Annotated in this window: 50 protein-coding genes and 1 other annotated feature (2 of these 51 only partly in view); of the genes, 43 read left to right on the top strand and 7 right to left on the bottom strand. The window is 45.5% G+C overall.

Features of this window, described 5'->3' with window-relative positions; all coding sequences use genetic code 11:
* The 4 genes from MKY63_RS02340 to MKY63_RS02325 all read left to right on the top strand — a co-directional run.
* Nucleotides 1–231, top strand: the 3' end of a protein-coding gene (locus MKY63_RS02340) for a sugar-binding domain-containing protein (RefSeq protein ID WP_326047054.1). Its footprint begins 1,551 nt before the window's first position; the window shows 231 of its 1,782 coding nt (coding positions 1,552–1,782); the start codon falls outside the window, past its left edge; its stop codon occupies nucleotides 229–231.
* Between the two features lie 27 nt (nucleotides 232–258).
* The gene (locus MKY63_RS02335) at nucleotides 259–2,007 is read left to right on the top strand and encodes a sugar-binding domain-containing protein (RefSeq protein ID WP_339811401.1); all 1,749 of its coding nucleotides are present in this window, start codon (nucleotides 259–261) and stop codon (nucleotides 2,005–2,007) included.
* A 42-nt stretch (nucleotides 2,008–2,049) separates the two neighbouring features.
* Entirely contained in the window at nucleotides 2,050–3,444 is a 1,395-nt protein-coding gene (locus MKY63_RS02330; RefSeq protein WP_339811398.1) for a family 43 glycosylhydrolase, read from the top strand.
* Nucleotides 3,445–3,589: 145 nt separating this feature from the next.
* Nucleotides 3,590–4,537, top strand: a complete 948-nt coding sequence (locus MKY63_RS02325) for an ArsR family transcriptional regulator (RefSeq protein WP_036680981.1) — start codon at nucleotides 3,590–3,592, stop codon at nucleotides 4,535–4,537.
* Nucleotides 4,538–4,626: 89 nt separating this feature from the next.
* On the opposite strand, the gene MKY63_RS02320 is transcribed toward MKY63_RS02325, so the two are convergent.
* Complete coding sequence (locus MKY63_RS02320; protein WP_036680982.1) at nucleotides 4,627–5,667, bottom strand: fucose 4-O-acetylase; 1,041 nt, start codon at nucleotides 5,665–5,667, stop codon at nucleotides 4,627–4,629.
* Between the two features lie 193 nt (nucleotides 5,668–5,860).
* Here MKY63_RS02320 and MKY63_RS02315 point away from each other — a divergent pair, with 193 nt between their 5' ends.
* From MKY63_RS02315 to mgrA, 4 genes are all read left to right on the top strand, one after another.
* On the top strand, nucleotides 5,861–6,604 hold the full coding sequence (locus MKY63_RS02315; RefSeq protein ID WP_339811395.1) for an alpha/beta hydrolase: 744 nt from the start codon (nucleotides 5,861–5,863) through the stop codon (nucleotides 6,602–6,604).
* Nucleotides 6,605–6,638: 34 nt separating this feature from the next.
* Nucleotides 6,639–7,403 (top strand): HAD-IA family hydrolase, encoded by a 765-nt coding sequence (locus tag MKY63_RS02310; protein WP_076104931.1) that lies wholly within the window; start codon nucleotides 6,639–6,641, stop codon nucleotides 7,401–7,403.
* A 34-nt stretch (nucleotides 7,404–7,437) separates the two neighbouring features.
* Nucleotides 7,438–8,178 carry an NAD-dependent protein deacylase gene (locus MKY63_RS02305; RefSeq protein WP_076104932.1) on the top strand — a complete coding sequence of 247 codons (741 nt, stop codon included), beginning with the start codon at nucleotides 7,438–7,440 and terminating at the stop codon, nucleotides 8,176–8,178.
* Between the two features lie 107 nt (nucleotides 8,179–8,285).
* On the top strand, nucleotides 8,286–9,284 hold the full coding sequence (gene mgrA / locus MKY63_RS02300) for an L-glyceraldehyde 3-phosphate reductase (RefSeq protein ID WP_036680989.1): 999 nt from the start codon (nucleotides 8,286–8,288) through the stop codon (nucleotides 9,282–9,284).
* A gap of 86 nt (nucleotides 9,285–9,370) precedes the next feature.
* Here the strand turns inward: mgrA and MKY63_RS02295 are convergent, their stop codons facing one another.
* Nucleotides 9,371–10,237, bottom strand: a complete 867-nt coding sequence (locus tag MKY63_RS02295; protein ID WP_036680991.1) for an AraC family transcriptional regulator — start codon at nucleotides 10,235–10,237, stop codon at nucleotides 9,371–9,373.
* Nucleotides 10,238–10,455: 218 nt separating this feature from the next.
* Here MKY63_RS02295 and MKY63_RS02290 point away from each other — a divergent pair, with 218 nt between their 5' ends.
* From MKY63_RS02290 to MKY63_RS02275, 4 genes are all read left to right on the top strand, one after another.
* The gene (locus tag MKY63_RS02290; protein ID WP_339811390.1) at nucleotides 10,456–11,631 is read left to right on the top strand and encodes a galactokinase; all 1,176 of its coding nucleotides are present in this window, start codon (nucleotides 10,456–10,458) and stop codon (nucleotides 11,629–11,631) included.
* A 4-nt stretch (nucleotides 11,632–11,635) separates the two neighbouring features.
* Nucleotides 11,636–12,622 (top strand): UDP-glucose 4-epimerase GalE, encoded by a 987-nt coding sequence (gene galE / locus MKY63_RS02285; protein WP_036680993.1) that lies wholly within the window; start codon nucleotides 11,636–11,638, stop codon nucleotides 12,620–12,622.
* A 54-nt stretch (nucleotides 12,623–12,676) separates the two neighbouring features.
* Entirely contained in the window at nucleotides 12,677–14,257 is a 1,581-nt protein-coding gene (locus MKY63_RS02280) for a UDP-glucose--hexose-1-phosphate uridylyltransferase (RefSeq protein WP_076104935.1), read from the top strand.
* Between the two features lie 163 nt (nucleotides 14,258–14,420).
* On the top strand, nucleotides 14,421–15,584 hold the full coding sequence (locus tag MKY63_RS02275) for an iron-containing alcohol dehydrogenase (protein ID WP_076104936.1): 1,164 nt from the start codon (nucleotides 14,421–14,423) through the stop codon (nucleotides 15,582–15,584).
* A 139-nt stretch (nucleotides 15,585–15,723) separates the two neighbouring features.
* On the opposite strand, the gene MKY63_RS02270 is transcribed toward MKY63_RS02275, so the two are convergent.
* Nucleotides 15,724–15,933, bottom strand: coding sequence for a hypothetical protein (locus MKY63_RS02270; protein WP_339811384.1), 210 nt, complete (start codon nucleotides 15,931–15,933; stop codon nucleotides 15,724–15,726).
* 1,220 nt (nucleotides 15,934–17,153) lie between these two features.
* On the opposite strand from MKY63_RS02270, the gene MKY63_RS02265 reads away from it, so the two are divergent.
* From MKY63_RS02265 to pulA, 7 genes are all read left to right on the top strand, one after another.
* Nucleotides 17,154–17,690: a hypothetical protein gene (locus MKY63_RS02265; protein ID WP_036683577.1), complete on the top strand. Its 537-nt coding sequence runs from the start codon at nucleotides 17,154–17,156 to the stop codon at nucleotides 17,688–17,690.
* Nucleotides 17,690–19,282 carry a flotillin family protein gene (locus MKY63_RS02260; protein ID WP_076301366.1) on the top strand — a complete coding sequence of 531 codons (1,593 nt, stop codon included), beginning with the start codon at nucleotides 17,690–17,692 and terminating at the stop codon, nucleotides 19,280–19,282. Before MKY63_RS02265 ends, MKY63_RS02260 begins: the two co-directional genes overlap by 1 nt.
* Before the next feature lie 399 nt (nucleotides 19,283–19,681).
* Complete coding sequence (locus MKY63_RS02255) at nucleotides 19,682–20,560, top strand: PRD domain-containing protein (RefSeq protein WP_076126370.1); 879 nt, start codon at nucleotides 19,682–19,684, stop codon at nucleotides 20,558–20,560.
* A 265-nt stretch (nucleotides 20,561–20,825) separates the two neighbouring features.
* On the top strand, nucleotides 20,826–22,895 hold the full coding sequence (gene ptsG, locus MKY63_RS02250; RefSeq protein ID WP_339811381.1) for a glucose-specific PTS transporter subunit IIBC: 2,070 nt from the start codon (nucleotides 20,826–20,828) through the stop codon (nucleotides 22,893–22,895).
* Between the two features lie 98 nt (nucleotides 22,896–22,993).
* The gene (locus MKY63_RS02245; protein WP_076126374.1) at nucleotides 22,994–23,269 is read left to right on the top strand and encodes an HPr family phosphocarrier protein; all 276 of its coding nucleotides are present in this window, start codon (nucleotides 22,994–22,996) and stop codon (nucleotides 23,267–23,269) included.
* Nucleotides 23,262–24,974, top strand: coding sequence for a phosphoenolpyruvate--protein phosphotransferase (gene ptsP / locus MKY63_RS02240; RefSeq protein WP_076126376.1), 1,713 nt, complete (start codon nucleotides 23,262–23,264; stop codon nucleotides 24,972–24,974). The genes MKY63_RS02245 and ptsP overlap by 8 nt, the downstream gene beginning before the upstream one ends.
* Nucleotides 24,975–25,354: 380 nt before the next feature.
* Nucleotides 25,355–27,742, top strand: coding sequence for a type I pullulanase (gene pulA / locus MKY63_RS02235; RefSeq protein WP_339811378.1), 2,388 nt, complete (start codon nucleotides 25,355–25,357; stop codon nucleotides 27,740–27,742).
* A gap of 61 nt (nucleotides 27,743–27,803) precedes the next feature.
* On the opposite strand, the gene MKY63_RS02230 is transcribed toward pulA, so the two are convergent.
* Nucleotides 27,804–29,417 (bottom strand): sensor domain-containing diguanylate cyclase, encoded by a 1,614-nt coding sequence (locus MKY63_RS02230; RefSeq protein ID WP_339811377.1) that lies wholly within the window; start codon nucleotides 29,415–29,417, stop codon nucleotides 27,804–27,806.
* 588 nt (nucleotides 29,418–30,005) lie between these two features.
* Nucleotides 30,006–30,291 (top strand) — a binding site (T-box leader).
* A 60-nt stretch (nucleotides 30,292–30,351) separates the two neighbouring features.
* Here MKY63_RS02230 and pheS point away from each other — a divergent pair.
* From pheS to MKY63_RS02215, 3 genes are all read left to right on the top strand, one after another.
* Nucleotides 30,352–31,386, top strand: a complete 1,035-nt coding sequence (gene pheS, locus MKY63_RS02225) for a phenylalanine--tRNA ligase subunit alpha (protein ID WP_339811375.1) — start codon at nucleotides 30,352–30,354, stop codon at nucleotides 31,384–31,386.
* A 182-nt stretch (nucleotides 31,387–31,568) separates the two neighbouring features.
* Complete coding sequence (gene pheT / locus MKY63_RS02220; protein ID WP_339811372.1) at nucleotides 31,569–34,013, top strand: phenylalanine--tRNA ligase subunit beta; 2,445 nt, start codon at nucleotides 31,569–31,571, stop codon at nucleotides 34,011–34,013.
* A 199-nt stretch (nucleotides 34,014–34,212) separates the two neighbouring features.
* The gene (locus MKY63_RS02215) at nucleotides 34,213–36,303 is read left to right on the top strand and encodes a hypothetical protein (RefSeq protein ID WP_036683556.1); all 2,091 of its coding nucleotides are present in this window, start codon (nucleotides 34,213–34,215) and stop codon (nucleotides 36,301–36,303) included.
* Nucleotides 36,304–36,442: 139 nt separating this feature from the next.
* Here the strand turns inward: MKY63_RS02215 and MKY63_RS02210 are convergent, their stop codons facing one another.
* Nucleotides 36,443–36,796, bottom strand: a complete 354-nt coding sequence (locus MKY63_RS02210; protein ID WP_235219496.1) for a cupredoxin domain-containing protein — start codon at nucleotides 36,794–36,796, stop codon at nucleotides 36,443–36,445.
* A gap of 315 nt (nucleotides 36,797–37,111) precedes the next feature.
* Between MKY63_RS02210 and MKY63_RS02205 the strand changes: the two genes are divergently transcribed.
* A complete protein-coding gene (locus MKY63_RS02205; RefSeq protein ID WP_038569534.1) occupies nucleotides 37,112–38,179 on the top strand; it encodes a GGDEF domain-containing protein in 1,068 nt (355 codons plus the stop codon).
* 71 nt (nucleotides 38,180–38,250) lie between these two features.
* Here MKY63_RS02205 and MKY63_RS02200 read toward each other — a convergent pair whose 3' ends face one another.
* The gene (locus MKY63_RS02200) at nucleotides 38,251–38,598 is read right to left on the bottom strand and encodes a phage holin family protein (protein WP_036683548.1); all 348 of its coding nucleotides are present in this window, start codon (nucleotides 38,596–38,598) and stop codon (nucleotides 38,251–38,253) included.
* A gap of 152 nt (nucleotides 38,599–38,750) precedes the next feature.
* Here MKY63_RS02200 and MKY63_RS02195 point away from each other — a divergent pair, with 152 nt between their 5' ends.
* The 3 genes from MKY63_RS02195 to MKY63_RS02185 all read left to right on the top strand — a co-directional run bounded on the left by MKY63_RS02195 (nucleotide 38,751) and on the right by MKY63_RS02185 (nucleotide 42,326).
* Nucleotides 38,751–41,117, top strand: a complete 2,367-nt coding sequence (locus tag MKY63_RS02195) for an endonuclease MutS2 (RefSeq protein ID WP_339811368.1) — start codon at nucleotides 38,751–38,753, stop codon at nucleotides 41,115–41,117.
* A gap of 31 nt (nucleotides 41,118–41,148) precedes the next feature.
* Nucleotides 41,149–41,568 carry a DUF350 domain-containing protein gene (locus MKY63_RS02190; protein ID WP_036683543.1) on the top strand — a complete coding sequence of 140 codons (420 nt, stop codon included), beginning with the start codon at nucleotides 41,149–41,151 and terminating at the stop codon, nucleotides 41,566–41,568.
* Between the two features lie 212 nt (nucleotides 41,569–41,780).
* Nucleotides 41,781–42,326 carry a hypothetical protein gene (locus MKY63_RS02185; RefSeq protein WP_339811365.1) on the top strand — a complete coding sequence of 182 codons (546 nt, stop codon included), beginning with the start codon at nucleotides 41,781–41,783 and terminating at the stop codon, nucleotides 42,324–42,326.
* A 430-nt stretch (nucleotides 42,327–42,756) separates the two neighbouring features.
* Here MKY63_RS02185 and MKY63_RS02180 read toward each other — a convergent pair whose 3' ends face one another.
* Nucleotides 42,757–44,007, bottom strand: coding sequence for an FAD-dependent oxidoreductase (locus MKY63_RS02180; protein WP_076214060.1), 1,251 nt, complete (start codon nucleotides 44,005–44,007; stop codon nucleotides 42,757–42,759).
* 175 nt (nucleotides 44,008–44,182) lie between these two features.
* On the opposite strand from MKY63_RS02180, the gene MKY63_RS02175 reads away from it, so the two are divergent.
* The 17 genes from MKY63_RS02175 to MKY63_RS02095 form a co-directional block, all read left to right on the top strand.
* Nucleotides 44,183–44,416 (top strand): spore coat protein, encoded by a 234-nt coding sequence (locus tag MKY63_RS02175; RefSeq protein WP_036683535.1) that lies wholly within the window; start codon nucleotides 44,183–44,185, stop codon nucleotides 44,414–44,416.
* Nucleotides 44,417–44,446: 30 nt separating this feature from the next.
* On the top strand, nucleotides 44,447–44,830 hold the full coding sequence (locus MKY63_RS02170; RefSeq protein ID WP_076126401.1) for a spore coat protein: 384 nt from the start codon (nucleotides 44,447–44,449) through the stop codon (nucleotides 44,828–44,830).
* A 259-nt stretch (nucleotides 44,831–45,089) separates the two neighbouring features.
* Complete coding sequence (locus tag MKY63_RS02165) at nucleotides 45,090–45,590, top strand: Lrp/AsnC family transcriptional regulator (protein ID WP_036683529.1); 501 nt, start codon at nucleotides 45,090–45,092, stop codon at nucleotides 45,588–45,590.
* 13 nt (nucleotides 45,591–45,603) lie between these two features.
* Nucleotides 45,604–46,824: an aminotransferase class I/II-fold pyridoxal phosphate-dependent enzyme gene (locus MKY63_RS02160; protein ID WP_339811362.1), complete on the top strand. Its 1,221-nt coding sequence runs from the start codon at nucleotides 45,604–45,606 to the stop codon at nucleotides 46,822–46,824.
* A gap of 250 nt (nucleotides 46,825–47,074) precedes the next feature.
* Nucleotides 47,075–47,263, top strand: coding sequence for an aspartyl-phosphate phosphatase Spo0E family protein (locus tag MKY63_RS02155; protein WP_232061510.1), 189 nt, complete (start codon nucleotides 47,075–47,077; stop codon nucleotides 47,261–47,263).
* A gap of 170 nt (nucleotides 47,264–47,433) precedes the next feature.
* The gene (locus tag MKY63_RS02150) at nucleotides 47,434–48,000 is read left to right on the top strand and encodes a cob(I)yrinic acid a,c-diamide adenosyltransferase (RefSeq protein ID WP_036684514.1); all 567 of its coding nucleotides are present in this window, start codon (nucleotides 47,434–47,436) and stop codon (nucleotides 47,998–48,000) included.
* 1 nt (nucleotide 48,001) lies between these two features.
* Nucleotides 48,002–48,988, top strand: coding sequence for an RluA family pseudouridine synthase (locus MKY63_RS02145; protein WP_339811360.1), 987 nt, complete (start codon nucleotides 48,002–48,004; stop codon nucleotides 48,986–48,988).
* 193 nt (nucleotides 48,989–49,181) lie between these two features.
* A complete protein-coding gene (locus tag MKY63_RS02140; protein ID WP_038569540.1) occupies nucleotides 49,182–49,547 on the top strand; it encodes an arsenate reductase family protein in 366 nt (121 codons plus the stop codon).
* A gap of 48 nt (nucleotides 49,548–49,595) precedes the next feature.
* Nucleotides 49,596–50,507: a 5'-3' exonuclease H3TH domain-containing protein gene (locus MKY63_RS02135; RefSeq protein ID WP_076101643.1), complete on the top strand. Its 912-nt coding sequence runs from the start codon at nucleotides 49,596–49,598 to the stop codon at nucleotides 50,505–50,507.
* A gap of 223 nt (nucleotides 50,508–50,730) precedes the next feature.
* Nucleotides 50,731–52,095: an AAA family ATPase gene (locus tag MKY63_RS02130; RefSeq protein ID WP_036684506.1), complete on the top strand. Its 1,365-nt coding sequence runs from the start codon at nucleotides 50,731–50,733 to the stop codon at nucleotides 52,093–52,095.
* Complete coding sequence (locus MKY63_RS02125; protein WP_036684504.1) at nucleotides 52,095–52,976, top strand: hypothetical protein; 882 nt, start codon at nucleotides 52,095–52,097, stop codon at nucleotides 52,974–52,976. Before MKY63_RS02130 ends, MKY63_RS02125 begins: the two co-directional genes overlap by 1 nt.
* Nucleotides 52,955–53,782 (top strand): hypothetical protein, encoded by an 828-nt coding sequence (locus MKY63_RS02120; RefSeq protein ID WP_036684503.1) that lies wholly within the window; start codon nucleotides 52,955–52,957, stop codon nucleotides 53,780–53,782. The genes MKY63_RS02125 and MKY63_RS02120 overlap by 22 nt, the downstream gene beginning before the upstream one ends.
* A 13-nt stretch (nucleotides 53,783–53,795) precedes the next feature.
* Nucleotides 53,796–55,268: an ATPase, T2SS/T4P/T4SS family gene (locus MKY63_RS02115; RefSeq protein ID WP_036684499.1), complete on the top strand. Its 1,473-nt coding sequence runs from the start codon at nucleotides 53,796–53,798 to the stop codon at nucleotides 55,266–55,268.
* Nucleotides 55,246–56,229 (top strand): hypothetical protein, encoded by a 984-nt coding sequence (locus tag MKY63_RS02110; protein ID WP_036684498.1) that lies wholly within the window; start codon nucleotides 55,246–55,248, stop codon nucleotides 56,227–56,229. Before MKY63_RS02115 ends, MKY63_RS02110 begins: the two co-directional genes overlap by 23 nt.
* Nucleotides 56,226–57,107 (top strand): hypothetical protein, encoded by an 882-nt coding sequence (locus MKY63_RS02105; protein WP_036684496.1) that lies wholly within the window; start codon nucleotides 56,226–56,228, stop codon nucleotides 57,105–57,107. The genes MKY63_RS02110 and MKY63_RS02105 overlap by 4 nt, the downstream gene beginning before the upstream one ends.
* A gap of 29 nt (nucleotides 57,108–57,136) precedes the next feature.
* On the top strand, nucleotides 57,137–57,331 hold the full coding sequence (locus MKY63_RS02100; protein WP_036684494.1) for a hypothetical protein: 195 nt from the start codon (nucleotides 57,137–57,139) through the stop codon (nucleotides 57,329–57,331).
* Nucleotides 57,332–57,348: 17 nt separating this feature from the next.
* On the top strand, nucleotides 57,349–57,671 hold the 5' portion of the coding sequence (locus MKY63_RS02095) for a hypothetical protein (protein WP_036684493.1). 160 nt of this gene lie beyond the right edge of the window; only the first 323 of its 483 coding nucleotides appear in the window; it begins with the start codon at nucleotides 57,349–57,351; the stop codon falls past the right edge of the window.

Below are 57,671 nucleotides of genomic sequence, written 5' to 3'. Positions count from 1 at the left end.
AAGAAAAGTGAGTGGGAGGGCTGGGGTTATTCTGGGGCAGAGAACGAAGAGGATTTCCTGATGAAGCTCAAGGCTGTGGTTGACCCGATGTTCACTTCCCCGGTGATCCAAGGTTATTGCTATACCCAGCTGACGGATGTCGAGCAGGAAATCAACGGACTGCTCACCTATGATAGACAGCCCAAAGCTCCGCTTGAAGCGATCCGCAACATCATGATGCATATCAAATAAATAACATTTATTAAAAGGAGTTACACCATGACACAACAAGCAACGCTTCCGCGTCCTGAATATCCCCGCCCTGACTTTGTTCGACCAGAGTGGATCAATCTGAACGGCCAGTGGCAATTCGAAATTGATCATGGCAAAAGTGGGAAGGAACGCGGATACCCTGTTAACGAACATAATCTCTCAGGGACAATTACTGTGCCCTTCTGTCCGGAAAGCAGGCTGTCCAGCGTAGAATACAAAGATTTTATGGCTGCTGTATGGTATAAAAGGGAGTTTACCGTGCCGGAGAACTGGACAAATGGCAGAGTTATCCTTCATTTTGGCGCCGTTGATTATATGGCGGAGGTCTGGGTGAACGGCGTATCCGTAGGTACGCATCGCGGAGGATATACTCCGTTTAGCTTTGATATTACTTCTAATCTTTTAGCGGGCGGTAATGTGATTACTGTATATGCTGAAGACGACGTTCGATCGGGGCGACAGCCGCGGGGCAAGCAGAGTGAACAGTTCCATTCGCACGGCTGCGACTATACACGCACTACAGGAATCTGGCAGACGGTATGGCTTGAGCAAGTGCCTGAGACCTATCTGTCTAATCTGAAAGTTGTCGCTGATCCCGACAATGGCTGTGTGCACCTCGAAATGAAGGTACAAGGGAACGTTGCGGGGGACACGCTTAGCGCTACTGCTCTTTATGGCGGCAAACCCGTCGGGGACAGCAGTGTGATTGTTTCCGGGCTCTCTATAAAACTTACGATTCCACTGTCAGAGATTCACTTATGGGAAGTTGGAAACGCCAGATTGTATGACCTGAAGTTATCCTTGCATTGTCAGGGACGGGAGAGTGATGTGGTCCATTCTTATTTTGGACTCCGCACGGTACGACTGGATGGGATGGCATTCCGGATCAATGGGAAATCCTTATTTCAGCGGTTAGTACTGGATCAAGGTTTTTATCCGGAGGGAATCTATACCGCTCCTACTGATGAAGATCTGCGCAGAGACATCGAAATCTCAATGGGGCTTGGCTTCAATGGCGCAAGACTTCACGAGAAGATCTTTGAGCCGCGTTATCTTTATTGGGCTGACCAATTAGGTTATCTTGTCTGGGGAGAACATGCCAATTGGGGGCTGAATATTACTGGAGCGGATAGCCTGTCTCACTTCCTGCCGGAATGGCTCGAAGGTATGCAGCGTGATTTCAATCATCCCGCGCTGATCGGCTGGTGCCCTTTTAATGAGACCTGGGATCGGGACGGTGTGAAGCAGCATAACGCCGTGCTACAGATTGTTTACGACGTAACAAAACGTATGGATCCAACACGTCCCGTAATTGATACAAGCGGTAACTTCCATGTGGCTACAGATATCTTCGATCTTCATGACTATGACCAGAATCCGCAGACGTTCCGGGACAGATATGAACCTATGAAGCATGGCGGTCAAGTATTCAATACCTTCCCGGATCGCCAAACGTATGAAGGTCAACCTTACTTCATCAGCGAGTATGGCGGAATTTGGTGGAACCCACAGCAGAAAGATGAAAAATCATGGGGGTATGGGGACAGACCGACCTCAGAGCAAATGTTTATCGAACGCTACGAGGGGTTGACGAATGTTCTATTAGATCATCCGCTGATGTTTGGATTCTGCTATACCCAGCTGTACGATGTGGAGCAGGAAGTTAATGGACTGTATACTTATGACAGACAGCCGAAGTTCGATCCTGAGCGTATCCGCCGCATCAATGCGCGTAAGGCTGCAATTGAAGATTAGAGGCGCTACGTAACTATTCATTCGAAAGGAATGTGATAGATTATGAAAGTGAATTTCCGGCAAAAATGTCTGGTAGCCTTAAGTGTTCTTCTTATTCTTCCAATGGGGAAGGTGACCTTAGCTGTCTCTGATCATAATGACTTTTACAACGTGGTTATGCAGGACGGGGCGGACCCATGGGTGTATAAACATACAGATGGCTTCTATTATTTCACCAAAACAACAGGTGGCAATGTTACTCTCTGGAAGTCAGCCCAGTTGACCACTATTGATGCAGCGCCTACTAAAGTTGTCAACACGGGCGGTAGCGGCATCTGGGCGCCTGAGCTACATTATATAAACGGAGCTTGGTATATCTACTATGCGATGGACGACGGAGATAACGTAAACCACCGCATGCATGTAATGGAGAACACAGCGGCAGACCCGATGCAGGGAACTTGGCAGTACAAAGGCCAGATCACAGATTCAAGCAATAAGTGGGCTATAGACGGTACTGTGCTGCAAGTGAACGGCGAGCTGTATTTTATCTGGTCCGGCTGGGAGGGGAATGTTAATGTGCGGCAGAATCTCTATATCGCGCATATGAGTAATCCCTGGACCATTGATTCCGAACGCGTAGAGATTTCAAGACCAACGTATAGCTGGGAAACGATTCATTCCCCAAATGTGAATGAAGGACCGCAGGTGATTATAAATGGAGAAGTCATTAGTTTGGTCTACTCGGCAAGTGGAAGCTGGACCAATGATTATTGTCTGGGACTGATCACCGCAGACATCTCCAGTGATCTGTTAGATCCGGCATCATGGAATAAACGCAATCAGCCTATCTTTTCCTCGGGCAATGGACTTTACGGACCTGGACACCATTCGTTTACTAAGTCTCCTGACGGCCAAGAGGATTGGATCATGTACCATGTCGCCAAATACAATAACGCTGGCTGGAACCGCGAGGTGCGGATGCAGAAATTCAGCTGGAATGCTGATCATACACCTAATCTGGGCATTCCCGTTGACCCTAATCTTCCGATAACTTTGCCTTCAGGTGAAACCATGCATACCCGCTACGAAGCGGAAAAAGGGACATTTGGCGGCGATGCCTATGCCTCTTCGAGTCCCAAGGGATCGGGTGGGCTTAAGGCGGGTCATATTGATACGCCGGACAGTTACGTGGAATTTTCAGTTGATACGGTTGCCGCAGGCGAATATATTCTTTTGGCTCGAACGGCGAATGGAACGGCTGGCGGGAATTGGTCGAATTTTCAGCTTAGTGTCAATGCAGGACCTTCCGGACCATTCTATATCACCAATAAAGGGTGGGAGAATTGGGGGCTGTCCACAGCTCGGATTCAACTGAAAGCAGGCATGAACAAGCTTCGTTTTACCAAAGGCGAAGGTTACGGAGAAATTGATTTCATTGATATTAAGCCATTGTGAATCGAACAAACCTAAGAGACCTACGAGATGGCTTCCGGTTTTCCGGAGGTCATTTCTAGGTGAATGGGCCTGTAGTTGTAATTGTTTTTCATCTCATTAAGAAGTAAGATTAGGATAATTATTAGGATACAAGGAGAGCTGATTTGTGCTGGAACTTAGCTTAAACGACCCGGAAAAATTAGTCACAGTAACGCATGCTTTATCAACCCGTTCTAGGGTTGATATACTTCGGCTCTTAAACTCCAAAAACTTAAATATTATTGAAATCGCTGAGAGGCTGAAGCTTCCAGTGTCGACGGTAGCAAGCAATATTAAAGTATTAGAAGCAGCAGAGTTAATTCATACAGAATTGCTTCCGGCTTCACGCGGGGCGATGAAAGTTTGCAGCCGGAATTATGATGATCTTCATATTGCCTTGAATTTAAAAGAGCCAATGCCAAAGGGATTAACTCATGTCTATGAAGTAGAGATGCCGATCGGTCATTATAGCGACTGTGAGGTATCTCCTACTTGCGGAATGGCTAATAGCGAGGGTCTTATTATCAAAGAAGATGAACCGTCGAGCTTTTATCACCCTAAACATGTCAACGCTCAGCTGATCTGGCTCCGCAAAGGATTCCTGGAATATTTGCTGCCTATGGATATCCCCTCCGGAGCACAAATTGAATCGCTGGAATTATCCATGGAGATCTGTTCGGAAGCTCCGAATTATGACCAGAACTGGCCTTCGAACATTTCCGTGTGGGTGAATGGATCGGAGATCGGCATGTGGACCAGTCCCGGTGATTTCGGTGACCGGCGGGGCAAGCTGAATCCGAACTGGTGGTGGGATGGATCCACACAATACGGGTTTCTCAAGACCTGGCGTGTTGACCATGAAAAGACGACGCTTGATATGGAGAAGGTGTCGAATGTTTCCTTAAATGATCTTCTGATTAACCGGAGCCCCAAATTGCGGCTGCGCATTGGAATCAATCCCGATGCAGTTCATCAAGGTGGACTTAACCTGTTCGGGCGCCAGTTTGGCGATTATGAACAACATATTATGATGAAGGTAAAATATACAATGGATCAGGATGAAGTAGAACTTTAGCTTAGGAGATGGATAAAGCAAGGCGGTGCCTCGGAAACGAATCTTCGTATCCAGGGAACCGCCTTGCTTTGTTTGTTCTGGATGTAAAATCAGAGTGTGCGGCGTAGGGCGGCACGCTGAAGGGTGATCATCCAGTCAACGGACGGCTCAACCAGCGGGTGAAAGAGCCGTTTAACTGACGGCTGAGCCAGCAATACGGTGAATAATACGGCGGTGAGCAGCAGGACTACTGCCCCAGCAGCATTGCCAATATAGGTGTAAATCCCAGAAACGGCAGCCAGACGAACGATAAAACCATGAAGCAGGAAGACATACAACGTGCGGCGTCCCCAGTCGGTCATGCGGCTCGCTCCGTAAGGTACAAGACCGAGGAAAGCGAGTGAAGCGACAATTTGTAGTCCGTACAGTCCCAGGCGGTATACGCCTGCATACCATACATTGGCATCAAGCTGCATATAGGTCATGTTGCCATATAACCAGCCAAAGGGAAATCCTGCTCCCCATGTAGCCATGATGGCAAGGAGTAGAACGGAGGCTGCTGCTGCAAAGATTTTGATATATTTCTGATAGAGCTTGACGAAGGTTTCGAAGGAGAAATGATAGCCGATAATGAAAAAAGGCAAATATACAAAGGTACGGCTGATGCTAAACCATACACCGTCCAGCTGGAGATATCCCACAGCCACCCCCGCTGTTACAGCGAAGAGGAGCTTAGCGGTTATTGACCATCTGCTCATTCCGAGCATCAGGAGGCGCCAGCAGGCATGACTGGCCAGAAACCATAGAAGCAGATAGGGTGCGAAAATGGAATGCTGGATGTTGCTTACATGAAAGAGGGAAACGTCGAGTGCGGAATATAAGCTTTGAAAAATGAGGTATTGCAATCCAATTTGCAGCAGCATTTTGCGGCCGGTAGTTCCGGCAAGGCTTTTTCTGGCGAAATAGCCGGTCACCAGTACGAACAGCGGCATGTGAAAGCTGAAAATCCACATATATAATCCGTGTATTCCGCTCATTTTGTTAATCAGAGGTTCAATTGCATTACCGGCAAAAACAGTGATAATAAGCATAAAACGCAGGTTGAGAAAAAAGGTTTCTCCGCGCGTTTCCAGCGAGTTTTCCCCTACCATGATTTAGCCTCCAAATTATGCTGTATGCAAATTAATTTAATTTTAAAATACTAGATTTTCTTTGATTTAATTGTGAATTAAGTCACAATAGAAAGCGTTATCATGTGTGCGAAATGTGGCGATGTGTTGAAGGTTGTTAGATTAGAGGGATTCCACTATAATTTTTATATGCATTAACATCTGGGAGTGGAACATGTTGAAGAGAAGAATAACTAAGCGTCGCGTCGCTATTTTTGTATTGATTATTTTAGTTGTAGCTGGGTTGCTGATATGGAAGTATTTAACGCCATATGCACCGGCTCAAGAAGCCGAAACCGCACTGATTTCAAGTGGCGGAGTTACCGTCGAACAGAATGATAATTGGATCTCGTTCGAACCTTCCATTACTAAAGGCGCCTCGATTATATTTTATCCCGGGGCTTTGGTTAAACCGGAAGCTTATTCCCCTCTTGCGAAGAGCGTCGCTGCTGCAGGGCATCCCTTCTACATCGCCAAAATGCCGTTTAATTTAGCTGTAACGAAGGGGGATGCTGCAGAAGAGATTATTCGTGTGCATCCGAAGCAATCTTTTGTGCTGGGTGGACATTCACTTGGGGGTGTCATGGCCTCACGTTACGCAATTGAGCATACGGACCAGCTGGAAGGTGTATTTTTCTTAGCCTCTTATCCAGATGAAAAGGGCAGTCTACGAGAGACTACTTTGTCAGTGTTATCAGTTGTGGGTACTGAGGATCAAGTGATTGACAGAGACAGCTACAACAAAGGGCGCTCCTATCTGCCAGATAATACAGTTTATAGTTCAATTGTAGGTGGGAATCATGCGCAATTTGGCAGCTACGGGCCTCAGAAGGGGGACGGCGAAGCCGCAATATCCGAGCAAGAGCAGCAGAGTCGCACAGTAAGTGCCCTGTTGGATTGGCTGGGAAATCTGAGGTAGTTACGGGTCATTCAACAGAGGGAGGAAACAATTCATGCCAGTATTACACATTAACGATGAATGCGTTCCCTGCTCTGGAATATTGTTTGATAAAGACGGGACATTACTCGATCTATTAGCCACCTGGGGGAATTGGGCGGAGCTTGTGCTGCGCGGACTGGAAGATCAACTAGCGATCATGGGAGCGGGATTTATTGTAGAGCGCAGCAAGGTGCTGGGTACGCAACATGATCCGCAAGGGAAGTTAATAGGGTACGACCCGGCGGGGCCGCTTACTATGGCTACAGAGGAAGAAAGTTACGGTGTACTCGCGTGGCAGCTATATGCAGCAGGAGTTCCTTGGAATGAAGCGCTGACCCGTGTGAAAAGCATAACTAAAAACGCAATGTACGAATTACGCCGACGCCGTATGGCACAGCCTTTAGCGGGACTTTATTCTTTTTTGGAGCAATGCTCTGCGGCATCCCTTAAGCTTGGCGTGGTTACCTCCGATGGGGCAAAGACCACCGGTGAGCATTTGGAATGGCTTAATGTGGCAGGCTATTTTGATTCGGTAGTTACTAGGGACAGGGTGAAAAACGGAAAACCCGCTCCTGAAATGGCTGAATTGGCCTGCCGGGAGCTAGGGCTTTCGCCTGAAGAGACGATTATTATTGGGGACAGTAATGCCGATATGCAATTAGGTAAAGGTGCAGGGCTTCGCCTCGCAATTGGGATTTCCGCCAGTGGTGATGGGGAGCACCTTATAGACGCAGATGTAATCATTTCCGGTTTTAATGAGCTTCGGATCACTTACTGATCAGCTAATAAAAGGAAAGGATGTGCTACTTAGCATGGATCAATTGCAGACACTTGCTTCTTGGATCAAAGAAAGTGACAACATCGTTTTTTTCGGAGGGGCGGGTACGTCGACAGAGAGTGGAATTCCCGATTTCCGCTCCGCAGCTGGATTATATCAAACTCAGCACAATTCACCTTATCCACCTGAAGTGATGCTGAGCCGCACTTTTTTCATGTCCTCACCGGACATTTTTTTTGATTTTTACCGCAGTAAAATGATTCATCCAGAGGCCCGTCCGAATGGTGCGCACCAGCTACTAGCGGAATTGGAACAGCAGGGGAAGCTGAAGGCGGTGATTACGCAAAATATTGACGGCCTGCACCAGCAGGCGGGTAGCCGTAGTGTACTTGAGCTGCATGGTTCGATCCATCGCAACTATTGTATGGACTGCTCACGGTATTACGGGCTGGATCAACTGCTGGAAATGACTGAGATCGTTCCTCGCTGCCCGGAATGTGGCGGAATTATCAAGCCGGATGTGGTTTTATATGAAGAAGAATTGGATCATTCCGTGCTTATGGGCTCTGTCGCTGCGATTGCCTCTGCAGATATGCTTATTATTGGCGGAACCTCGCTAACGGTTCAGCCTGCGGCCAGTCTGGTGACTTATTTCCGGGGCAAACGTACGGTGCTGCTGAACGGAGATCCCACACCTTATGATGACCGGGCGGATCTGCTGATTACAGATCGAATTGGAAAAGTAATGGGCAGTGTCAAGGATCTATTAAGCTAGATGGAAAAAGCTGTCCTTTGGTTTCTCTTGCCAGATTATTATTACGCTCAGAAGTTTAAAGATAAGGTAGGCTCACAACAGCGTGTAATGAGAGGCAGGGATAAGCAATGGTATATGTAGCAGACGATAAACGGTATGACAACATGCGTTATAATCGTTGCGGGAACTCAGGTCTCAAGCTCCCAGCAATCTCATTAGGATTATGGCAGAATTTTGGTGGGATCGATAATTACGAGAACGGCAGAGAAATGATCACTCGTGCTTTTGATCTTGGAATTACCCATTTTGATCTGGCCAACAACTATGGTCCACCAGCTGGTTCAGCAGAAGAGCTATTCGGTAAAGTTCTCGCCAATGATATGTTTCCTTATCGTGATGAAATAGTGATCTCTACAAAAGCAGGGTATAACATGTGGCCCGGCCCTTATGGCGAATGGGGTTCACGTAAATATATGCTGGCTAGTCTGGATCAGAGCCTGAAACGGCTAGGCCTAGATTATGTTGATATTTATTACTCTCATCGTCCAGACCCGGAAACACCGCTTGAAGAAACCATGCAGGCGCTGGATTATGCGGTACGTTCTGGCAAAGCTTTATATATAGGACTATCCAACTATAATGCGGAGCAGACGGCTGAAGCCCTCAGCATTCTAAAAAGCCTGGGCACACCGCTCTTAATCCATCAGCCTAGTTATTCTATGCTCGATCGTTGGATTGAGGGCGGCTTACAGGATGTACTGGAACAAAGTGGTGTAGGGAGCATCGCTTTTACACCCCTGGCTGAAGGTTTGTTAACCAACAAATACTTGAATGGTATTCCAGAGGGATCAAGGGCTGCCAAGCCGTCTGCCGCCTTGAATGAGAGCCGGATTACACCGGAGGTGCAGCGGAGGATTCGTGCACTTAATCAGCTTGCGGTTTCGCGAGGACAGAGTCTGGCTCAGTTTGCACTGGCTTGGACACTCCGGGGGGGCAAGGTTACTTCCGCCCTAATTGGAGCAAGCAGAGTGGATCAGATTGAAGAGAATATAGCTGCTTTAGCTAAGCCTGATTTCAGTCCAGAGGAGTTAGAGCGGATTGAAACGATTCTAAAGACAGAACTATAGCGTATTGAACACAGTAACAGCCCGGTTCCTTAAGTTAAGGAAGACGGGCTGTTGTTGTAAGGTGGATTTATGAATTAAAGGTCAAACTAACGTTCAGGTTTCTCTGCTTGTCTCGTTGTAGTCATCCGGTAAGCCGTCGGTGACTGGGCACAAAACCGTTTGAATTGGCGAGAGAAGTATAAAGCATCGGTGAGCCCCACGGATGCTGCTACCTGTTCCACAGACAGCTCCGGTCGTTCACGCAGCAGCTGTCTGGACTTTTCAATACGCAGCTTCAGCAAGTAGGTCACCGGAGATAATCCGGTCTCTTGCTTAAATACACGGGACAGGTAGGCTCGATTATAACCCAGCGTATCACACATTTGTTCAATAGAGACCGGGTGCGCATATTGAGAAGCCATATAGTGGATCATTTGCTTCACAGTACGCTTAACCTGTGATTCTGTTCCGGGAAGACGGGAGAAGGAAGAGAGCAAATCAGCTGCCTCGCCGACAATGAGATAGAGATACCCAAGCGAAGTCAGATGGGCACTTTCTTTGTTGGCGTTGAAGGCTTGCATGATGCTGGACAGGGCACCTGGAATGAGGCTTTCACCTGTTGTGGTCACCACGGGTTGTTGTGGTGTGAACCCCGTCTGCAGCACCAGATCGTCAGCTTCGCTGCCAGTAAATGCTGCCCAGCGATAGCACCAGGGCTGATCTTTATCAGAGACGTAACTGACTAATTGTCCCGGATGGATCAAGAAGCAGTCTCCTTTACCCAACTCATATTTATGATGTTCTGTACGGAAAACACCCGAGCCAGATTCTATGAAATGCAGCAAATAATAATCATAGATCTTGGGTCCAGCTTGATGCATGGGCAGTGTCTGACTCTGGCCGGCAAACAGTACATGAAGGTTCTGTTTATCGTAATACACGGGATTGGATCCTACGGAATAAGTATGCTCCATTTGGGACAGCCTTTCTTGTGTTAATGTCATTTAATGGCTTATAGTTTAGAGAGTAACAGTAATATATGTAATTATTATATTATGGGAAGTCACATTTATCCATACATTACACACATGATTGCATTATCAGAGGATGAGTGAATCTATTATAATGAGTACATAAAGAACGCTTTACTAATTCCCACTGGCTGAAGCAGCGAAAGGATGGAGTGGTATTAATGAGCATGCAGGAACTTAACAACAAATTTATTGAAAAATATGGGGTGAGCGAGGAAGAGGCTAAGGTGTTTTATGCACCAGGTCGTGTCAATCTCATCGGAGAGCACTTGGATTATAACGGCGGATATGTACTTCCCGCAGCTTTGGAATTCGGTACAACGCTGATTGTGCGTCCACGTAGTGACAGCAAAGTGAATTTTGCATCGACTAATTTTCCTTACGAAGCTTCTATTGATTATAGCGAAATTGGCAAGTCCAAAACTGGTGAATGGATTGACTATCCGATTGGGGTAATGGTTGAGCTGGATAAGAAAAGCACCCCGGTATCCAAAGGGTACGATCTGCTGTTCCATGGCGATATTCCGAATGGAGCAGGCTTGTCCTCCTCGGCATCTCTTGAAGTCGTTACTGCTTATGCGTTCCTGACTCTCGAAGGCGGCGATACAGACACTGTTGAGATTGCACTTTTGTCCCAGCGTGCGGAGAATCAGTACGTAGGTGTAAACTCCGGAATTATGGATCAGTTCGCAGTTGCTAACGGCAAACGCGATCATGCAATCCTGCTGATGTGCGACACACTTGAGTACAATTTGGTACCATTCATCACAGGTTCATATAAATTGGTTATCGGCAACACGAACAAACGCAGAGGGCTTGTAGATTCCAAGTACAATGAACGTCGTCAGCAGTGTGATGAGGCATTGGCTATTTTGCAAAAAGAAGTGCCTTCGCTAGCTTATCTGGCACAGCTCAATCGTGAACAGTTCGAAGCACATCAAGATAAAATCACAGACGAAATTGTAAGACGCCGCGCTCGCCATGTCGTGGCAGAGAATCAACGCGTGCTGGATTCCGTTGAGGTATTAAAAAACAATGATCTGAAGCAGTTTGGACAGTTCATGAATGATTCGCATGCGTCCTTGCGCGATTTGTATGAAGTTAGCTGTGCAGAGCTTGATATTATGGTTGAAGAAGCTGGACGTATCCCAGGTACACTCGGTTCCCGTATGACTGGCGCGGGTTTCGGAGGTTGTACAGTATCTTTGGTACATGAAGATGATATAGAACGTTTCATTCGTGAAGTTGGTGAAGCCTATACCACAAGATCTGGTTTGGTTGGCGAGTTCTACGTTTGCGGCATCGGTAATGGTGTCCAAGAATTGAAGGGAGTGTAATCAGATGGCGATTTTAGTAACAGGTGGAGCAGGGTATATTGGGTCTCATACTGTAGCGGAGCTGCTGGATCGTGGCGAAGAAGTGGTGGTCATCGACAATCTGCTAACAGGGCATCGTGAGGCGTTGCTGGGTGGCAAGCTGTACGAAGGTGATCTGCGTGATAAAGAACTGCTGGGTAAGCTGTTCGCTGAAAATGAGATTGAAGCGGTTATCCATTTTGCCGCAAGCTCGCTGGTCGGAGAAAGCATGAAGGACCCTGTAAAATATTACGACAACAATGTATATGGTACACAGTGTCTTTTGGAAGCTATGCAAAAAGCTGGCGTAAACAAGATCGTATTCTCGTCCACAGCTGCAACCTACGGCGAACCGGAAAAGGTGCCGATTGAAGAAACAGATCGCACTGAACCGGCCAATGTGTATGGAGAAACTAAGCTGACCATGGAACGGATGATGGCTTGGTTTGATAAAGTACTGGGCATCAAATATGTAGCATTGCGTTACTTCAATGCAGCTGGCGCACATGCCAGTGGCAAAATCGGTGAAGACCATCGTCCAGAAAGTCATTTGGTGCCGCTGGTATTGCAAACGGCTTTGAAGCAACGTGACAGTATCGCTGTTTTCGGAGATGACTATCCTACAGAAGACGGTACTTGTGTGCGCGACTACATCCATGTCAGCGATCTGGCTGACGCCCATGTCCGTGCGGTAACTTACCTGCGCAGCGGAAGCAGCAGCAATATTTTCAACCTGGGCAATGGACTTGGATTCTCGGTAAAACAGGTGATTGAAACGGCGAAGAAGGTTACTGGACTTGAAATTCCTGTAGTCATTCAAGAACGCCGTGCCGGCGATCCTGCTGTGCTGGTAGCTTCCTCCGACAAAGCGCGTAGCGTCCTTGGATGGAACCCGCAGCATGCAGATTTGGAAGATATCATTCAAAGTGCATGGAACTGGCACTCTGCCAATCCGCAAGGATACGGAGAATAAGGGACTTTAGGTTAGCTTATCTTGAACTTGAGACCCTACTTAAGGAGAATTAAAATGCACAACGAGAATAAGATTACGCCTGCTGGCCAGATAGCATTACATGCGATTGAGCAGCTTGTTCTGTTCGCACTGCGCCAGCAGCTTATAGCTCCATCCGATGAAGATTATAGCCGTAATGTGCTGCTCGAACAGTTTGGTTTCAGTGAGCCGCTTGTAGGTGACATCGATCAAAGTGCATTGGAAGGGCCGCAGGCTCCACTCGATGCACTGATTGATTATGGTTTTGAAATCGGATTGATCCCAGAGAATAGTGACACTTACCGTGACTTGCTGGACGCCAAGATTATGGGACTTCTCATGGCCCGTCCTTCGGATGTAAATGCTGAATTCTATAGTCTGACTGCTGAAAAAGGCATCTCCGCGGCTACAGACCGTTTTTATAAATTGAGCATTGATTCGAACTATATTCGGATGGATCGGATCTCCAAGAATGTCTACTGGCTGCAGGATTCGCCGTACGGAGACATTGAAATGACGATCAATTTGTCCAAGCCTGAGAAAAATCCGAAGGAAATTGCGATGGCTCGGCTGCTCCCGCCGCCAGTCTATCCGAAATGTCTGCTGTGCCGTGAGAATGTAGGTTATGCCGGACGGATCAATCATCCGCCGCGCCAGAACCTGCGTATCATTCCGCTTAACCTGAATAATGAAAAATGGTTCTTCCAATACTCGCCATATGTTTATTACAATGAGCACTGCATTGTATTCCATCATGATCATGTGCCAATGAAGCTTACCAAGGATACCTTGAAGCGGCTGCTTAGCTTCGTGGAATCATTTCCGCATTATTTTATTGGCTCAAATGCAGACTTGCCGATTGTTGGCGGCTCTATTCTGACGCATGACCATTTTCAGGGCGGACGCCACACGTTCCCGATTCAAAAAGCGCCTAAGGAAGATACATTTACACATGCTTCTTATCCGGGTGTCAGCATTAATATCGTAAAATGGCCGATGTCCGTATTGCGCTTAAATGGTGAAGATCCTGCGGTTCTACTGGAATGCGGAAATGCGCTTTATGAAGCTTGGAAAGCCTACAGCGATCCAGAGGCGGAAGTGCTAGCCTTTAGTGAGGTTGACGGTGAAGTACAACCTCATAATACCGTTACTCCTATCGTCCGCCGGGCCGAGGACGGCAGCTTCGAGATGGATCTTGTGCTGCGGAATAACCGGACTAATGAGCAATATCCTGAAGGGATTTTTCATCCACACCGGGAAATGCATCATATCAAAAAAGAAAACATCGGCTTGATTGAAGTTATGGGACTGGCGATTCTGCCGGGCCGTTTGAAGGAAGAACTTGATTCCATCGCAGGTATTCTTGCAGGAGATCAAGCGCTGTTAGAAGCGGTGAAGAATGACCCTAGTCATTCTCTTGCGCAGCATGCGGCTTGGATTCAGGAGCTGGTGGAGAGATTCGGAACTGCACTGCAACACGAGGAAGCGCTCAAGATTGTGCAGAACGAAGTTGGCATCAAGTTTACGCATATTCTTGAACACGCTGGCGTTTACAAACGGACTCCAGAAGGTCAAGCGGCTTTCCGCCGTTTTGTAACTAGCTTCGGTGCTTTGTAGTAAGTGAATTTAGATTTAAGGATGTCCTCAAGCCTATGGGCTTGGGGCATCTTTTTTTATTCGGAATGACGAAATCCAGCCACCTAATTTGAATGCGGGTAATCAGAGGTTTATAATACGAAGGAGTAAGACATTATGAATTAACTACTGGAGGTTTACACATATGCGTAAATTTGAATTTTATAATCCTACCAAGCTGATTTTTGGACAGGGTACCCTTGAAGCCTTGAAGACGGAGGTTCCTAAGTACGGTAAAAATGTGCTTTTGATGTACGGTGGTGGCAGTATCAAGCGCAGTGGTTTGTACGATAAAGTAGTTGCTGAGCTGAGTTCAATAGGCGCTACAGTGACTGAACTCTCTGGAGTAGAACCCAATCCACGTCTTTCCACAGTACATAAAGGCGTAGAGCTGTGCCGGGAGCATAATATTGACCTTGTTCTCGCAGTAGGGGGCGGAAGCGTATTGGACTGTGCAAAAGCTGTTGCTGTTGGAGCGAAATATGATGGTGATATGTGGGACTTTGTAGAGCGTAAAGCAGCGGCCCAAGACGCGCTTCCACTGGGCACAGTGCTGACAATGGCTGCTACGGGATCTGAAATGAATAACGGCTCTGTAATCACAAACGAGGTTACTAAGGAAAAAATGGGCTGGGGCAGCGTGCATGCCTACCCGGCATTTTCGATTCTTGATCCAGAGAACACTTTTTCTCTGCCACGTGATCAGACCGTTTATGGCATGGTGGATATCATGTCACATGTTCTGGAGCACTATTTCCATACAGACGGCAATACACCGGTACAAGACGGTTTCTGTGAAACTTTGCTGCGCACTGTAATTGAAACCGCGCCGAAGCTTATCAAAGATCTGAATAACTACGAGCTGCGTGAGACCATCATGTACTGCGGTACGATGGCGCTTAACGGAATGGTCAGCATGGGTTTTGCCGGAGATTGGGCGACTCATAATATCGAGCATGCAGTATCGGCTGTATACGATATTCCGCATGGCGGAGGTTTGGCGATTTTGTTCCCGCAATGGATGAAATATAACCTCAGCACAAACCCTGCACGTTTCCGCAAGCTTGCGGTAAATGTGTTCGGAGTTGATCCTGCTGGCAAGACTGATGAAGAAATCGGGTTGGAGGGTATCGAGGCTCTGCGTAATTTCTGGGATTCCATCGGTGCGCCGAAGACACTTGGTGATTATGATATTGATGACAGCGAGATCGGCAGTATGGCTGACAAGGCTGTTCGTTTCGGAGCGTTTGGTAATTTCCGCAAGCTTGAGCGTGAAGATGTAGTTGAGATTTATAAAATGGCTTTGTAAGTAACTCTTCTACGGAAAGAGACCATTTGTCTTTATTCAAGAAGCCGCAATAGAATGTCAAAGAAGCGGATCCTCCGTTAATGGAGGATCCGCTTTTTTGTGTTTATGGTCTAGTGTGACTTGCTCCTCTTGCACAACTTCACTCGCCCACGTCCCAAGTTCCGCTACCGCCGACTGCACCTCCTATGCTTCTGACCGTAAACTCCGCTGCCGCTGACCGTACCTCCGCTGTCGCTGGCCGCGCCTCCGCTGCTGCTGTCCGAACCTCCGCTGCCGCTGACCGCGCCTCCGCTGCCGCTGTCCGAACCTCCGCTGCCGCTGACCGCGCCTCATCAATCACTGTTCGCACCCGTAATCTAATCCGTCGACCGTCCTCGGGAGTCTTACGGACCCAGCTGACGTTATTTGCGAATTTTCAGCCTTTTGAGCAAGTTTTCGGACACCAGAGACACTATTGCTTCGAAATGGTCTTTTATTTGCTGGTTTTTATGCCAATAGGGGCTATGCGGTCCGATAGCATACCAAATGTCGGATAAATCGGCGAATAGGGTCTGCTGAGTCCGATAGGCCGAGGCGTAAGCAGCATAGCCTCTTCATACGCGCGAGAGTGTTACCTAACCAACTAGGGTTTGTATGATCCCCACACGACTGATTCCTCTACCAATACACGCCTACCCTACGGACCCAGCTGACGTTATCTGCGAATTTCCAGCGTTTTGAGCAAGTTTTCGGACACCAGAGACACTATTGCTTCGAAATGGTCTTATATTTGTTGTTTTTCATGCCAATAGAGACTATGCGGTCCGATAGCATAACAAATGTCGGAAAAATCGGCGAATAGGGTCTGTTGAGTCCGATGGGCCGAGGCGCGTAAGCAGCATAGCCTCTTCATACGCGCGAGAGTGTTACCTAACAAACTAGGGTTTGTAAGATCCCCTCACGACTGATTCCTCTTCCAATATACGGCCTACCTTAGGACCCAGCTGATGTTATATGCGAATTTTCAGCCTTTTGAGCAAGTTTTCGGACACCAGAGACACTATTGCTTCGAAATGGTCTTTTATTTGCTGGTTTTTATGCCAATAGAGACTATGCGGTCCGATAGCATAACAAATGTCGGAAAAATCGGCGAATAGGGTCTGCTGAGTCCGATGGGCCGAGGCGCGTAAGCAGCATAGTATCTTCATACGCGCGAGAGTGTTACCTAACAAACTAGGGTTTGTTAGATCCCCTCACGACTGATTCCTCTACCAATACACGCCTACCCCACGGTCCCAGCTGATGTTATTTGCAAATTTTCAGCCTTTTGAGCAAGTTTTCGGACACCAGAGACACTACAAATTTTGCTGTTTAGATTAAGTAACTTTCCAACAAAAATCAGCGCCTCAGCAACTATTGGACGGCTTTGGGACAACCCCATCGTATGTAATAAAACAGTGTCAATGTGCGTATGCTTATCCTCTGAATGGAACTTATTTGGGTGAATATCCAAAGATTGTGAAACCAAGGACCTACTTTGTACGTTTAATGTAATATGACAGTCCTGATTGAAGACAGGAGGAAATAAAAATGCAAACGCTGTATTTAGGCTGCTTGGCGCTAGGCGTCATATTTGCCATAGTCAGCGTCCTGGTGGGCGATGTGATCGGAGATGCCTTGCATGGGGCCTTTGATTTCGTATCTGTAGATTTTCTGAATCCCACCGTGCTGGCAGGAGGAATAACCGTGTTCGGCGGAGCGGGCATTCTTCTAACCCGGTACAGCGCTCTGGAGGCTGGGGCGATCATTGCTTTGTCTTTGTTAGCCGCCGCTTTTTTGGGAGTACTTATGTATCTAGGGGTGGTTAAGCCCATGGAAAAAAGCGAAATGTCCAATGGTTTCTCAATGAGTGATCTGCCTGGTAAGATCGGGGAAATCACAATTCCTGTTCCCGCCACTGGTTATGGTGAGATTATGGTAAAGTTTGGCGCCGGCAATAGCCTGCATACGGCAGCAAGCTTTGATCATGAGCTGCTTCCGGCAGGGATTAAAGTTGTTGTAGTGGAGGTTAGAGAAGGCGTTGCATTGGTGTCAGAATTCGAAAAGAGAAGAGGAGTGGATCTTTAATGTTCGGTATTCCTGAGTATTTGTTAGTCCCTGCTGTTGTCGTTGCTGTTTTGTTTGTGCTAGGTATCGCATTCTGGGCACGTTACAAAACGGTTGGACCCGATGAAGGGATGATCGTAACGGGGTCGTTCTTAGGGAAAAATCATATTTCAGACGATGGTTCTGGTCGTAAAATAAAGATTGTACGCGGGGGCGGGGCCTTTATACTCCCAGTCTTTCAGAAGGCTGAATTTATGTCGCTTCTTTCTCATAAACTCGATGTGACGACCCCGGAAGTATACACCGAACAAGGGGTTCCGGTTATTGCCGACGGCGTAGCGATCATTAAAGTGGGTAGCTCAACGGAAGATGTGGCGACAGCTGCTGAGCAATTTATGGGCAAACCGATTGAAGCACTGAAGAGCGAAGCACAAGAAGTTCTTGAAGGTCATCTGCGGGCCATTCTCGGTTCGATGACCGTTGAGGAAGTATATCGTAACCGTGACCGCTTTGCGCAAGAGGTTCAAGGCGTGGCGGCACGTGATCTTAAGAAAATGGGTCTACAAATTGTTTCCTTTACCATCAAGGATGTGCGAGACAAACATGGATATCTAGAGGCACTGGGTAAACCGCGGATAGCTGCTGTGAAGCGGGATGCAGAGATCGCTGAAGCAGAAGCAGTGCGGGATGCGAGAATTCAAAAGGCAAACGCAGAAGAGCAAGGGCAAAAAGCTGAGCTGCTGCGGGATACGAATATTGCCGAAGCCTCTAAGGAAAACCAGCTTAAGGTGGCTGCGTTTAAACGGGATCAGGATACAGCGAAAGCGGAAGCCGACCAGGCTTATCATATTCAAGAGGCACGTGCAAAGCAGACCGTTGTTGAAGAACAGATGAAGGTTGAGCTGGTACGTAAGGAACGTGAAATCGATTTGCAAGCCAAAGAAATTCAAGTTCGCGAGAAGCAGTATGATGCTGAAGTGAAGAAAAAAGCAGAAGCGGATCGTTATGCAGTAGAGCAAGCGGCGGAAGCCGATAAGGCGAAGAGAATGCGTGAGGCAGATGCCTTGCAATATAGTATTGAAACGCAAGCAAAAGCGACATCTGAGCAGAAGCGTCTTGAAGGTCAAGCGATGGCGGATGCAGAGCTGGCTAAAGGTACAGCGGATGCTGAGGTTATCCGGTTGCGCGGTCTAGCGGAAGCAGAAGCCAAAGAGAAACTGGCGGAAGCTTTCCAGAAATTCGGCGAAGCAGCGGTGCTCGACATCATCGTCAAAATGCTGCCTGATTTGGCTGGCCAAATTGCGAAGCCGCTGGCATCTATTGATAAACTTACCGTTGTAGATACCGGTAACGGGGAAGGTGCAGCCCGGGTCAGCAATTATGTGACTCAGCTAATGTCCACCGCTCCAGAGATGTTGAAGAGCGTCTCAGGGATTGATGTAGAGGCACTGATCAAGGGGTTGACCACTAAAGCTTCCGGAAGCAAAGGAGCATCAGTTACACCAGTCGCACCTGTTGCACCAGCTACACCTGCAACTTATATTCAGCCATCAGTAAAATCTAGTACAGCCGGCGAGACTTTAACTTCTGTGCCTGAACAAAAGGAAAAATAGTTTATTGCAATTTATATTGATTTAGTTTACTTAAGGTATGACTGGCAAAGCTGCTGGTCATACCTTAATCTTTATGTTTGATCTAAATTAGACAACATGATAAAAAGCTCCTGCGTTGACAGGTGATTTTTGATGAAGCTTATAGCTTATCGGCATCCCGTGGGAATTATTGTATATACAGACATCGACGCTTTCACTGGTGTTTAAAGATTTTTTCAGGTAAAATAAAAGCCTTTAAGGCTGTTCACTCTGATCTACTAGCTTAGTAAGGACACAGAGTGTTCTTCTAATATGCAATTCTTGGTGTTATGATGGTAGCAAAGCTTGTGTTCATCGTACGATTTCTTATTGCGTATGCTGCTGGAAGTTAGGTGTTTAGAAATAAAAGAGGTGTCAAAAATGAGTAGCATAACAGTGGCGAAGGTGTTGAATAACAACGTTATCATTGCCCAGCATCCTCAATATTCCGAGGTTGTAGTTATCGGTAAAGGGATAGGGTTTAACCGCAAGCTGCGTGATCAGATTAATCTATCCTCCGTGGAGAAGATGTTTATTCTTCGTAGCCAGGAGGAACAGGAACAATATAAACAGCTTCTTCCCCAAGTGGATGAGAAGTTGATTGAGGTCGTTCAAGAAATAGTATTACATATTATGCATTGTAGCCGTCAGCCGCTTAATGAGCATATTCACATTGCACTTACCGACCATATTTCCTTTGCTATCCGTCGTTTTGAACAAGATATCCCAATTCATAATCCATTTTTGTATGAAACTAAGGAGATTTATCCTGAGGAATATAAGATGGCAGAATATGCGATTGGACGGATCAATGAGGCTATGGGCGTGGAATTGCCGGTGGATGAGATAGGTTTTGTGGCTCTTCATATTGTCAGCGCACTTAGTAATAGGCAAATTTCCGAGGTTAGACAACATTCTCTCTTGATTGGAGAGCTGGTTGGATTAGTCGAGAATTATCTGGACTATCGAATCCCACGTGATTCACTTGATTACTCAAGACTGGTAACCCATCTGCGATTTGTTCTAGAAAGATTACGCCGTGGAGAGGCGGTACAAGAGACCTCAACCCTGGATGGACTCATGAAACGGGAGTATCCTGAGATGTATTCGTTGGCTTGGAAATTAACAAAAATTATCGAACAGCGTGTGCGAATTCCCGTGTATCAAGCTGAGGTGAGTTATTTGACGATTCACCTGCAGCGTATTGCCCAGAAAAAAGTGGACGAACAAGATATGGACAAGAATGGTGAAGCTCCTTAAAGTGCAAAAGTTGTAACAAATCATGGTTTCAAAAAAAACGCTTGCCACTTAAAAAAAACGATGCTACAATGTTCACTGTCATCAACAAAACAGAATATCGAGCGTGTAACTGATTCGATCAGGCATGAGTGAATTACAGTATTTTGGTTGTTAACCCCCTTCTTGGGGCAATCTAACGATAGCGTTAGATTACAACTTCTATATTGTGTTGCTCATGCCTTTTTTGGCATCTGTTTTAGTGAAATTAATGAAAGGAGTAACCTAAATGTTTAAAAAGTTGTTTGGTGTTTTACAAAGAGTTGGTAAAGCTCTGATGCTTCCAGTAGCTATTCTGCCTGCGGCAGGTTTGCTTCTTGGAATAGGAAACATGCTGGTAAACCCAGACTTCCTGCAATATGTTCCAGCACTGGAGAACCATGTTGTTCAGGCTGTTGCCAACGTATTGATGAACTCAGGACAAATTGTATTTGATAATCTAGCCTTACTCTTCGCGGTGGGGGTTGCGATAGGTTTAGCCGGCGGTGAAGGTGTTGCGGGTCTAGCTGCCATTATCGGTTTCCTCGTAATGAACATTACGATGGGTACAGTTATTGGTGTTAATGATTACGTCCTGAGCCAAGGCGACTTCTCGTATGCCAGCGTATTAGGGATTCCAACACTGCAAACAGGGGTGTTTGGAGGTATACTCGTCGGGATATTGGCTTCGGCCATGTACAAGCGATTCTTCAAAATTGAGCTTCCTTCTTACCTAGGTTTCTTCGCAGGTAAACGTTTCGTACCGATCATGACGGCGGTAACAGCTCTAATCTTGGGTTTGTTACTGACAATAGTATGGCCACCTATTCAACATGGTCTGAACTATGTGTCACAAAGTATGATTGATACGAACAAAACGCTTGCAGCGTTTATCTTCGGAACGATCGAACGTTCGCTCATTCCTTTTGGACTGCATCACATTTTCTACTCTCCATTCTGGTATGAATTTGGTACCTACGTTGATAAAGCTGGAGAATTGGTACGTGGTGACCAACGGATCTTCATGCAGCAGCTTCGCGATGGAGTAGACTTCACAGCAGGGACATTTACTACAGGTAAATATCCATTCATGATGTTTGGTCTTCCAGCAGCGGCTTTGGCTATCTATCATGAAGCTAAACCTCAGAATAAAAAGATCGTCGGAAGTTTGATGATTTCCGCGGCATTGACATCGTTCTTGACAGGGATTACTGAGCCGCTCGAATTCTCGTTCCTATTCGTGGCTCCGTTGCTGTTCGCTGTACATGCTGTGTTTGCAGGTCTGTCCTTTATGACTATGCATATTCTGGATGTTAAAATCGGCATGACATTCTCGGGTGGCTTTATCGATTTTGTGCTCTTCGGTATTATCCCGAACCGTACAGCTTGGTGGCTGGTCATTCCGGTAGGTCTGGTCCTTGCCTTAATTTATTACTTCGGCTTCCGGTTTGTAATTCGGAAATTCAATCTTATGACACCGGGTCGTGAAGAAGATACCAATGAAGAAGAAGAAGTGAATACGGAGTCTGTCTCCAGAGCCGGTGATGATCTACCGCGGAACATTTTGTCCGCTCTAGGTGGTAAAGAAAACATCACTCATCTAGATGCTTGTATTACCCGCCTTCGTGTTGAAGTTAAAGATAAGGCAGGTGTAGACAAGAACCGTCTTAAGAAACTTGGTGCATCAGGTGTGCTGGAAGTGGGTAATAACGTTCAAGCGATTTTTGGCACACGTTCAGATACGATTAAATCGCAGATTCAAGATGTGATTAACGGAAAGACACCTGCGGCTTCAGCAGCTCCAGTAGTGGTTGCTCCAGAGCCAGAAGAAGAACAACAGGCAGGTGAAGCTGGTGAAGCGATTATCAAGGAAGATATCGTATCTCCAGTAAACGGTGAGTTGTTGGATATCACAGAGGTGCCAGATCCAGTATTCTCCCAAAAAATGACGGGCGACGGCTTCGCGTTCCTATCCGAAGATGGGAAGATTGCTTCACCGGTTTACGGTAAGGTATTTAACGTGTTCCCGAGCAAACATGCCATCGGTATTATGTCTGACGGAGGCAAGGAAGTGCTCGTTCATATTGGGGTTAATACGGTTAAGCTTAAAGGTCAAGGCTTCACGGTATTAGTTGAAGAGGGCGATCTTGTAGCGGCTGGACAACCGATTATGGAAGTGGATTTAGAGTATGTAAAAGCACATGCACCTTCTGTAATCTCACCTGTTATTTTCTCTAATTTACCAGAAGGCTCTTCTGTAACATTGAAGAAGCCGGGTAAGGTTTCTATAGGAGACCAAGACATTATTACGATTCAGTAAAAGTGCAAGGGCCGATGCTTCCTTGTTCATACAAGGAAGCGAAGCTTTCACTATAAATTTAAAATACTTTAATAACAGAAAGCGAGTTGGATAATATTATGCAAAAAACATTCAGAATTGTCGATGAAGATGGAATTCACGCACGTCCAGCAACTGCCTTGGTAAATACAGCAACAAAATTCAAAGGTACAGAAGCATATGCAGAAGCTAAAGGTAAAAAAGTAACTTTGAAATCCATTCTTGGCGTATTGTCATTGGGTCTTGAAGCTGGAGATACTTTGTCTTTGATTACTGAAGGAAGCGAAGAAGCAGAAGCTTTGAACGCTCTTCAAGAAGTAATGATTAAAGAAGGGCTAGGGGAAATCCATGAATAAGATTTCAGGAATCGCGGCTTCAGCAGGGATTGCAGTAGCCCGTGCTTTTATCCTGAAACATCCGGATTATACGATTACGAAGACAAGTATCAGTGATACTGAAGCAGAAGTCGCTAAGTTAAATGATGCACTCGCCAAATCAAGAGTGGAGCTGCAAACGATTAAAGAGCGTACTTTGGCAGAGCTGGGGGAGAAAAAGGCTGAGATTTTCGAATCACATCTGCTTATTCTTGATGACCCAGAACTGATCAATCCTGTAATTGATAAAATCCGTGAGGAATCGGTTAACGCGGACTATGCGCTAAACGAAGTGGCTACGCAATTCATTGAGATGTTTGAAAATATGAAGAGTGCCTATCTGCAGGAACGTGCAGCTGATATGCGTGATGTTACCAAGCGCTTGCTGAACCACCTGCTGGGCATTCATTATGTAAGTCCTGCAGAAATCAGTGAAGAAGTAATCGTGATTGCTCAAGATCTAACACCATCGGATACAGCACAGCTTAATCGTAAGTTCGTTAAAGGCTTCACAACGAACATCGGTGGACGGACTTCTCACTCTGCAATTATGGCTCGTTCTTTGGAAATTCCAGCGGTTGTTGGAACTAAAACGGTTCTGTCAGAAGTGAATTCTGGCGATTTGGTGATTGTCGATGGTCTGAACGGAGACGTTCTGATCAATCCTAGCGAAGCTGAAGTGGCAGAGTACACTCGCAAGCAGGAAGCTTACGACTTGCAAATCGCAGAATGGAAGAAACTTCGCGACGAACCTACAGTATCAGCAGACGGTAAACATGTTGAACTAGCTGCCAATATTGGTACACCAAATGATGTGAATGGTGTCATTGAGAATGGTGGCGAAGGTGTAGGTCTGTACCGCACTGAGTTCCTTTACATGGGTCGCGATAAGCTGCCTTCTGAGGAAATTCAATATAACGCCTACCGTACTGTACTTGAGAACATGAAGGGTAAGCCGGTAGTCGTACGTACCCTGGATATCGGTGGCGATAAAGAGCTGCCTTATCTTGACCTTCCGAAGGAAATGAATCCTTTCCTTGGTTTCCGTGCGATCCGTCTTTGCCTGGATCGTCAGGATATTTTCCGTACTCAATTACGCGCATTACTAAGAGCAAGTGTTCACGGGGATCTTCGCATTATGTTCCCTATGATAGCTACGCTTGGTGAATTCCGTGCTGCACGTGATCTTTTGCTCGAAGAGAAAGCTAAGCTTCGGGAAGAAGGTAAGGAAGTATCAGACAACATTCAGCTTGGCATAATGGTTGAGATTCCATCAACTGCTGTACTGGCTGACCAGTTTGCTAAGGAAGTTGATTTCTTCAGTATCGGTACGAATGATCTTATTCAATATACAATGGCTGCGGACCGTATGAATGAACAGGTATCTTACCTGTATCAGCCTTACAATCCAGCCATCCTGCGTTTGGTCAAAAATGTAATTGATGCAGCCCATGCAGAAGGTAAATGGACGGGGATGTGTGGTGAAATGGCTGGTGACGCAACAGCTATTCCGCTGCTACTGGGTCTTGGTCTCGACGAATTCAGCATGAGTGCAACTTCCATTTTGCCAGCGCGTAGTCAAATATCTAAATTGTCGGCTGCCGACATGAAGGATTTGGCTGCAAAAGCGTTGCAGCTTGGCACGGCTGAAGAAGTCGCTGCGCTTGTTCAAAGTATCGCTAAGTAACTTTTTACGCATGCATTAATCCGTTTTAGCGTTCTACTGTTTTTCCAACTACTATTGCCGACTTCCGATGGCTGGAGGTCGGCTTTTTTATGTTTTTTAACCTATAATTTTCTGTAATTCGACCTCATTTACTGTTCACTGTTTATTTTCTTTATTGCGCAGATGTCTATACCGATAGTATTAGTAATGAGCATAAAGTCGATAAGGAACCCAAACCTATAAATATGTCGTACATATAATAGTAAGGATCCATAGAAAGTTTATACTCCATTTGCCGACTTGCAGCGCTGTGCAAGTATTAATATGTAATTAATTGGTAATATATGGACTTATAAGCAACCCCACAGGTTAGGTGGGGAGCCATAGGATGGTGTTAATTCATGAGTAAAAATTATATAAATGCAGAATTGATGATGGAAGTCTATGAGGGTAAGGATTTAGGCTTGACGTATTCAACGGAGTACAGTGTCTTTAAAGTCTGGGCACCTACGGCTCTTGCTGTGTCCCTTGTCCTGTACGAAACAGGTGGTTATCGACTGAATGCTGAGTCACATAAGAGTGTTGTGGACAGTGGTCGAATTGTATATATGCAGCGTAGTAATGGCGGAGTCTGGCAGACCAAGTTATCAGGTGATCTAAAAGGGAAATATTATATGTACCGTGCTGTTTTTGCAGATGGTAATGTGACAGAAGCAGTAGATCCTTATGCAACAGCCGTATCAGCTAATGGTTTAAGATCGGCAATCGTTAATTTGCAGGATACGAATCCAGAACATTGGGATCAGGATGTAGCGCCTCCGTTACAGCATCCTGCCGACGCAGTGATTTATGAACTGCATGTTCGTGACTTTTCCTCACATGAGAGCTCTGGTATGTATTATAAGGGTAAATTCAAAGCATTTACCGAATTTGGATTAAAGGATCCGGCAGGAAATACAGTGGGGATTGATCATCTGGCTGAATTAGGGATTACCCATGTTCATCTGATGCCGGTATTTGATTTTCAGACCGTGGATGAGCTGAAGGTGGTTAATCGGGGTTCCTCCATAGCTAATGTGGACTACAATTGGGGGTATGATCCCCAGCATTATAATGTACCTGAAGGATCTTACAGCACCGATCCTGCCAATCCTGGCTTGCGGATCCGTGAATTTAAAGAGATGGTGCAGGCCTTGCACAGCCGCGGGATCGCGGTAATTATGGATGTCGTTTACAACCACACTTATGCTGTGGAGAATGGACCTTTTGAGCCGCTTGTCCCAGATTATTTCTATCGCCGCGATTTTATGGGACGTTTGTCGAATGGCTCCGGGGTTGGCAATGAGCTGGCTACAGAACGTCCGATGGTCCGAAAATTTATTAAGGACTCCCTATCTTATTGGGCTGCGGAATATCATATTGATGGTTTCCGGTTTGATCTGATGGGTCTGATGGACAGTGTTACCATGCGGGAGATTACGGAAGAGCTCCGTCTAGAAGTGAATCCGAATCTGTTGCTTTACGGTGAACCTTGGACGGGTGGAGATTCTCCGCTGGCCACTAAAACGCTAAAAGGTGTACAACGGGGCAAGGGTTATGCTGTCTTCAACGATAACTTTCGTTCAGCGATCAAAGGGGATAGTGATGGCTTCGGAAGAGGGTTCGTGACAGGCGAATACGGCAAAGAAGGTGCTATTGCAGCCGGAATTAAAGGAGCAATTCATGAGTTTACGGACTCGCCTGTGGAATCTGTGAACTATGTAACTGCCCATGATAATTTGAATTTATGGGATAAGTTGCTTATCGTTCAAGGGGGGAGCCAGAAAGCTGATTTTCCGGTAATCGCCAACATGGATAACGAGGATCTGGAAGATGCAGTGGCCCTTGCCAATCCATACGTGAATGTAGATCCGGAGAACATTCTCGGTAATGAAACTGTACGTCGTTCCTTGCTTGCTAACGGAATTATTCTGACATCGCAAGGGATACCTTTCCTGCATGCTGGAGATGAGCTCCTGCGCAGTAAATTTGGGGATCATAACAGCTACCGCAGCGGTGACGCGATCAACTCGATCCGCTGGAATATGAAAAGCGTATTTAAGCCCGTATTTCAATATTATAAAGGCCTGATCGAGCTGCGGCGCACACATCCGGCATTTCGTCTGCATGGCCGCCAGGAAATTGAACGTTCGTTGGAATTTCTGCGATGTGATGGCGGAATAGTATCGTATCTTCTTAGAGGCCATGCAGGAGGCGATCTTTGGAACAATATAACCGTTATCTTCAATGCTAATAATGATCGAATGACGGTGGCTCTTCCTGAGATTTCTAACGGGTGGAGTATAGTAGTAGACCATACCCGTGCCGGGATAGAAGCCATCCGCAGAATCGAAGGCAATGAGGTAGAAGTGGAAGGGTTGTCGATGATGGTCCTTTATGATGAATGTGGTGAGCCAGCCCCACGCTCTAAAATCATCGAAATACACTATGAACGCCCTGATCAGAATTACCAAGGCTGGAATCTTTGGGTTTGGGATACAGGAATCCAGGATGGACAATGCGATTTCCGATATATGGAGAACGGGCGTGCAGTAGCCCGCATCGAAGTGCTGCCAGATACCCAATCCATCGGATATATTTTGCGGCTTAATGATTGGGAAGAAAAAGATGGGGACGGAGACCGTTTCATTGATTGTTCTACGAATGGAGAGTTAACCAAGGTCTTAGTTCGGGATCGTGATCAGGAGATTGACGAAATTTCAGAAGATCATCTTCGGTTAAGCAGTTAGAGGCCATACAAAAAAAGCTGTTTCAGGGTTGATTTTTCCTGAGACAGCTTTTTATTTGCTCTTATGGTTTTACAATGGTCTGGTTAGCTAACCCTTCGTCCACAAGCTCGTAGTAGAGATTGGCTTTATTGCCACCATGGTCTTTGGAGCGATACATCGCCAAATCGGCGGCACGCAGCAGTTCATTAATACTGCTTCCGTGTTCAGGAAATAAAGCGACTCCGATACTCGCGGAGGTGTGGAAGCTGGACCCGTTATCAACAGACCAAGACTTATTGAACAGTTTAAGTAACCGCTGCAGCGTTTCATCAAGCATCTCTGGAGAAGTGAATCGATGCAGTACAACTGCGAATTCATCTCCGCCGATCCGGAAGGCCTGACCTATTCCTTTGACTGTATGCTGAAGTTCACGGGAGAGCAGCTGAAGAAATTCGTCTCCAGCCAGATGGCCTAAGGTATCATTTAGCTGCTTGAATCTGTCACAATCCAGCAGGGCCAGTGCAATTTTTTGCTTCCGTTCTTCGGGTTGTGTGATAAGGTTCTCCATATACATTTTGAAATGAGCCCTGTTGGGAATCGCTGTTAAATGATCATAGAAGGCTAGCTTATGTAGTCGTTCTTCGTATTGTTTTCGCTGGGTAATTTCTCGAGATAACAGCATGAATTGTGCTGGGAATTTACGGCTGCCGAGAACAGGTGACACCTTAGTTTCAAGCCATACCCATTGGCCTTCTGCTCCGCGCATGCGCAGTTCTGAAATGCGCGGGGTTCCCTGAACCACGCTCTTTAATTTAGCCCAGGCAATCTCCGGTTCACGTATGTAGTTGGATAACGGATCTCCTTTTTTAGGCACATAGCCTAGAATACTGGAGTGTGAGGGGGAAGCGTATAGAATCAACCCGTTAGGATCCGTCAAAATAATGAAATCAGACATGGTTTCACCGATTAGCTGATAAAGTGTTTGTTCTTCCAGCATTTCATTCTGGAGCCAGATGATTTTGCGTCCAAGGTAAATAATGACCAGGAGAAACACAAGTAAGAGGAGCGAATATAGGGAGAACAAAGCGCTTTTTTCATCCTTAAAACCGTCCGTTACTTGCAAGGCGTAGTTGCCAATCAAGTCCTCTGCTTGATCGAGATGTGCTCTAGCTTCATTGAATTGCGAGTTTAGGGTGAGCGCAGAATATGAATCCGGATTCCAGCTACTCTTCGTCCGTTCCGTTATTAGCGTATGCCCTGAATTTTTCCACATGACAATGGTAGTTTCGAAGGAGTGCAGCTCGTTTTTTAATTCGAAAAGGATAATTACACTTTGTTTCATATCACTGTAAGGTTTTTTTATAGCGTTGATATTTGCTCTTGCTAGACTTATTCGTTCCTGCGCTTGAAGATTATTATCTATAAACTCCTTAGTGAACTGTTCACCTTCTGCGGCTGTTAGGTTTGGACCCATTGCGATTTGCAAGGCTACAGCAGCTTGATGCAGATCACGATCGGCGCTTAGTATGAGCTTAGAGTTCTGATATATATCATCATAAAGAGAATCTGACAATCTATTAATAGTGTGATTTAAATAGAGTAGCGAGGACACGCTGATCCCGACCAGAAGGACGGAGATTGCAGCGAAGACATAGAATAGTTTGCGTGTTACCTTAAATTCGAAGAACCCTGCCACAGTCATCTTCTCCCTGTATAAGATGATTAAGTAAATCTATTGCTGCTTAAGTAGAACCTGCAGAAGTCAATCTATGGTCAGGCGTAATTTAAATCAGTCACTGATGTTTGAAGGTGCTTTTGGGAATAAAAGAGGTGTTGTATACATAGTGGGAAAACATAGGAAAGTGTACGTGTGAGTAAATGGTAGTTTCTAGTATATCAAGTATATAGGACGTGCTGCTTATAGAGCAATCTTTACTCATAATAATCCAAAAGACAAAATTTAAAGTTTAATGTATGGGCCTATTGAATTATCTATATTCAAACCGATGGATCCTATTACCCCACTCGACCATAAATGATACGGCTTACAGCTGCTGAAAAAAACTGCCCTTAGTCATAATGACTACAGGAAAGCTAATCATTCATTATTCGTTACGCAGTGCGTGAATGGGGTGAAGTCGTGCGGCTTTGTTCGCAGGCATCATTCCAAAAATCACGCCTGCCCGCCCCGATGCCAATCCAGCTTGTCAAAACGACAGATTTTGCATATAATAAAGAGACATATCTCTTGTAGTAAGAGATACCTGACAATTAGCATGAATTGTGAAATGCAGTGATGGAGAAGAGTACACAGTGCCTGACTTACAGGGAGGAGACGCCGCGGATTGAGAGCGTTTCTAAGAAGCAGAGCTGTCGAAGTTCACTCCGGAGCAGTTCCCTGAATTCCTTAAGCTGTCTAATAGGGAAGGGTAGGGGATACCGGTCACAGACCGTTATTTCTGTATAAAGTGAGATAGGTATCTGTCCAGCCAAAAGAGGGAATGAAGCTCTTAAGGGGAACAGATCAGCTTGTCTAACAAGGGTGGTACCACGGTCTTTTCGTCCCTTACCGGGAGGAAAGGCCTTTTTTTGTTGAACTAGACAATGATTGAAGGGGGCTGTACACGGCCATGAAAGAGAAGTTGGAAGCATTGAAGGTTGAAGCGCTGGCTAAGCTGCAGGAGGTTATGGATCCGCAGGTACTAAATGATTTAAGAGTGAAGTATCTCGGTAAAAAAGGTGAGCTTACAGAGGTTCTGCGCGGTATGGGAGGACTTAGTGCTGAGGAGCGTCCGGTAATCGGGCAAGTGGCGAATCAGGTTCGCAGTGCTATTGAGGAGATTATCGGCGCGAAGCAGGAGGCTTTTCAAGAGCAGGAAACCCAGCAACGTCTGCAGGCTGAAAAAGTAGACGTAACCTTACCGGGTCGCCGTTTACAGCAAGGGGGCATTCACCCGCTTAGCAGAGTCGTACAGGAGATTGAGGATATTTTTACCGGCATGGGCTACCGTGTAGCTGAAGGTCCGGAAGTGGAGACCGATTATTATAACTTTGAAGCTCTAAATCTGCCTAAGAATCACCCGGCACGTGATATGCAGGATTCTTTCTATTTAACAGATGACCTGCTAATGCGCACTCAAACCTCGCCAGTACAGATTCGTACTATGCAGGCTATGAACGGTGAAGCTCCTGTTAAAATCATCTGTCCGGGTAAAGTATTCCGCCGTGATGATGATGATGCAACGCATTCCTTCCAGTTCCACCAAATCGAAGGTTTGGTCATTGGAAGTAACATTCGAATGAGTGATCTGAAGGGCACCCTGCAACAATTTGTGCAGGAGATGTTTGGACCGAATACAGGCATTCGTCTTCGTCCGAGCTTTTTCCCATTCACGGAGCCAAGTGTTGAAGTAGACGTAAGCTGCTTCAAATGTGGTGGCGATGGCTGCAGACTATGCAAGCAAAGTGGATGGTTAGAAATCCTTGGCGCAGGTATGGTACACCCGAATGTACTGAAAATGGGTGGCTATGATCCTGCTGAATACAGCGGCTTCGCCTTCGGAATGGGTGTAGAGCGGATTGCAATGCTTAAATACGGCATCGATGACATCCGTCATTTCTATAGTAATGATATGTGTTTTGTGAAGCAGTTCAAGGGCGTTTAGTTATTGTGGTGCGCTAGCTGATAGTGGCTGGAGAATGGGTTTTGGAGCATTTGATTTCCTTGTAGGGACCGTCCTTAATAGTGTGTAGCTGAAATTGAGTGCACTTCATCCGTTCTCCCACAGGAAGCAGCACGAACGACAGTGAAATAAATACATCTGAAACATAAAGGAAGTGAGCGGATATGAAAGTATCAACCGGATGGTTGGCTGATTATACATCGATTGAAGGAGTAACCGCCGAACAGCTAGCGGAGAAGATTACCGCTGCCGGCATTGAGATTGACGGCGTAGAGCGCCGCAATAAAGGCATTTCCGGCATCGTAACCGGCTATGTGAAATCAAAGGAAAAACATCCTGATGCCGACAAGCTGAACGTATGTATCGTGGATGCGGGCCAAGATGAGGATCTACAAATCGTCTGCGGCGCAAAAAATGTAGCTGCAGGTCAAACTGTACCTGTAGCACTGGTCGGTGCTAAGCTGCCAGGACTGGATATCAAAAAAGCCAAGCTGCGCGGCGTCCTATCGCAAGGGATGATCTGCTCGGCCAAAGAATTGGGACTGAATGATAAATTGCTTCCAAAAGAGCAACAAGAAGGTATTCTTGTGCTGCCTGAAGGGACAGAGATTGGTCAGGATATTTCCAAGGTCCTCGGCTTAGATGACGAGATTCTGGAATTCGATCTGACTCCGAACCGTTCGGATTGCCTCAGTATGATTGGTGCTGCTTATGAAGTAAGTGCGATTCTTGGGCGTGAAGTTAAATTGCCTGATCCAAAAAGCGAAATTATTGAGATCAGTGGTCCTGCTGCGGATTCCATTTCCGTCAAGATTGAAGATGAAGAATACTGCAGCCATTATGCAGTTCGTTATATTGCAGGTGTTAAACCTGCACCATCACCGCTGTGGATTCAGAATCGTCTGATGGCTGCTGGGGTTCGTCCAATTAATAATATCGTGGACATTACCAATTACGTGATGCTGGAATATGGACAGCCGCTGCATGCTTTTGATGCAGATAAAGTGCAAGGTGGAGAACTCGGCGTTCGTCTTGCCCATGAAGGTGAAGTTTTGGTTACACTTGACGGTCAAGAGCGTAAGCTAGAGCCGCAAATGCTCGTTATCGCTGATGGAGTTAAAGCTGTAGGTCTGGCCGGAGTAATGGGTGGACGGGATACAGAGGTTACTGCTGAGACGGTAAACCTTGTTCTGGAATCTGCTAAGTTTGATGGTGGTACGATTCGTAAAACCTCGCGTCAATTGGGACTTCGCTCTGAAGCCTCCCTTCGTTTCGAGAAGGAAGTGGATCCAAGTGCAGTTATTCCTGCATTGAACCGTGCAGCAGTGCTGATTGCACGTTATGCTGGCGGATCGGTCCATGAAGGCATCGTGCAAGCAGGAACTGACGCTGTTCAAGAGAAGGTTCTCACCTTGTCCTTAGAGAAACTGAATCGTTATCTGGGAACGGATTTGTCCTTGCTGGAAGTGAAGACATTGTTTGGCCGTCTACACTTCAAATGCGGAGATACCGCACAAGGGCTGATTGAAGTTCAAGTCCCAACCAGACGTGGCGATATCAGCTATGATGTTGATCTTATTGAAGAAATTGCCCGCCTGTACGGATATGACAATATTCCAACGACTCTAATTGAAGGAATTACAACGCCAGGAGCACTAACTCACAAGCAAGCGCTCCGTCGTGAACTGCGCCGCTTATTGTCACATGGCGGTTACCAAGAGGTGATGGGTTACTCCTTCATCCAGCCGCAACAAAGCACAATGTTCCCTGCGTTATCAGAAGGAGCAGTAGCGGTGAAGCTGGCTATGCCGATGAGTGAAGAACGCAGCGTACTGCGTACCAGCCTTCTTCCGCAACTATTGGATATTGCCAGCTACAATACCAATCGTCGTCAAAGCGACTTGGCATTGTTTGAAATCGGCAACGTCTTCTTCACGGATGAAGAACAGCTGACTCGCCAACCACGCGAACTGCCAGTGCTGGGGCTGTTGCTTAGCGGAAGCTTAACAGTGAAGCAATGGAATGTTTCGGCACAACCTGTGGACTTCTTTGATTTGAAGGGTGCGCTGGAAACGGTATTTGCTCATTTAGGGCTGACTGATAAAATCGTCTATGTGGGAGACAGTCCAGAAGGATTTCATCCTGGGCGTTCCGCATCGATATATTTACTCGGGAACGAGGGCCATGTGAAGATCGGAACGATGGGACAGATTCATCCGGATCTGCAAAGACAGCTGGATCTGGTGGATACTTATGCGGCAGAAATTTTATTGCAGCCGTTATATGAAAGTGCGCAAAGCCGTTTGCAATATAATGAGCTTCCGCGTTTCCCGGGAATGGAACGGGATATTGCTGTGGTCGTGGATTCCGCTGTACCAGCGGGCGATCTGCTGGCTTCCATCCGTGATAACGGAGGTACTTTGCTCCAGTCCGTACAGGTATTTGACGTGTACACTGGCGGTAAGCTGGAGAGTGGAAAGAAGAGCATCGCGATCTCACTGCTGTATCGTCATAGTGAACATACATTGACTGATGAAGAAGTAGGAGAGGTGCATGAGAAGGTATTAGCATCTCTTCAACAAACTTTTGGTGCAGAATTAAGAAAGTAGCAGGAATTGTGTAAAGCCGCAGCGAATCCATTTAGAAACTGAGATTCGCTGCGGTTTTTTCTAGGTAGAGTGCAAAGCGGAGAATATCAGCCATAATCTATTGAATATTAGGGATTTTGCCAAATGCTTACCAAAAAAGCTACAATAGAAGAAGTGAAACTAGCTTAGAATCCGCACACATACAAAGGAGGGCACAACTGTGGCTATGGACCGGACACGTGTCGCCGTGGAGATATACGGAACTTCCTATAAACTCGTCGGAAGCAGTACTGAATATATGAAACAAGTGGCCCGTTATGTTGATGAACATATGCGCACGATTTCTAAATCACACACCAGACTGGACACACCGCGTATAGCGGTGCTTGCAGCTGTACATATGGCGGAGCAGGCTATTCAGGTTCAGGACTTCAAAAATGAACTAAACATGATGACAGGTGAACGCAGTGAACTGCGATTGGAAGTATCTCGCCTGCTGGAGGTACAGCGGGAGCGGCAAGAAGAAATTGAGCGACTTGAAGCTGCGGCCAAAGAAGAGGCTGGGCGACTGATTGCTGCTGCTGAGGAAGAACGTAAGCGGCATTTGGAGATTCAGGAGAATGAACGCAAGGTACATGCGGAGCAGCTTCAGGAGGCAGTGCAAGCTGTGGAAGTTGCACGCAAGAAGCTGGAAGAAGAATTGCTTGAGCGCGAGATAGAGCTGCAAGAACTGCGGACAAGCTACGAAGAAGAGCGGGCAGCTAGTCGTGAACAACAGCGGCAGGAACTGGCGAAGGCGGAAGCCATCCGCTTGCAGCAGCTGGAGGAGCAGAAGGCTGCTCATCTGCAAGAGCTGGAGAACATCCGAGAGACGCTGACCAAGGAGAAGACAGACACGCTGTCTGCTCTGCAGCTTGAGCTGACCGAGACCAAGTCAACACTGGAGGAAGAGCTTGAGGTTACCAAGTCTACATTAGGTAAAGAACTCGAAGATACCAGATTGACGCTGGGTAAGGAGCTTGAGGATACCAAGTTGACCTTAGGTAAAGAGCTTGAGAGTACCAAAGCGAAGTTGGGCAAAGAGCTGGCGGAAGAACGTGAAGCACTGCAGCGGGAGCAAACCAAGAATAAGGAACTGCGGCAGTCACAAGGCACTCAAGAGCATAGACATAAGCAAAGCATTCAAGAGCTGGAGAAACAGCTGGCGGAGCTTCGTGGTGGGACCGGGCAACTTCAGTCCAGATTACGGGCGGCTGAAGCCAGTCTTAAGAGTGAGCGAGATGCAAGACAGACGCTGCTTGGACAATATGAAGCGATTGTTAAACGTGAAGAACAGCTCAGTGAAGAGCTGCGCACGGCTACTGAGCTGGGCACACTGTTGAATGAGGAGCTGGAAGAGTTACGCCAGCGTTATCAACAGTCACAGAATGAAGCGACAGAGCTAAGAGCGTCTCTACAGGAGACGAGTGAGAATCTGCACCGTGTTCAGGAAGAACTTGCGGGATCAGCAGCAGAGGCGGCTAACTGGCAGGAGCTTTCGGATAAACGTATGGAAGATATTGGTGAACTGGAAATGAATCTGCTGGAGTCTGAGGAGAAATCCGTGTTGCTTCAGAAAGAGATCGACACGCTACGTGGGCAAGCCGATGGATTAGTACAGCAGCTGGATCAGGAGGTTCAGCTTCGTACAGATGCAGAACGCGAAACAGCGGCACTTCGGGAGCAAGGTGTGCAGGTTCAGAAGGAGCTGTCTGCGCTTCGTGTGCGTTATGAGGAATTGATTGCTCAATACGATGATGTACTGCAAGAAGGAGAACGCCTGCAGGAAAGATATCAACTGCTGCAGGAAGAAGGAGAAGAGGCAACACGACGCTTAGAAGAGCTGTCTGAAGCTAGTCGTGAAGCCGCTGCTACTGTTGCTGAGCAACAGGAAGTGCTGAAGGAAGCAGAGGCGTACGGAGCTTCTTGGAAGCACAAGTACGAGGAGCTATCCGATCGGCAGCTGCAGTGGACGGATCTCGAAGCGAAGCTGCGCGAGGAGATCGACATTTGGCAGCAGGAAGCCGGCGAGGCTGAGATGAAGCAGGAAGCTATTGATCGTGAACGTAGCGAGGTGCTTCAGCAGTTAGGTGAAGTTGGTGAAAGCTATGAAATGGTTCAAGGACAGCTTCGTTTGTTGCAGGTCCAGTTTGAAATGCGTCAGGAAGAGCTTGACAAGCTTTCGGACGAGCATCGTAACCTTAAAGAGGAATATGCCAAGCTGCAAAATGAATATAATGAATGGATTCAACTGATCGAGCAGGACAGTTGAATGCCGGATGCAAGTAAGAGGGCTGACCTGATGAGTAGAGAGATCTATTTCGGGTCAGCACTCTTTATTAATGAGCTCAGATTAAAAAAAACAGCCGATATCAGGGAGAATCCCTAATAATCGGCTGTTTATGTGTAATCTATTCCACGATGATAGTAGCTCTCATTCCGCTATGTCCGGAGCCACACATTATGGAACAGGTCATTTCGAAAGTTCCAGCTTCCTCTGGTACGATCACCTTTGAGGATTTTTTTTCATTAAGCTGCAGCTCGAACTCAGGAATAAGGATACCGTGATTGCCGTCATCATTTTTAAAAATGATTTTGACGGGCACACCCTTTTTTAGATGATATTCTTCCTGATCAAAGCTGTAATTCGTAGCTGTAATTATGAGTTCTGTTTCTGCCTCGATCTCCGGCTCCGATGTGTTAGCATTGCCAGCAGCACTATCATTGCTGTTCCCACAGGCTGTAAGTGCTATAACGAACACCATTGAAAGTAGAATTGCAAATTTTTTAATGATCTAAATCCCCCCCCAAGAAGTCCAAGCATAGTGAAAATGTGACAATTATGTAGACATCATAACTTAAAATTTAAGAAAGCGCTTTGATTAAATGTGAAAAATCTGTGAACAGGCAGACTGTTCAAACTTTGTCGTAAATTGCAAAAAAATGATGAAAATATAACTAAAATTTATTATAATGAAAGCTATTACATTAACGTCTAAAAGTAGGGGATACATATTACAAGTATTAACGATGCGCTAAGTACGGAGGTTTGGCACCGTAGAATCTTAAAAGGCTATTGGATGGTAGTCATTCTTTTATTAATCTCACAGTTGCTGTTTTTGTCGAATATTGACCGACTCCAAATAAAAACAACAATGGACACGAACCTATGGCATTTATTTATAGCCTGTAATTTACTAATTGTGGTCCTTATGATTACTGCGGAGCTGTGGCTGCGTTATAGTAAACAGTCCCCTAAATATGGGGTGGTTAGCTGTGGGTTTTTAGTGTCCTACCTTATGTATTTTGTATTAGAGCCTTTTGTTGACGGTGCTCAGATGACACTTATGATGCCGATTATGGTTGCTCTTATTTATTTTGATCGTAAGCTCCTGTACATAATGGGGTTATTTAGTATTGTGTTTTATGCTGGGGTATATTTTGGGTTGGAACGGCCATTCCTACATAAACCGCTGCTTGAATTCTTGATGGTAGAGTGTGTATTTTTGGTATTTGTGCTGATGGCTATTGCAGTAATTATTCGTGCTCGTGAAGCGCGTATAAATTTAGAGAGATTAACGAAGGCGGGCCAAGATCTAATGGTGGAGAGGGCTATTTCGGATAAGCTGCTGAAGATAGACGCACTTACTGGACTCTATAATCATAAAACCTTTCATGAATATTTGGATTCATTATTGGAGCAATGTGAAAGCAACAACCTTCAACTGCAGCTGGCTCTTTTCGATATTGATAACTTCAAGCAAGTGAATGATACCTACGGACACAGGGTTGGAGACCTTGTGCTTAAGGTGATAGCGGACAAGGTAGGCGGTATGATTGAATTAAATGATTTTGCGGCTAGGTATGGCGGGGAAGAGTTCGCTGTGATTTTTACAGATAAAAGTTTCTCGGAGTCCTATGAAGCAGTAGAAAAATTACGGAAAAATATTGCTCAAATTGAACATTTGCAGGCTGGGAACAAGCCGATCACCGTTAGCATTGGAATTTGTGATTATCAGCTTGGGGATGGGAAAGAGCTTCTCTTCCGTAAAACAGACAAGGCGCTTTATACCGCTAAAAAGCAAGGCAAGAACAGAGTGGTCAACTGTGCTGAAAGTCATAAAGAGGAGATTGTGTCTTTTGCATAAAAACAACACAGAACCCCTTATTGCCGGAGAAGAACCGGGAATAAGGGGTTCTGTGTTGTGAAGAGCTTTTGTTACTTAGCGGCCTCAAATGGAGTGGATACCGGCAGGAACAAGTCGATAATCCCAATGACCAGAGCTGCTAAAATGGCACCCAGAATGGATACGCTGACTCCGCTGACTACGAATTGAGCGACCCAGATAACTACCGCACTGACAATAAAGCCGACGATACCGCGACCGAAAGGCGTTGCTTTTTTGCCGAAGATTCCTTCGACTACCCAGCCGAGTAGCGCAATCACCAGTGCAAGGATTAGAGCGCTCCAGAACCCACCAACCGTGAACTGTGGAACAATCCAGCCAACAACCATCAGAACAAGCGCTGCGACCACAAAACGACCAACATGACTTAAGAAATTCACTGTACTAACCTCCTTTGGCCCATGCTAAGGATATGTGCAGTTCTTATTGTGACCTTATTACGTGATTCTATGCTTAAAAATAAGACCCAAATAGCGAAATTGACCTGAATTCTGTATAATGGAAACATCTATGAAGGGAGCTGTGACTGTAATTGGACGACAAAATTTTGCATACGCTTGAATATCGCAAGATTTTAAATAAATTAATGCAATATACGCAAACCCCCATGGGGAGATTGGCTGCTGAGCAGCTAAGACCCTCCGGCGATTTCGAAGGCGTGAAGAAGCTGCTTCAAGCCACGGATGAAGCGGCTAATGTGGACCGCCTGAAGGGTATTCCTTCGTTCGGCGGGGTAAGCGATATTCGAGCTGCACTAAAACGTGCGTCTATAGGCGGAATGCTGGGAACAACTGAGCTGCTGGCCGTTGGAAATACCATTGGCGGCGCACGCAGAGTCAAACGTTTCCTGGCAGCTATGCATGAGGAAGAAAAGATTGAGCTCCTGTTCTCACTGAGCGACGTTTTATCGGAGCAAAAACATGTGGAAGATGCCATCCGCTTATGTATAGACGAGAATGCTGATGTACTTGATACAGCTAGTTCTGAGCTGGCTAACATTCGCCGTGAATTGCGCGGAGGAGAGACCAGAATTCGTGAGAAGCTGGATTCGATGATTCGTTCGTCTTCTGTAGCGAAAATGCTGCAGGATCAGCTGGTAACCATTCGTGGTGATCGGTTTGTTATTCCTGTAAAAGCGGAGTACCGTGCCCATTTCGGCGGTATCGTACATGATCAGTCTGGATCAGGAGCGACTTTATTTATCGAGCCAGAGTCTATTGTGGCGATGAATAATAAACTTCGTGAAACACGGCTGCGCGAGGAACGGGAAATTGAGATCATTTTACACAGGCTGACGGCACTTGTAGCCGACATTGCGGAAGAAATGACCTACGATATTGATATTCTGGGAGAACTGGACTTCATCTTCTCCAAGGCGCGTCTTGCTCGTGATATGAAGGCTACTCAGCCGCGCATGAATGACCGCGGTTATCTTAAGCTGCGCAAAGGGCGGCATCCGCTTATTCCAGCGGAGCATGTGGTTCCTTTGGACGTGGAGCTGGGCAATCAATACAGCTCAATTATCGTAACCGGACCGAATACCGGTGGTAAGACCGTTACCCTCAAAACCATCGGCTTGTTAAGCTTAATGTCGATGTCCGGCTTGTTTATTCCAGCAGAGGAAGGCAGCCAGATGTGTGTATTTGATGCCATTTATGCTGATATTGGCGATGAACAGAGCATTGAGCAAAGTCTGAGTACCTTCTCTAGTCATATGACTAATATTATCTCCATTCTGCGTAGAATGACTCCTAAGAGCCTTATTCTGCTTGATGAAGTGGGTGCTGGAACCGACCCGGCAGAAGGCTCTGCGCTGGCAATTGCCATTCTGGAGCATATTCACCGGATCGAATGCCGGATGGTCGCAACAACACATTATAGCGAATTGAAAGCTTACGCTTATGAGCGTAAGGGAGTCATCAATGCCAGTATGGAATTTGATGTCCAGACCCTTAGCCCAACCTATCGCTTATTGATCGGCGTACCGGGACGAAGCAACGCCTTTGCGATTGCTGAGCGTCTAGGCCTGCCTTATGCGATTCTGGAGCATGCCCGCGGCGAAGTGAAGGAAGAAGATCTGCGCGTGGAGCATATGATTGCTTCTCTCGAAGAGAATCGGCTGGGAGCGGAACAGGAGCATGAACGTGCAGAGGGCATCCGCCGTGAAGTGGAGGAGCTACGCAGCAGACAACAGCAAGAGCTTGAGAAGCTGGAAAGCCAGCGCGAGAAACGCCTCGAGAAGGCAGAGAAGGACGCCAGCGCGATCCTGGACAAAGCGCGTAAGGAAGCTGAGGAAATTATCAGTGATTTGCGCCGCTTGGCTATGGAAGAAGGAGCTTCAGTTAAAGAGCATAAGCTGATTGAAGCGCGGCGACGTCTGGATGAAGCTGAGCCATCACCGCGCAAGAAGGCTGCTACCCGCAAGACTGCCAAGGCCCCACGGACAATTGGTCCTGGAGATGAAGTGAAAGTCGACAGCTTGAACCAAAAGGGCTTTGTGGTGGAGCTAAGCGGTACTAAAGAGGCGCTGGTGCAGTTTGGCATTATGAAGATGAAGGTAAGGCTGGATGATTTGGAATTGCTCTCCTCGAAGGCAACAGCTGCGCCAACGGCCCTTCGCCATGCGACAACCGTCAAACGTTCCCGTGATGAGAACATTCGCAGTGAACTGGATTTGCGCGGCACTAACCTGGAGGAAGCTATCATGGAGACAGATCGTTTTATCGATGAAGCCTTTTTAGGTAATCTGGGCCAAATCGCCATCATTCATGGTAAAGGAACGGGTGTGCTGCGCACAGGAATTCAGGAATATTTGCGTAAGCACAAGCATGTGAAGAGTTATCGGCTCGGGAATTATAACGAAGGCGGCGCGGGCGTAACTGTGGCTGAGCTGCAATAGCGGGATTTCCCGGCAGAAAGAAGGGGAAAGCGTGCAAGAAGATATTGATCTTTTGCTGGGTCATCCGCTAGGTGCCTTGCTTGGCTACTTCGCAGTGGCGATTCTTGGGCTAGTTGTATTTCTGTCTTTTTTTGAAATGGTAACGAAATATAATTGCTGGGAAGAAATACGTAAGGGAAACCTGGCAGTGGCAATGGCCACAGGCGGTAAAATCTTCGGGATTTGCAACGTACTGCGTTTCAGCATTGAAGCTGGTGTTTCAATTTATGAGACAATGAAGTGGTCCGTCGTCGGTTTTTTGCTGCTGCTGCTTGCCTATTTTTTATTTGAATTTCTGACCCCTGTATTCTCTATTGACGAGGAGATCGCTGCGGATAACCGTGCTGTTGGACTTATTGCCATGCTGATCTCGGTATCGTTGTCTTATGTAATTGGTGCGGCTATTTTTTAAATCCGTCCTTATAAGGACACCCTGCAAAGGATTATGAAACTGGACAAGCTTTGAAATGAGCAGTCCCACTCTTTGTGGGGTATCTTAGGAGGAAATCATGAAGATTCTCACCCGAGTTCTGTTTCTGTCAGCGATTGCTTTTATAGCAGCCGGTATTATTTATTTAATGATGAATTAAATTTAAAAGTGAAAGTATGAAGGAGATTAAAAAGATGGAAACAACTGTATGCCCTTGGTGTCATACTGAAATTGTATGGGATGAGGAATTTGGACCTGAGGAGAATTGTCCTCACTGTAACAATGAGCTTAGCGGATACCGCACGGTCACTGTTGGGATTGACGGCATCGAAGAAGAAGAAGTAGAGGAAGTCGTAGAAGAACCCAAACAAGAGGTTGTTAATGACGATGATCTTTGGGGAGAGCCTGATAAAGACAGCGTAGTTCCAATTTATAATACGCTTAATCAATTCGGCGATGATTATGATTTGAACAAGTACGAAGAGAGTGTTTCAGCTATTCTAGCCATTCAGGAGGAGGCTCCGGAATGTACTCAATGCCATGAGCTTACGATCCTTGCGGGTAAGCAGCCTGTGGGCAGCTTTGAGCCGTCTGCTCCAGCAACATTAGGTAAATCGGTATTAACCGCTCCATTCTCACTCAATGTTTACGTGTGTCCTTCATGCTTCCATGTTCAGCACAGTCTGGCACAGGAAGATCGTATTCAGCTCGTACGCAATTTGAGCAACGCTCAGGCGTAAGGTTAAGCATATAAAAAAAAGGGGCTGTCCCATAAGCTTATAGCTGCTGGGGCGTGCTCCTTTTTTTGGACCTTACTTGACCGTTGTCGAAAGTGTGCGTATATGTAACCACTGACGGATGCGCATAGTAACCCGCAAACGGACACAGCCGACCTTAAGCGCAACATTATTCGATATTTGGAATGCTATCGGACTCCAGTGCAGCTATTGGTCTGAAAAACGCCTAAATATGGGCCTCTTTCCAAGGATAGTATCACTGGAGTCCGAAACCTTGTTTTAAAGGCTAAAAACATGTAAATAACGTCAACTGAGTCCGCAAGCTCCATGGAATGATGGATTTACGATTAAAGCAGGCAAAATTAAAAGCAGGATTGTCCCAAAAGCCGTGAGCGGCTACGTGGGAGAGTCCCTTTTTTATTTTCTATGCTAATCAGCTTTGTTTCATCACGTCCAAATTCTTAGAAGGAGAGGGTTTGGCTGACCGGGTGAGTGAGAATAAATCTAACTCAGGCCGATGTTTGCCGGCAATCGTATCCGTTAACAACTCCGCAGCGATCATACTGTACACAGTCCCATTGCCTCCGTAGCCCTCGATGAAATAACAGTGAGGGAACTTTGGATGGGGGCCGATATATGGGAGTCCATCACGAGTAGAACCGAACACAGCACCCCAGGAGTACTCCAGCTCAATGCCTTTGATTTCTGGAAATAAGGCCTCAAGCTCCTCAAGCAATTTTTGACCTTGAGAGATTACCCGGACCTCACGACGTTCAGGGTCTGTCAGCTGCTCATCCTTGCCTCCCGCAATAATCCTGCCTTCAGGAGTTGTCCGAAAATATAAATAAGGGCGGGCTGTCTCCCACAGCAGGCTACGCTCATGCCATTTTGGAAGATCCTTTAAAGGTTTGGTCATCACTGCATACGTGTTGATCAGCTCAGCGCCCCGGTCTTTTTTGAACTCTTGTGTTTCATAACCCATTGCAAAAATAACATCCTTGGCAATAATCCGGCCATTTTCTGTGTGGCAAATCACGCCATCCTTAGTAAACTCATAATGTTTCGCTTCGCTCTGTTCAAAGACGCGTACACCATTCGACGCTGCCTTGGCGATTAAGCTGTGCACCGTTCGATAAGGATTCGCTTCGGCATCCCCACGTGAATAAAGTCCTGCTGGTTTTGAAAAAGAGTATAGAGCTGCAATCTTTTCCTCATCCCAGAATTCAGAATCGAAACCGTTAGCTGCGAGATTCTCATATTCTTCCCGCAATGCAGGTACATCCTCTGATGTGCTGGCATATAAAAGACTGCTGCGTGGAATGATCTGTGGATCGATATCGAGCTTGTCCGGCAGGTCCAGAATGTTCCTAACCCCAGCTTGGCATAACTGATAAAAGAGCAAACCGTTCTTTTGCCCAAAAGTGTTCATACATGAGGTTAATGATTTATCGTTGGAAATTTGCAGGAGCCCTGTGTTAGCATGCGAGCTGCCGCTACCGACCCGTTTTTTTTCAATCAGAACAGTATCCGCTCCACTTAAGGACAAACGATAGGAAGCCATTGCTCCACCCATTCCCGCGCCTACAACCAGACAATCACAATGAATAGTACCTTCTAGAGTGGGGTAAGTCGGAGGGTTCTGTAAAGTGCTAGACCAAGGTGTGTTTCCACTATTTAAATTCATGAATTGTTCGCTCCTTCATTCGTGCCGTGATTAGTATTGGCGGCAATTTATCGACTCATTCGCAGTGTGTTCTTATTTCTGTCATAACTCTCTAGTGCTTTTCGGCAAATAAATAGCGCGCTTAAGCGGCATACTAATGCCTGTTTGAATCAACTACAAGGAGGGACTACAACAAATGCAATCAACGCAAATGCAAGCGCTAAGTGGTAAAGAATTGGAATATATCGCTGACTCCATCTCCAATGAGGACTTGCTTCTTAAGCAATGTGCAGCAACGGCTGCGACAACACAGAATCAACAGGTTCGTCAAATTTGTATGCAGCATATGCAAAATCACACCAAGCACATGACTGAGCTCACTCAGTTAATCCAACAACATCAACAATACGCGCCAACAAGCCCACAATAATTGCAATATTAATTCTAAGGAGGTTATTTAATGAACGCGCAAAATACTGGAGCATTTATGCCGGATGAGGATTTACTAAACACCATTTTGTGTGATTTGAAGCGGACCGTACGCGAATATGCTACAGCTGCTACAGAATCAGCATGTCCAGCGGTTCGTAGGGTTTTTAATACTATGACCATGGACACACTGCAACTCCAAGGTGATTTATACACGCATATGTCTCAATTGAATATGTATCCTGCACCTGCAAAAGCATTGCGCCAAGATGTGGACAAGCAGCTTCAAACCGCACAGCAAATGCAACAGCAAACAGGGCAATTCGTTCAACAAAAAACAGGGCAATTTGGCGCATACGCTCAGAATGCTCATATTCCGGCTAACGGACAACATCAGCCTTCTCATTTAATGTAACCATGATGGTTGGCGAATGAAGCAAATCGCTTCATGTGTGTGGAGCTAACGCCCGTTTTTACTGGTTAAATCCGGTAGAACGGGCGTTTTTTCTATATTTGTGAGTATGCTCTATATAAACTCAGCCTTTCATGGGAGCTCCTATAGGGTTATTTTGTTTGCAGAGATGCACATTTCATGTCATATTAGTATTAAACTCTTTTCGCGGGGCGACGCATTAATAGCGTACCGTCATTAGCGAACTATCCGGAGGGAAGGCATGAAAGAAATGAACGAGCTTAAGAGGAAAGTGCTGGAACTGCTTAAGGAAGACGCGAGAAGATCTACTGCACTCTTGGCAACGCTGCTTGGCGCGGAGGAAGAAGATGTGAAGACTGCGATTGAGCAGTTGGAGAAAGATCATGTCATTGTAAAATATGCTGCCGTTGTAAACTGGGATAAAGTGGACGATGAGAAGGTAACCGCACTGATTGAGGTGCAGATTACGCCTGAACGAGGGCGTGGTTTTGAAGGAATTGCCGAGCGAATCTACCTGTATCCACAGGTCAAATCAGTTTATCTGATGTCTGGTGCTTATGATCTTCTGGTGGAAGTGGAAGGCCGGAATTTACGTGAAGTGGCCAATTTCGTATCTGAGAAGCTGTCTCCAATCGATTCAGTACTTTCAACCAAAACGAATTTTACCCTTAAAAAATACAAACAGGACGGGATCATCTTCGAAGAGCATGAAGAAGACAACCGTCTGATGATCTCTCCATAAAGGAAGTAATCATATGATCAAGAATAAATCGCAGCTAACTGGAGAAGACAGCAAATCAATGGATTCTTATTTGGCCCCGTTGGTACAGCAAATTCAACCTTCGGGTATCCGCAAGTTTTTTGATCTGGCTGCAGGTAGCAAGGATATCATCTCTCTGGGAGTCGGAGAGCCTGACTTTAAGACCCCCTGGCATGTCAGAGAGGCTTGTGTCTATTCGCTGGAAAGAGGGTTTACAGGGTATACATCCAATGCAGGGATGCCTGAACTGCGGGAAGGGATCGCAAATTACTTACACAGCCGTTTTGCTGTGGAATATGATCCTGCCAATCAAATTATTGCAACCGTTGGCGGAAGTGAGGCCATCGACTTGGCGCTACGTGCGCTGATTTCACCGGGGGATGAAATTCTGATTCCGGAGCCTTGTTATATCTCTTATTCGCCGATTACCGCGATTGGTGGAGGGATACCTGTAGGTATTGAAACGGTTGGTGAGAATAACTTTAAACTTACTGCGGAAAGCCTGGAAGCCAAAATCACTCCGCGCTCCAAGGTTCTGATTTTGTGTTACCCAAGTAACCCTACGGGAAGTGTAATGACCCGAGAAGATTGGGAGCCGATTGCTAAGGTAGTAGAGAAACATGATCTTATAGTGATTTCAGATGAGATTTATGCAGAGTTGTCTTATGGCATTAATCACGTCAGCTTTGCCTCTTTACCAGGCATGATAGACCGTACGATTCTGGTTAGCGGCTTCTCCAAAGCTTTTGCAATGACCGGATGGCGGATGGGTTATGCTTGTGGTCACCCGGATCTTATCGCTGCAATGCTTAAGATTCACCAGTACACTGTCATGTGTGCTCCTTCTATGGGACAGGTGGCTGCACTTGAAGCGCTGACCAATGGTATGGAAGAGAAGGACCGGATGGTAGATTCCTATAATCAACGGCGGAGGTTGATCGTCAAAGGCCTACGCGATGCGGGGCTGGAGTGCCATGAGCCGCAGGGCGCCTTCTACGCTTTCCCAAGCGTGCGCAAGACAGGGCTGACTTCTGATCAATTTGCTCAGCGGCTTTTGCTTGAATACAAGGTTGCGGCTGTGCCTGGAAGTGTCTTTGGATTAGGTGGAGAAGGTTACTTGCGCTGTTCCTACGCCACATCAGTATCTCAACTGAACGAAGCAGTAGAACGCATTGGTGCTTTTGTCACAAAGCTTACACGTGAGAGAACGGATTAGTGAAAATTGAACTATAGCCGATCATACAATCCTATGGTATTATTTTACTTTGAGAGTAATTAGCCCCTATAATAGAACTTACAAGGATCCATTTACTCTGGAACTAAGCGTTGCTTTGAAGTTGCTTTATTTAACTTTTATGCTATTTTGCAGCACGCGCTCAATAATACTTTTGGGAGGGATGATTGTGCTTAGCGCCGATTATTACTTACCTTCCTATGGTGGGAAATGTTTCTCTGGAAATGGGAAAATACCCCCCAAGGGTGATGCTTCTGCTCGCATACTCTCTCTGGAAGATGAAATTAGAATACTCCGCAGCAAGATGGAGCAGCTTTTCCTGCAGGAAAAATCATTCACTTCGGATAATGTGATTGAAATTAGCAGTTTATTGGACCTCAAAATAAATGAGTACATGAAGGGGCGTCCGGCTGGAAAATAGTGCTGCTGAATGCTCTTGAGAGGACCCTAGGGTCCTCTTTTTGTTGTTCACTCTTACTAATGACGGTGTTATTGTGTATACTCTTAATTTGCTATCTTTATTGCCTTCCTTATAGCAGAAAGCTTAAACTATCAGTATGTGATTTCAAGAATGGATAGGAGGCTTAAACCATGGCGATTTATACACGTACGGGTGATGCAGGTCAGACTTCAGTGATTGGCGGCCGGGTCGGCAAGGATGATGTCCGCGTCGAGGCCTACGGAACGATCGATGAGCTGAATTGTTTTGTAGGGCAAGCACGAAGCCTGATGGAAAGTGATAATTTCGACGATGTCCGCGAGCAATTGCTCGAAATACAGCATGAGCTGTTTGATTGCGGCACGGATTTAGCATTTGTTAAACTTGCTGACGGTGGTCAATATATGGTGACAAGTGAGATGGCTCAGCGGCTGGAAGGCTGGATAGATTCTCTACAAGAGGAGAATCCACCACTAGAGAAATTTATCCTGCCAGGAGGTAGTCAGCTGGCTTCGGTTCTACATGTATGCCGCACGGTTTGCCGTCGTGCGGAACGCCGGGCAGTTACCTTAGGGCGAAATGCGGACATAAACCCAGAAGCGGTGATTTATCTCAATCGATTGTCGGATTATTTTTTCGCGTTGGCTAGAACGGCTAATACACGGTCAGGGATTACTGATGTAGAATACATCCGTAGTAAAAAGGTGTTTCGAGACTAATATGACAAGCTATTATTCACCCATTACTTATATCATACCGCCAGAAGAGGATGACTTCCTGCTGAAGACAATCCTGCACAAACGGATGGATGTCTCACGCAAGCTACTCTCCCGGCTGAAGCAGACGGAACAAGGCATTACATTAAACGGTGAACGTGTATACATTAGTGTGCATGTTAAGGCAGGAGATACCGTGCAGATCCGCATGGAAACGGAGACTTCGGATGATATTTTACCGCAGCCGATTCCATTCGAGATTCTATTTGAAGATGAACATCTGCTAGTGGTTAACAAGGCAGCGGGAATTATAGTTCATCCAACACATGGACATTACACTGACACGCTTGCCAATGGCGTGGTTTATTATTGGGCGCAGAAGAATGAATGCTTCCGTTTCCGGCCTGTTCACCGCCTGGATCAGGAAACCTCCGGTGTGTTAGTGATCGCCAAAAATCCATACAGCCATCAGCATATTTCCGAGCAGATGATCGCCGGTACTGTGGATAAGCGTTACGCTGCATTTGTTCATGGGGTTCCTGCGGAGCTATCCGGTGATATCGACGGCCCTATCGACCGTGATCCTGAGGAGCCACATCGGCGTATCGTGACACCGGATGGATATCCTTCCCTAACCCGCTATGAGGTTAAGCAGGTGTATTCGGCCGGCTCCAGAGTTGAACTAAAGCTGGAGAGTGGACGTACGCATCAGATTCGGGTCCATATGACCTCTATCGGCTGTCCACTGATTGGAGACAGCATGTATCGTCATGAGCTGTACAATCTACCAGAATTTACTTCAACGCAAAGCGAGCAGTTGGAGTCCGTTGCAGCACTCGATGCTTCCATACCGCGTCAGGCACTGCACGCAGTGCGTCTGACGTTCAAGCACCCGGTACTTCTGCAAGAAATGATATTCGAAGCCCCGTTGCCACCTGACATGGCAGTCTTGGAGAAAATATTGGAGCAAGGTCTGACAGCGAATTTGTGATAAAATTATGATTCAGGCGATAGAGTGGCGAAGGGGAAGTTTGGAACTGTAGGAGCGATAGCGACCGCCTTTGTCTGCGGATTTCAACCGTGTTTAACGGTAAAATTGATGAAATCTGTAGACAACAGCGGCCGGAAGTCCAAACATTCCTTGTAGTTACGGTATTATTAGCCGATTATTAAAGGAGCACAGCATGAGCAAATTAAAAGTATATCAATATCCCAAATGCAGCACCTGCCGCAGCGCAGTGAAATGGTTGCAGGGACAAGGTCATGAGCTGGAGCTTCAGCACATCGCAGAGCAGCCACCTACGGTGGACGAGCTGCGTGAGCTGCTCGCGAACAGCGGCCTTGAGCTGAAGAAGTTTTTTAATACAAGCGGTGAAGTATACAAATCATTAGGTCTGAAGGACAAGCTGCCCCAGCTTACGGAACAGGAGAAGTTAGAGCTGCTCTCAAGCCACGGGATGCTGATCAAACGTCCGATTGTCACCGATGGAGTTAAAGTTACGGTGGGATTCAAAGAAGACCAATATGCCGATACTTGGACTAATGTTTAATATCAATACAACGATCAAGGGAGAGGTTTATAAGTGAGAACAGAAACAATGGGCCGGGTAATGCTTGTAGATGGAATGGCTCTGCTGTTCCGGGCCTTTTATGCGACCTCTTATGGAGGATATATTCGCAAGACAAAAGATGGATTGCCAACGAATGCAGTATATGGATTTTTGCAGTATTTTTTTGATGCAGTAAGTACGTTTGAGCCTTCTCACGTCGTATGCTGCTGGGATATGGGCAAAGGAACGTTCCGCACCGAGAAATATGATGGATACAAATCCAACCGGATCGAAGCTCCGCTGGAATTAATTCCGCAGTTTGACCTAGTAAAAGAAGTGGTGGCTGAGCTAGGTGTGCCAAACATTGGTCTTGCCGGCTATGAAGCAGATGATTGCATAGGTACGCTGGCATCCTGTTACAGCGATAATTCTGAGGTTTACATTCTGACGGGTGACCATGATATGCTGCAGCTTATTGATGAGAATGTTAAAGTCGTCATTATGAAAAAAGGACGCTCCAACTATAAAGTTTATGACCTTGCAGAATTGCTTGAGGATAAAGGTCTAACCCCTAGACAGGTTATTGACCTGAAGGGCTTTATGGGCGATACAAGTGATAATTACCCTGGTGTAAAAGGGATTGGTGAGAAAACCGCGCTGAAGCTGTTAACAGAGTACGGTACAGTTGAAGGTGTAATTGAGAATCTTCACTTGCTTCCTAAAGGTGTACGGTCCAAAATTGAAGCCGACCTAGATATGCTGCATCTATCAAGGGAGCTGGCTGAAATCCGTTGTGATGTGCCTGTGGTCTGTGAGCTGGCAGAAGCTTTATGGCAATTACAGCGGGAAACAGCCGCGCGTAAATTTCAAGAACTGGAATTCGGCAGCCTGATGCATTTGATCGCTGAGGTGCAGGACGAACGGGGAATTGTACAGATTGAGTTAGGTGATCTGGGTTAAGGAGAGTGGTTCTCTTCTGATGAAAATGTGAAAAAACATAATGGCAGGTCAAGGTTACTATCCTTGACCTGCTTTTTTTTGTTGTCGAATTCATGTGGAAATTTATCAATATATGTCTTTTTTTGACTGAATTACAAATTAAGGTTTCTAATCATGGATATTGGTTTAATGAAATTTCAAAGGAAATACATAGGGATTATTTTCCATAGTAGGTGATGATGAGATGAAGATACTTTTGGTCACGCACAAGTTTCAGAAGATAGTAGGTAATTATTGCAGTCGGACCATGGACGTAGTGAACGAGTCTGAATTAGTCCTTGGAGGTGTTTTGGAGTTTTTGCAAAACATCAATCCTTCTATAGATAGCATATTAATAACAGATGATGCATTATCTCTGAGGATGGAACAGAACAGGAGTGATTTAAATAACCTAATCAATTGGCTCGTAGCTAATCAAAAGTCAAATGTAAAGATTTTAATCCTCACCAGGTACATAAGGAAAGATACAGAATGGGAGAATCTCAGCTATAGATATCCGAATCTCCAAATTAAGAATTACGAATACATACGCATTACACCAGTACTATTTCAGGAAGCTCTTGAGCGTTTATCCGATACCAAACCTCAATTGAAACAACATTCCAGACCTCACGACGATAAGAGTAATCACCAAAAGAGTACAGACAGAAAAGGGTCGTTTCTGGATCGCTTTAAACCGAAACCGAAAGCCCCAACTGAATTACAGGCTACGGATACCCTTACTAGGGAGCTTGATAAGATTAGCCGAGGGATTAGTCGTATTGTAGCGATAACCGGGCATAGTGGATGCGGAATTACCAGCACAACTATCAATGTTGCAAGTGAAGCGAGTAAACGGGGGCTGAATGTATTAATCGTGGATATGGATATCGAATATCGAAGTACGAATATGTATTTTAGCAGCTTTCATGAACGAACCAAGCGGGATGAAGATATAAATGCATCTCTCATCCGAACGTTAGCAAGACCTCAGGATTATTTGACTACGGCTTTTCATTTGAAAGAAAACCTATGGCTGGCTGGACTGGGTTACAGCTTTTCCGATCCCAAGTTAATCCAGCAATTTTACACCAGCTCTAAACTTGTCGGTCTGTTGTCCTTACTCCGAAACAAATTTAATTTGATCCTATTGGATCTACCACTGAACGTATTAGACAGATTTCGAGAAGCATTAATCCATATCGACAGCTTTGGCCTCTGTATTCCCAATAATCTATATGCTGTTTTAAGCACTCTGAGGAATGTGGAAGAGACACTGAATAAGGAAAATACGGCCTATTTGAATGCTAAATCAAAAGTAATTGTCACCAAATATAATGACCGTTCCAGATTTCAAGGTGAAATTTTCGTACCAGACAAGGTAAGTGCAGTTGCTACATCCGGTCTTTTAGAAAGCTTTACATACGGAATGAAAGTGGCAGGTCATATCTCTTATGACACGGACTTTGATACTCAGATTGAAACCGATGTGCCGCTTGTATATTCAAACAAAGACCATGAGCGGGCATATGGAAATATACTTCTTAGATTACTGGAGGGGAGTAGTTAATGGATTTAAGTGGGCTTAAAAACGCGACACCCAATAAGCAAATGTTCAAGCGGGTTGCAGCATTGCTCTTTAGTCTATTGATCATCGTGGTTTCTTATATGTTCATTACGAAAGCCAGCAAAGATGCCAGCGATGTGGTAGAGGTGTTGCGGGTCAAGCAGAGTGATGGTATTCCGGCTTACGTAGTCATTACGGAGCCTATGATTGAGAAATACAATATTATCAAAAAAGAATACACCGAGGACATGGTGTTGTCTGAAGATATAGATTCGGTGAAGGATAAACTGTCCGCATATTATCTTCGAGAAAACAGCGTGCTCTACAAAGATCAGTTGCTGGATGAAAAACCGCAAAAAAATGAATGGCTGTATCAAGTGAATGAGGAAAATGAGGTCTTGACGCTTCCTTATAATTTTCTGGAGGTTGGTGGAGATATTCTAATGCCAGGAGACCGTGTTCGTATCCGTGTGTCCTATGAGGTAGAGGAGAAGGATGCCCCGGGTGGCAATCCAAACGCTATTTATTCCGAGTCCACGAATACGATCAAAAAAACTGAAGTATTGTTTGAAAGCATTGTTGTGAAGGATATGCTCAACGCAAGTAGTCATTCCATCTACGAAGTATATAAAGAGGTGCAGAAACTGGATGAGGATAAGAAACAAAATGTTATGAAGAGTAAGGATTTCTTAAAGAACATTCAACCTAAAGCATTACTCCTCGAGGGGACGAGTGCACAAATTAACAATTATGCCAAATACAAAGGACTTAATGGAAATTCATTTCTGATTACCATACTGAGCAGAAAAAGTAGTGATGTCATCATTGACCAACTGCCCACTTTGGAGAAAGAGGTGGAATCGTGGATCGGAAAAGAGGATTAGGAATCGACAGCATTTTTCAGAAAATATCATCTAAGGATCTCGTCGGTGCCGAACTTCAAGAGAATAATCTGATTTATAGTGTAGTAGGTTTTATACCTGCTTGTGATGGTGTAGATAATGCCATGCTCATAAGCAACTTAGGATATTTATTATCTCAAAAGGGTCTAAATACTTGTGTGGTTGACCTTAAGGTGTTTTATCCGAACTTATATCAATTTCTAGATGTCCCTGCACATAAGAAGGGGCAAGGATTAATTAAGGTGTTAAAAAGCGACAAGGTAGATTTCCGAGATGAATTGCAGCGGACCAAATACGAGAAGCTGTTCCTGTTATCAGCTAGTCCACAGGATCTAATGGAGGAGTATTTTGATTTTGAGTTTGGAAATTTAGAGCGTGTAATTACTACACTTAAGCAGATGTTTGATATTGTGCTGATCGACATTCCCAACAACCCTCCATTGGAATTTTGTCTGGGTGCCATGAAGTATTGTCACATAGGATTCTTTACGGCAACAGAGAGGATGGAAGCTACCATAAATATGGTGAAGCTGCTGGATTATGCTAAATCGGTGGGGATAAGTACGGCTAAGTTCACCAGTGTGGTGATGATGAATATTCAGCATATTGAATTTGATTATAAGGTTATGAAGGACATGGGTTTTAACATAGTTTCTGTACTGCCACTTGTGAAGGATGCCGTAGTTCGTGCACATGAGGGCAGGCTGTACATAAAAGATAACCCCCTAATTAATAAATATTTTAAAAAAGAGATCCAAAAGCTGGCCGATCGGTTGGCGGATCAGTAAAGGGGAGAGCGACTTGCTGACACGTGCGAAAATTAGCGATATGCAGCAAAAAGTACTGCATCAGGTAGGGCCGAAGGAGAACATGGAGGATCTGGCTAGTAAATATACGACCATAAGCTTTGATGAGGCTTTGGAGTTATGCCAAAAATATATTACGAAAATAACGACACATGCCTATAGGCGAGAAAACGACCCTGCTCGAAAACGCGAAATGACTAAGGCATACATAAATGAATTTGTAGACGCGCAGAAACCTTCTGTCGAGGGATTTTATGATCTAGCAGAGTTGAAAAACGCACTCACCAATGAAATCACTCACTATGGTCCCATTACTAAGGCTATGGAGGACCCTAGTATAGATGAAATCAGAGCCAACGGGCCTGATCAAATCTTTGTGGAAAGCGGCGGAAGAAGCCTGCAGTGGGATCAAAATTTTACAGATCGTGATCATATGGAACGGATTATCGCCAAGCTTATAGGTATCTCCAAGGTTCGGCTGATTCCAAAGATACCCATGGTAAATGCCAGAACGATTGAGGGGTATCGTGTGAATGCCACTCATGCTGAGATCTCACCGTATGACCAACCGGCGTTTGTGATCCGAAAGTTCAGCAAGAAGAGTATTGTTCCGAAAATGCTCATTGAGAATAAATCCTTCTCCTCAAACATGTATAAATTATTGTCTTTGATCCCGAAATCAGACTTATCCTGGATTACAGTGGGACCGACAGGAAGCGGAAAGACAACGCTAAATGAAATTCTTGTGAAGGAGATCAATCCTCTATCAAGGATCATTACCATTGAAAATCCTTCAGAGATGAGATTGATTCAAAGAGAAGATAACAGCGAACACGGTAGAGTGCTGAATGATGTGTTGCAATACGAGTCGGTCCCTGATGATGATGACTCAAGCCCAGCGACTATGGAAAATTTGCTTATTAATGCGATGAGACAATCACCTCACTGGATTGGACCAGGGGAGCTTCGAACACCCGGTGAATTCGCCACAGCGCTTCGAGCAGCACAGACGGGACACTATTTCTTTTCCACACTTCATGCAGAGGGGGATAAGGAAGCGATCTTTAGATTTCTAACGGCCTATCTAATGGCCTCTAATGAGCCAGCGGAACTTGCTCTACGAAATATCTGCAGTGCTGTGAAATTTGTAATCTTTCAAGAGAAACTGGCAGATGGTACTCGTAAAGTGACTTCAATTTCAGAGATTTTGGGCTCAGATGGCTTGAATCCACTGATTAATCAAATCTATAGATTTGATTGTGATGATGTGATTGAAGAGATGATTGAAGGCAAGAAGATGATCAAAATTGTTGGCAGACATTTACGTGTAGGAAAGATCTCGGAGAATGTACAGCAGCTAATGCTCAAGGCCGGAATTAAGAAAAGCAGGTTTGAGTTCTTTACCAAGGATCCGTTGGAGGGCGAAACAGAGGTGTACGAATTCGATGAATACAACTTTAATCATTAGTCTACTTCTTGGTATGGCTGCATTTGTACTATTTAACGCCATCTTTGAGGTCAAGTTTTTTCAGGGTTCTGTAAGATATGTTCTCGACGTTATGGATACCCTCGCAGAGTACCTAGGCAAGTATAACACGAAGCGTTATGTTGACCGGATCAAGAAGGAGCGAATCGTCAGGCAGAAGGAAAATATTTATGCGAAATACAATCGAATGGTAGAGGGTTTGATTTTAGACTTTAATATGCCGTTTACGCTGGAGAGCTTTACCTCAATGCTGTGCATTTGCTTTGCGATTATAGCTCTGCTAGTGGTTCTGCTTATGAAAAGCGTTACGCTTTCGCTTGTGATTACGATTTCAATTTTTGTAGGATTGTTTACTTTTTTCGTGATGCAGTCTAGAGCCATCCAAGCAGAACGGCTTGAAAATATAATGGATGCCGAAGATGTGATTTGTCCGTTAGCCCGTGAAGGTGTACTAGTAGCCATTAAAAAGGTGATGGAGAGCGATGAATATATCAGTCCTAATCTTAGGCCATATTTTCAGCAATTTATAGATAATTGCGACAACAACGGCTATTCCTTTAAGCAAGCTATTACGCTATTAAATAGACAGCTTGGTCCCAAATTTGATAATTTCACAAAAAAAGCAGTGGTCTTCGAATATAACGAAAGAAAAGGTATGGCAGACATTTTCCTCGATATTGTAGATGAAAATGCCGTGCTGCGCGAGATTAACTCTAAAAAGGAACGGATTTTTAGAAAGATGAATCGAGATTTTATGTTTAAAACCGGAATCATTGTGCTTTTTTTCTTGTACGCATTAACTGTAAAGGATTTTAGAGAATTTATGCTTGAAAGCAATGTTGGGAAATTGATCAACACGATATTGATTAGTGTCATTTGTTTAAGCTTTGCACGCAGTCAGGTACTCCAAGGGAACGTCGGCATGGGTGGTGAGCGCAAATGATATTCCTAGTTAAGCTGATAGCCATGCTCTCCATCCTTTATTTGATCAAGATATTGTTATACCCCTTCTTCAAGCCTGTGAGCAGAAAACAGAAAAAACGTGCACGTCAATATATCAAGCAGCGTAAAAATGCGGCGCTAAAAGAGAAGTTCAACCAATATAAACGAAGAATTGCAATGAAATATGTTAAAGGGTTATTGGGAAGTGCTGAAAGATTAAGATTCAAGAAAATCATTGACCGACTTGATCTACAAAAGACTCCAGAGGAAATACGGACCGAGCAATTCATGTACACGCTAAGTGCTATTGTGATTATGTTGTTGCTATGGAAGGTGAACATCCTGCTTGGCTGTATCTCTGCCATCTTCATCATGCTGGGCTGGCTCTATCCGGTGGTCGAGTTGGAGAAGATTATCGATAAGAAGAACAAAAATATATCCCTGGATTTCCCAGCCTTTTATAGTATGGTCTATTACCAGTATATAAAGTCGGTTAACATTCATTTCTCAGATGTGCTTAAGGACTACATTCCTAGTGCAAATCCTGATATAGCCGAGGAGCTCGGTGTGATGCTGGACAATATTGATTACGGAGAAGAATTCGCTTTTAAGCAGCTGAAGAAACGGATTCCGATGCATTACGTGATCAAGTTCTGCGACATTATGGAGACGAGGCTTAAAGGATACGATAATGTGTCTCAGATGGCATATCTCAAGAATGAATTAGATGGCTTCAGAATCAGGGCTTTGGAAGAAGAGCTGGAGAGTAGGCAGCGCAGCAGCGCAAGGATCCAGTTTCTACTTATTATAGTGTTGGCTATTTATATCGTTATGTACTATTTGTTTACCATTCTGAGTTCAATGAAGATGTTTCAATAAGCCAAATTTATTTATAGGGGGATAAACGAATGAAGACAGATCTTAAGGAATTGCTAGTGGAGGAAAAAGGAGAAGTAGGGATCAAGCAAATTGCCATCACGGTTGGCGTTATTATTTTAATTGGAGTGGTAGTGACCTATCTAAAGGGTGGAGTACTGACAGGATGGGTCGATGATGTTTGGGAATTCTTATTCGATGATTTGATTGGAAAGATGGTTAGCTAATTTGGGGTGAAAACACAATGCAAGGGATAGCAAAGGCAGTATTACTTACCATTCTGACCTCGGTTACGATTTTGCTGTTTGTAAATTTGGCTTTCTTTTTCCCATGGTATTTAACGCTGGTCACAGAGACGTATAGTGTTTCGCAGATTGTAGCTGGTGATAACTACTTGAAGGAATCATATTATGAGGATGTTATGGAGAGATTACAGGAGCGCCCTATTTACCGAGATAAAGCCGATGATATTGTCATTACGGTCACTAATGCAGATCATGATAATGCGATTGGAAATGATGATGAAACCTCATATTACGATGAAGGGAACGAATGGAATAAACCTTA

The organism is Paenibacillus sp. FSL R7-0189 (assembly GCF_037969925.1).
GTDB classification, from domain to species: Bacteria; Bacillota; Bacilli; order Paenibacillales; family Paenibacillaceae; genus Paenibacillus_AQ; species Paenibacillus_AQ odorifer.
Note: the sequence above shows the minus strand (reverse complement) of the source record. Positions and strands in the feature narration are given on the sequence as shown.

Excerpts from the sequence above, each read along its gene's own strand:
- MKY63_RS02255 (WP_076126370.1), top strand. The coding sequence starts at position 19,682 with ATGAGTAGCATAACAGTGGCGAAGGTGTTGAATAACAACGTTATCATT.
- MKY63_RS02165 (WP_036683529.1), top strand. The coding sequence starts at position 45,090 with ATGAAAGAAATGAACGAGCTTAAGAGGAAAGTGCTGGAACTGCTTAAG.
- MKY63_RS02170 (WP_076126401.1), top strand. The coding sequence starts at position 44,447 with ATGAACGCGCAAAATACTGGAGCATTTATGCCGGATGAGGATTTACTA.
- MKY63_RS02145 (WP_339811360.1), top strand. The coding sequence starts at position 48,002 with ATGACAAGCTATTATTCACCCATTACTTATATCATACCGCCAGAAGAG.
- MKY63_RS02205 (WP_038569534.1), top strand. The coding sequence starts at position 37,112 with ATGGTAGTCATTCTTTTATTAATCTCACAGTTGCTGTTTTTGTCGAAT.
- MKY63_RS02175 (WP_036683535.1), top strand. The coding sequence starts at position 44,183 with ATGCAATCAACGCAAATGCAAGCGCTAAGTGGTAAAGAATTGGAATAT.
- MKY63_RS02330 (WP_339811398.1), top strand. The coding sequence starts at position 2,050 with ATGAAAGTGAATTTCCGGCAAAAATGTCTGGTAGCCTTAAGTGTTCTT.
- MKY63_RS02290 (WP_339811390.1), top strand. The coding sequence starts at position 10,456 with ATGAGCATGCAGGAACTTAACAACAAATTTATTGAAAAATATGGGGTG.
- MKY63_RS02335 (WP_339811401.1), top strand. The coding sequence starts at position 259 with ATGACACAACAAGCAACGCTTCCGCGTCCTGAATATCCCCGCCCTGAC.
- MKY63_RS02110 (WP_036684498.1), top strand. The coding sequence starts at position 55,246 with ATGAATACAACTTTAATCATTAGTCTACTTCTTGGTATGGCTGCATTT.
- MKY63_RS02135 (WP_076101643.1), top strand. The coding sequence starts at position 49,596 with ATGGGCCGGGTAATGCTTGTAGATGGAATGGCTCTGCTGTTCCGGGCC.
- MKY63_RS02180 (WP_076214060.1), bottom strand. The coding sequence starts at position 44,007 with ATGAATTTAAATAGTGGAAACACACCTTGGTCTAGCACTTTACAGAAC.
- MKY63_RS02130 (WP_036684506.1), top strand. The coding sequence starts at position 50,731 with ATGAAGATACTTTTGGTCACGCACAAGTTTCAGAAGATAGTAGGTAAT.
- ptsG (WP_339811381.1), top strand. The coding sequence starts at position 20,826 with ATGTTTAAAAAGTTGTTTGGTGTTTTACAAAGAGTTGGTAAAGCTCTG.
- MKY63_RS02320 (WP_036680982.1), bottom strand. The coding sequence starts at position 5,667 with ATGGTAGGGGAAAACTCGCTGGAAACGCGCGGAGAAACCTTTTTTCTC.
- ptsP (WP_076126376.1), top strand. The coding sequence starts at position 23,262 with ATGAATAAGATTTCAGGAATCGCGGCTTCAGCAGGGATTGCAGTAGCC.
- galE (WP_036680993.1), top strand. The coding sequence starts at position 11,636 with ATGGCGATTTTAGTAACAGGTGGAGCAGGGTATATTGGGTCTCATACT.
- MKY63_RS02105 (WP_036684496.1), top strand. The coding sequence starts at position 56,226 with ATGATATTCCTAGTTAAGCTGATAGCCATGCTCTCCATCCTTTATTTG.
- MKY63_RS02295 (WP_036680991.1), bottom strand. The coding sequence starts at position 10,237 with ATGGAGCATACTTATTCCGTAGGATCCAATCCCGTGTATTACGATAAA.
- MKY63_RS02210 (WP_235219496.1), bottom strand. The coding sequence starts at position 36,796 with ATGGTGTTCGTTATAGCACTTACAGCCTGTGGGAACAGCAATGATAGT.
- mgrA (WP_036680989.1), top strand. The coding sequence starts at position 8,286 with ATGGTATATGTAGCAGACGATAAACGGTATGACAACATGCGTTATAAT.
- MKY63_RS02310 (WP_076104931.1), top strand. The coding sequence starts at position 6,639 with ATGCCAGTATTACACATTAACGATGAATGCGTTCCCTGCTCTGGAATA.
- MKY63_RS02125 (WP_036684504.1), top strand. The coding sequence starts at position 52,095 with ATGGATTTAAGTGGGCTTAAAAACGCGACACCCAATAAGCAAATGTTC.
- MKY63_RS02160 (WP_339811362.1), top strand. The coding sequence starts at position 45,604 with ATGATCAAGAATAAATCGCAGCTAACTGGAGAAGACAGCAAATCAATG.
- MKY63_RS02140 (WP_038569540.1), top strand. The coding sequence starts at position 49,182 with ATGAGCAAATTAAAAGTATATCAATATCCCAAATGCAGCACCTGCCGC.
- MKY63_RS02185 (WP_339811365.1), top strand. The coding sequence starts at position 41,781 with ATGGAAACAACTGTATGCCCTTGGTGTCATACTGAAATTGTATGGGAT.
- pulA (WP_339811378.1), top strand. The coding sequence starts at position 25,355 with ATGAGTAAAAATTATATAAATGCAGAATTGATGATGGAAGTCTATGAG.
- MKY63_RS02315 (WP_339811395.1), top strand. The coding sequence starts at position 5,861 with ATGTTGAAGAGAAGAATAACTAAGCGTCGCGTCGCTATTTTTGTATTG.
- MKY63_RS02260 (WP_076301366.1), top strand. The coding sequence starts at position 17,690 with ATGTTCGGTATTCCTGAGTATTTGTTAGTCCCTGCTGTTGTCGTTGCT.
- MKY63_RS02265 (WP_036683577.1), top strand. The coding sequence starts at position 17,154 with ATGCAAACGCTGTATTTAGGCTGCTTGGCGCTAGGCGTCATATTTGCC.
- MKY63_RS02100 (WP_036684494.1), top strand. The coding sequence starts at position 57,137 with ATGAAGACAGATCTTAAGGAATTGCTAGTGGAGGAAAAAGGAGAAGTA.
- MKY63_RS02280 (WP_076104935.1), top strand. The coding sequence starts at position 12,677 with ATGCACAACGAGAATAAGATTACGCCTGCTGGCCAGATAGCATTACAT.
- pheT (WP_339811372.1), top strand. The coding sequence starts at position 31,569 with ATGAAAGTATCAACCGGATGGTTGGCTGATTATACATCGATTGAAGGA.
- MKY63_RS02245 (WP_076126374.1), top strand. The coding sequence starts at position 22,994 with ATGCAAAAAACATTCAGAATTGTCGATGAAGATGGAATTCACGCACGT.
- MKY63_RS02305 (WP_076104932.1), top strand. The coding sequence starts at position 7,438 with ATGGATCAATTGCAGACACTTGCTTCTTGGATCAAAGAAAGTGACAAC.
- MKY63_RS02150 (WP_036684514.1), top strand. The coding sequence starts at position 47,434 with ATGGCGATTTATACACGTACGGGTGATGCAGGTCAGACTTCAGTGATT.
- pheS (WP_339811375.1), top strand. The coding sequence starts at position 30,352 with ATGAAAGAGAAGTTGGAAGCATTGAAGGTTGAAGCGCTGGCTAAGCTG.
- MKY63_RS02275 (WP_076104936.1), top strand. The coding sequence starts at position 14,421 with ATGCGTAAATTTGAATTTTATAATCCTACCAAGCTGATTTTTGGACAG.